This window comes from uncultured Ilumatobacter sp. (genome assembly GCF_963980585.1).
Taxonomy (GTDB): Bacteria; Actinomycetota; Acidimicrobiia; order Acidimicrobiales; family Ilumatobacteraceae; genus Ilumatobacter_A.
Map to the genome: position 1 here is coordinate 1 of NZ_CAXCAM010000001.1, position 56,284 is coordinate 56,284.

Sequence of the window (56,284 nt, forward strand, 5' to 3'; positions counted from 1 at the left end):
GATGAGCATCCGGGTCGGCCGCACAACATCGTCGACGGGCCCGAGGAGATGCGCAAGAAGGTCCGCGAACTGATCAGAGCGGGCGCTGACGTGATCAAGGTGTGCACATCGGGCGGTGTGATCTCGACGCGAGACGATCCTCAGCATGCGCACTTCATGGCGGACGAACTCGATGTGCTTGTTGCGGAGGCCACGGCTGCAGGTCGTTTCGTGATGGCTCACGCTCAGGCGACCGATGGGATCAAGAACGCCATTCGAGCCGGGATTCGATCTATCGAGCACGGGATCTATCTCGATGACGAGGCGATTCAGATGATGCTCGATGCCGGCACGTATCTCGTCCCCACTCTGATCGCACCGCTCGGCGTGCTCGAGGCAGCGGACCGCGGCGTCGAGCTTCCCGCCGTCATTCTCGACAAGTGCCGTGCTGTGATCGACGTCCATCACGAGTCGATCCGCAAGGCCATCGACGCGGGCGTCAACATCGCGATGGGGACCGATTCTGGCGTCACCCCGCACGGCCAGAACCTGCGCGAACTCAGGGCGATGGCCGAACTCGGGATGTCACCAACTGCCGTCTTCGAGTCGTCGACGCGGGTCGCCGCCGAGCTGATGGGAGTGGATCGCGACCTTGGCACGCTCGAAGTCGGCAAGCTCGCCGACGCCGTCATGTTCAGTGGCACCGACCTCGACGTCAGCGATCTGCATCCCCGAGTCGAGCGTGTGTTTCAAGCCGGCGAACGCGTGGCCTGACGCTCAGTCAGTGTGAGCGTGTCAGTAGGCCCCGAGGAGGTCGACGACGATCACAACATCGGTGTCGGCCGGCAGTCCGATCGTCGGGTTGCCCTCGTCGCCGAAGGCGAGTGACGGCGGGGCGGTGATCGCTCGACGGCCACCGACATTCATGCCTGGCATGCCCTGGACCAGTGCCGGGAATCCGGTCGGGTCCATCGGAATCTGAATCGGCTCGTCTGTCCAGGTGCTGTCGAGTTGGGCACCATTGTCCGCTCGGAAGAGAACGAGATGGAACACCGCGGTCTGCCCTTCTTCGAGTACCGCGCCGTCGCCTTCGATGAGATCTTCGAAGGACAGTTCAGTGGCACCTTCGGATGCCTCCACGCCGGACTCGGTCGGTGCATCAGCAGGATCGGGCTGCTTGATAATGGACCGGACATCGATCACGAACGTCAGTGGTTCGTTCTCACGGATGACCTCACTCCGCGCTGCCTCGCCGTAGGCCAGGTCGCTCGGGATGTCGAGTTGAAGTTGTGCACCGGCTTGCACACCGATGAGTCCGTCGTTCCACCCGGCGATGACCTGTGCGTTGCCGAGCGGGCCAACGGCGAAGGGCGTTCCTCGGTCGTAGCTGTTGTCGAATTCCTCGCCATCGAGGCTGCGCACACCGATGTAGTCGACGATGACGGTGTCACCAAGTTCCGACTCGGGCCCGTCGCCTTCGGTCAACACGGTGACCTTGAGCTTCGTTGGCGCCTCTCCGGGAAAGGCGATGTCGGTCGGCTTATCGGGGCTCGTCGGCACGGGAGCCGACTCGATGCTGTCATCGGTGACGGCCTCGTCGGCAACCGCTGATGAGTCGACGACATCGTCGACTGAGTCTTCGACTGCGGTATCCGGAGCGGCTTCGGAATCCGAGCCGGCACACGCGGCACCGAGCAGGGAGAGGATGACAAGAATGGGAATCGTCCGACGCATGGCTGGCACGCTACTGGCGCGACTGCCAACGATTCGTTCACCCTCCCGGTGTGCAGATTTCAGAGGACTTCTTGCAGGTCGAGGCCGAAATCGAGCACGCGAGCCGAATGCGTCAGCTCACCGACGGCGATGAGATCGACGCCGGTCTCAGCGACCTGTCGAGCGGTGTCAACGGTGAGACCGCCACTCGCTTCGAGCCGAACATTTGGGTTCATCTCATTGCGGACACGCACGGCTTCGCGCATCTGATCCGGTGTGAAGTTGTCGATCAGCACATCGTCGGCTCCTGCGTCGATGGCAAGGCGCATGACGTCGACCGAGTCGACCTCGATCTGAACGGGGATGCTCGCTTCCAGGGCTTTGACGCGCGTGTACGCCTCGACGACCCCACCCGCGGCGGCGACATGGTTGTCCTTGACCAGGGCCATGTCCGACAAACCCATGCGATGATTCACACCCCCGCCACAGCGCACCGCGTACTTCTCGAGCGCTCGCAATCCGGGAGTGGTCTTGCGGGTGTCGCGAACTGAGGCCGAGGTGCCCTCGAGTGCATCTGCCCACTTCCGGGTCAGCGACGCCACGCCGGAAAGGTGACAGAGCAAGTTGAGCGCGGTTCGTTCCGCAGTGAGCATGAGCCGTGTCGGCGCTGTGACTGCGACCACCTTCGTGCCAGGCTCGACTCGCGATGCATCGCGGACGAGGTACTTGAGTTCACTTGCCGTGTCCCCGCAGACGGTCTCGACCACCGCAGCGACGACAGGCAAGCCCGCCACAACACCGGCCTCGCGTGCCCCGAAGGTCGCAATGCTGCGCTGCTCGGCCGGAATCGTGGCGGTCGAGGTCACGTCGATGCCGCCCATCAAATCCTCGGCGATCGCGTGGCGGATCAAGCCTGACAGCGCATCGGGATCGAGTCCGGCGTCGAGTAGGTGTCGTCGCGTGGTTTCCGACAGCGGATGGAAGACGAACATCGCGGCAGTGTACGACGGGTCAGGAACCGGTCAGGAACCCCGGGGGGGTTCCCGTGACGTCGATGGTTCCGGTCGCGTCGAGCGCCACGTCGAGATGCGTGCGCCACACGTCGCGTCGCTCGGGGAAGTCGGTGCGACGATGGCAGCCGCGGCTCTCGGTGCGGGCCTGTGCGGCGGCCACGATTGCTGTGGCGATGGTCAGCAGGTTGGTGCCCTCCCATGAACGCCGCGAGGGCTCTGCTGTGTCGTTGCCGGTGCCGAGAGTGTGAGCAATCGATCCGAGCGCGCCCGCCGCTGACGCCAGCGACTCGGCGCTGCGCAACACGCCAACGTGACGGGACATCACCGAGCGAACTTCGCGCAGCCGGGATGGATGCAGCAACGGAGCCGCCATCGGGTCGTTCGCAGCGGCCTGAATGTCGGGGTCGGGCCGCACAGCGTCAGGCAGTTCCCAAGCGAGATCGCGGCCGACTCTGGTCCCGGCGACGATCGACTCGGTCAAGCTGTTCGACGCCAGCCGGTTGGCGCCGTGGACGCCAGTGGCGGTGACCTCGCCCGCGGCGTAGAGGCCACGCAATGCCGTGCCACCGTCAAGGCCGGCGCGGAGACCGCCGCACGCGTAGTGCGCGGCCGGTGCGACAGGGATGCGATCGGTCGCCGGGTCGAGCCCAATCTCACGGCATGCGGCGGTGATTGACGGGAACCGCTCGTAGAAGCGCTCGCCCAGATGGGTGGCGTCGAGGTAAACGTGATCGTCGACACCGGCCGCGGCCTCGGCCATGCGCCGGCTGATCGCTGCAGCGACGACGTCACGCGGCGCGAGATCTTCTTGGGGGTGCACTCCCTCCATAATCCGTTCACCTGCGGCGTCATAGAGGATCGCCCCCTCCCCTCGAACTGCCTCGGACACCAATGCCTGCTGTCCGGTGGCATCTGCGCCACGCCACATCACTGTCGGGTGAAACTGGATGAACTCAATGTCGGTCACCGGCAGGCCTGCCCGGAGGGCCATCGCCACGCCGTCGCCGGTCACCGCTGGGGGGTTCGACGTGGAGGCAAACACTTGGCCGTACCCGCCGCAGGCCATCACCACCGCTCGGGCTGTGATCGTTCCGACCGATACCAGCGCTCCACTCTCGTTCGTTTGACCAATTCGGACGCCGACGACTTGGCGCTGTCCGTCAGCTGCCGTGCCCATCACCAGGTCGAGGGCAAACGCTCGGGCCATCACATCGACGCCTGCACCGAGCGCGGACTCGTCGAGTGTGCGTTGAACCTCGGCGCCCGACTGGTCTCCGCCTGAGTGCACGATTCGATTGTGACTGTGCCCACCTTCACGGGTCAGCGCAATATCGGTGCCACCGTGCTCGGGGTCGAACGCTGCACCGAGCCGCATCAGGTAGCGGATCGACTTCGGTGCTTCGGTGACGAGTTCGCGCACGACAGCCTCGTCGCAGAGACCCGCGCCTGCGGCGAGCGTGTCTCGGACGTGATTCTCGATCGTGTCCGACGGGTGGAGTACACCGGCCAAGCCACCTTGGGCCCATTGTGTCGATCCAGCTGACAGCACGTCTTTGGTCACGACGAGCACGCTGCGCACCGGGCGGCACGCGAGCGCCGCCGACAATCCGGCGGCTCCCGAACCGAGCACCACGACGTCAACATCGCGTTCCCATGTCGAGGCGGGCGCGGCAAGTCGGCGAGGCAGCATCAGATGATGTTCGCGATCTATTCGGCGGTCGGCGACGTTGTGCCGATGGCGATCATCCGCTCGACCGACATGCGCGCTTGATCGGCGATGTCGGGATCGACCGTGACCTCATCGGTCAGGGTCCGCAGGCAGTTGAGGAGCTTGGCAGGGGTGATCATCTTCATGTACTTGCACACCGCTGCGCGGTTGACCGCTTCGAACTCGACGTGAGGTGCCGCCTTCTGGAGTTGGTGGATCATGCCGGTCTCGGTGGCGACGAGGACCTTGCTTGCGGTGGTCTCGCGGGCAGCGGTGATCATCCCGCCGGTGGACAGGATCTTGGTCCTTTCCTCAGGCACAACGCCGGCCCCCACGAGGTAGAGGGCGCTGGTGGCGCAGCCGCACTCGGGGTGTACAAACAGTTCGGCATCGGGTTCGGCCTCGACGCGTTCCTTCAGATCGGCGCCGTTGATGCCGGCGTGCACATGGCACTCGCCCATCCAAATGTGCATGTTCTCGCGGCCGGTGATGCGCTGGACGTGGGCGCCGAGGAATTGATCGGGCCCGAACAACACCGGGGTGTCGGCGGGGATCGAGTTGACGACATCGACGGCGTTCGACGACGTGCAGCAGATGTCGGTCTCGGCTTTCACCGCCGCGGTGGTGTTGACGTAGCTGACAACGACGGCACCGGGATGTTCTGCCTTCCAGGCTCTGAGCTGGTCGGCGGTGATTGTCTCGGCGAGGCTGCATCCGGCACGTTCGTCGGGAATGAGGACCGTCTTGTCCATGCTGAGGATCTTGGCGGACTCGGCCATGAAGTGGACGCCGCAAAACACGATCTTCGATGCTTCGACTTCGGCGGCCACACGACTCAAGCCGAGCGAATCGCCGGTGTGATGCGCGATGTCTTGAATCTCGGGCAGCTGATAGTTGTGCGCCAGAATGACGGCGTCTTTTTCCTCGGCGAGCTGCAGCACCTGCTCACGCCAGTCGGAGGGAAGCAGTTCCACATTCGTTGCGGTGTCGGTCACGAGGCCCAGCGTAGGCCGCCCGACCGGCCACGTGATCAGTTCACCGGTTCGAAGGGGGTTGGGATTGCGGGCCGCGCCTCACCGCGCCTCGCCGCGCCCTGCTGCCCGCTCGTTCCCGGCAGACTGCGCTCATGAAGATGAACCCCGCCCCACCGTCGGCAATTGCAGCCGGCATCGTCTTCGCAGGTGCCGGCGTCGCCCACTTCGCGAAGCCCGACTTCTTCGAGGCGATCGTGCCTGACTGGTTTCCGGGCGCCGCGTTGGCCAACCGGGCAAGCGGAGCCGCCGAGCTGCTGCTTGGGCTCGGCATGTTCAACACCACGACACGGAAAATCTCCGCACTCGGATTGGTCGTGCTCACGATCGCCGTGTTCCCGGCGAACATCGATGCTGCGGTCAACAAGGTCGAGCCAAAACTGGTCGACGGCCGATTCACCCGGAGCGTTGGTACTGCAGCTGGCCCGGCCAACTGGGTCCGCCTCCCGATGCAGCTTCCGCTGCTCTGGTGGCTGTGGCGCGAATTCCGCAACGCAGCGCCTGCAGCTTGACGGAGCGCTACAGCCGGATCTCGCTCGCCGCGGCCACGACCATGGCTCCGAAGCGTTTGCCAGGCTGCTTGGTGAGACGCTCGACCGGCCCGCTCACCGACAGTGCACCGATGATGGCGCCGTCGGCGGTGTGAATCGGAGCGCTCACGGAGGCAACGCCGGCCTCGCGCTCACCGACGCTCTGCATCCAGCCATTGCGGGCCCGCTCCCCTTCGAGCAACCGGCCGGACGAGCCGACCTCAATCGGCAGCAAGGATCCCTCGGGAACAATCCACCGCAAACCATGCGCTGATTCGAGTGACAACACACAACGTCGCTGGTTGCCCTCCCGCACGAACACCTGAACGGCCTCACCAGTTGCATCGCGCAGCGCAGTAGCGACCGGTCGAGCAACGTCGACGAGCGGAAAACGATCGGCCGACAACTGTCCGAGGGCGACCAGACCATGACCGAGTTCGAAGCGGCCAGCAGCGTCACGCCGGAGCAGGCCGTGCGCTTCCAGGGCACTCGCCAGACGGTGTGCCGTGGCCCGGGGGAGGCCGGTCGAGGCCTGCAGCTGGGCGAGACCACACGGCGCATCGGAGACAGCTCGCATCACGACCATCGCCTTGTCGAGCACACCGACGCCAGTCACTGGCACGGGCGCAGCATTTTCCGATACCCTGTCCATATCTCAAGAACAGTATCTCACAATGTGGGATCCTGCAACCATCGAGGATCAACAGGAGTTTGCAATGGGGAAGACCTTGCCAGAAAAAGTGTGGGACCGCCATCTGGTCCACTCCACCGAGGGTGAGCCGGAACTGCTCTACATCGACCTCCACCTCGTCCACGAAGTCACCAGCCCGCAAGCGTTCGACGGGCTCCGGCTGAGCGGTCGAGGCGTGCGCCGACCCGACCTCACGATTGCGACCGAGGACCACAACGTCCCGACCGAGAACATCGACCAACCGATCGCTGACCCGATCTCCGCCAAGCAGATCGACACGTTGCGAGTCAACACCGCCGAGTTCGGCATCACGAACTTCCCCATGGGCGACCCCAACCAGGGCATCGTCCATGTCATCGGACCCGAGCAAGGTCGGACCATGCCGGGCATGACCATCGTGTGCGGCGACTCCCACACCGCAACGCACGGTGCGTTCGGTTCCATCGCCTTCGGCATCGGCACCAGCGAGGTCGAACACGTGCTTGCGACGCAGACACTCCCCCAAAGTCGCCCAAAGTGGATGTCGGTCACCGTCGATGGTGAACTCCAGCCCGGCGTCACGGCAAAGGACGTGATCCTCGCGATCCTCGGCGAGATCGGCACCAGCGGCGGCATCGGCCACATCATCGAGTACCGCGGATCGGCCATTCAGGCACTCTCGATGGAAGGCCGCATGACCGTCTGCAACATGTCGATCGAGGCCGGCGCCAAGGCCGGTCTCATCGCTCCTGACCAGACCACGTTCGACTACCTCGAGGGCCGCGCACAGGCACCGCAGGGCGCCAACTGGGATGCAGCCGTTGCCGACTGGAAGACCCTGTACACCGATGATGACGCCGTGTGGGACAAGGAAGTCGTGCTCGATGCCGCGCAGATCGCTCCGCACGTCTCGTGGGGCACCAACCCCGGCCAGGTCGCGTCCATCGACACACCGATTCCTTCACCAAGCGATTTCGACAGCGAGACCGCCCAGGAAACCGTGCAGCGAGCGCTCGACTACATGGGCCTCGAAGCTGGCCAAAGCATGCGCGACGTCAGCGTCGACACGGTGTTCATCGGTTCGTGCACCAACAGCCGGATCGAAGACCTCCGGGCCGCCGCCGCGGTGATGGAAGGCCGCCAGGTCACCGTGCCGCGCGTGATGATCGTTCCGGGCAGCCACAAGGTCAAAGACCAGGCGATCGAAGAAGGCCTCGACAAGATCTTCACTGCTGCTGGCGCCGACTGGCGCGAACCCGGGTGCTCGATGTGTCTCGCGATGAACCCCGACAAGCTCGCCCCCAAGGAGCGCGCCGCCTCGACAAGCAACCGCAACTTCGAGGGCCGCCAAGGCCCCGGTGGTCGAACTCATCTCGTCTCGCCGGCCGTCGCTGCGGCAACGGCGGTCAAGGGCACATTCTGTACGCCTGGCGATCTGGAGGCGACGTCATGAAGGCTGTGCAGGTCATCACCGGAACCGGTGTGCCATTGAAGCGGTCCGACGTCGACACCGACCAGATCATCCCCGCCGTGTGGTTGAAGCAGGTCGAACGCACCGGCTTCGAGAAGGGCCTCTTCTCTGCGTGGCGCGATCAGCAGGACTTCGTCCTCAACGACGAGCGTTATGCCGGCGCCAACATCCTGGTCGCGGGCCCCGCCTTCGGCGTCGGCTCTTCACGGGAACATGCGGTGTGGGCCATCCAGCAGTACGGCTTCGACGCTGTGATTGCGCCGAGCTTCTCAGACATCTTTCGCAACAACTGCACGAAGAACGGCCTCGTGCCGGTCGTGGTTCCTGAAGTAGTCGTCGAGGCGATCTGGGCCGCCATCGAGCACGACCCCCAGACGTCGATCGTCGTCGACATGGAGCAACGCAAGGTCGAAGTGCCCGCTGCAAACATCGACGAACGATTTCCGATGGATGACGCTACTCAGCACCGGTTCCTCAACGGCCTTGACGACATCGCCTTGACGATGACCCACGTCGACGAGATCACCAGCTTCGAGACGACCCGCCCCGCCTGGATGCGCTGAGACGACTTGGTGCCAGGCACCAACTCGTCTCAGCCTCGCTCGTCCACGCCCGTTCCAGATTCCAATGCCGCTGGCTGACTCGTCCTTGACCTGAGCCACTGGCGAGACTTCGGCATGGCCAAGATCTCTGGAACGTCGACCTCTGAATATGCGCGGCTCGGTGACTTGCTGAGCGAGACGCTCGACAGCGGCAAGGACGTCGGTGCGTCGGTGTCGGTCACCGTCGAGGGCGAGACCGTCGTGGATATTTGGGGCGGTTGGGCCGATGAGGCCCAGACCACGCCGTGGGGTCGCGACACGATCACCAATGTGTGGTCGACGACCAAGACAATGACGTTCCTGTCGACACTCGTGCTCGCTGAGCGGGGGTTGCTCGATTACCACGAGAAGGTCTCGACGTACTGGCCCGAGTTTGCCCAGAACGGCAAGGCCGACATTGAGGTCCGCCATCTGATGGGTCACACCTCGGGGGTGAGTGCCTGGGAGCAACCCGTGGCGGTCGAGGACATCTACGACTGGGAGAAGTCGACGGCGATGCTCGCCGCCCAGGCACCATGGTGGACGCCAGGCGAAGGCTCCGGCTACCACGCGCTCAACCAGGGCCACCTGCTCGGTGAGGTCATCCGCCGAATCGATGGTCGAATGCTCGGCCAGTTCTTCGCCGAGGAGATCGCCGGACCGCTCGACGCCGACTTCCACATCGGGCTCGACCCCAGCGAGTTCGATCGAGTGTCCAACGTGATCCCTCCGCCGGCGCTCGCAATCGATATGGCAACGATGGATCCTGACAGCGTGCTGATCAAGACCTTCACCGGCCCCGCACCGGATGCCACCGAGTCGTGGACGCCAGAGTGGCGCCAGGCAACGATCGGCGCGGCAAACGGCCACGGCAACGCTCGCTCGGTCGCGCGTATCCAAGCGATCGTTGCCAACGGCGGAACCGTCGACGGAGTCGAATTGTTGTCGCCCGACACGATCAAGATGATTTTCGAAGAGCAGGCCAACGGCGTCGACCAGGTCCTCGGCCTTCCGGTGCGCTTCGGGATGGGTTACGCCCTGCACTCCATCGCCGTCCCGTACCTCCCCGAAGGCAACTACGCCTACTGGGGCGGTTGGGGTGGCTCATCGATCATCGTCGACATCGATCGCAAGATCACCTTCGCCTACGTGATGAATCGAATGGACGAAGGACTACTCGGCGACACACGCGGCATCGACCTCGCGACCGAAGTGTTCAAGCACTAACCAAGAAACTCAAAATTCGACGACCATCTTGCCCGTGTTCGCCCCGGCGAGCAGACCGATGAACGCCGCTCCGGCATTCTCGATGCCGTGCATCACGGTCTCTTCGGACTTGATCGTGCCGTCGGCCAGCCATCCGCCGACTTCACGGATGAAGTCCGCGCGCATCTCGCCGTGGTCGCTGACGATGAAACCGCGGATGTTCAGACGTTTGCCGATCAAGAGCGTCAAGTTGCTCGGACCGGGCGCCGGTTCGGTGTTGTTGTACATCGAGATCGCACCACACATGGCAACTCGACCATGCATCTTGAGTGCGTGGATTGCCGCCTCGAGGTGGTCGCCGCCGACATTGTCAAAGTAGACGTCGATGCCGTCGGGCGCTGCAGCGAAGAGCTGCTTGGCGACCGGGCCCGACTTGTAGTTGAACGCTGCGTCATACCCAAGCTCATCGGTGAGCCAGGCGACCTTCTCGTCCGACCCGGCAGAGCCGACGACGTGTGATGCACCCTTCAACTTGGCGAGCTGGCCAACCAGTGAACCGACAGCACCGGCTGCGCCCGACACAAACACGGCTTCACCCTCCTGAAACGATGCGACGTCGAGGAGCCCCGCGTAGGCGGTCATGCCCGGCATCCCGAGCACACCGAGGTTCGCCGAGAGCGAGACCCCGTCGACCTGCGCAGCGGGTTGAGTCTGTGATGCAGGCATCACGGCAATCTCGCGCCAACCGAGGCCGTGGACGACGTGATCGCCAACGGCGATGTCGGGTGAGTTCGACTCGATGACTTCGCCGACGGCTCCACCGTCAAGCGGCTGGCCGATCTGGAACGGCGGAACGTACGACTTCACGTCATTCATCCGGCCCCGCATATAGGGGTCGACCGACATGAACCGATTAGCGACGACGATCTCGCCGTCCTGCGGCTCACGAACCTCGACTTCGACCACTTCAAAGTTCTCGGCAACGGGCGCGCCATGGGGGCGGGAAGCAAGATTGACGTGGCGTGAGGTACGAGTCATGGGCTGACGATACCGATACCAGCCGCTGACCGGCCCGGGCCCGGCTGCTGGTCAGCGAGTGGCGTGCGCGTTGAGCAGGTGGGCAACGGCCATCGTGAGCTTGCGAGCAGTCGGCACGTGCAGATATTCATTCGGGCCATGCGCGTTCGCATCCGGACCGAGCACCCCGGTGATGACGAACTGCGCCTCGGGGAACTTCTCACCGAGCATGCCCATGAATGGGATCGAGCCACCTTCACCGAAACTGCGCGCTGGTTGACCAAACGAGGCATTGGACGCTGCATCAAGGCCCACCTCAAGCCATGGCGCAGTTGCCGGAGCATTCCAACCCGGCGCAGCGTCAGTCTCGTGAAAGCGGACTCGCGCGCCGTACGGCGGGTCGGACTCAAGAGCTGCGATGATCGCTGCCAACGCGACATCCGGGTCCGCTGTCGGCGGGAGGCGGAACGACAGCTTCAGCGTGGTGGATGGCCGCAGCACATTGCCCGCTCGGGCTGCCGGCGGCAAGCCGTCGGCGCCGACCACGCTCAGCGTGCCACGCCATGTTCGAGCAAGCAGCTGTTCGGCAGGGTCGTCAGTGGTGGGACCCGCGCCATCAACGAATGGGTAGTGAGTCGCGATCGCGCCGATCTCCTCCGCCGTGGACTGCGCCTCGGCCAACCGCCCCGCAGGGACCTCGACCTGCAGTTCAGGAAGCAGCAACTCGCCGCTGCTCGAGTCTTCGATCCGTTCGAGGAGTTGCCGAGCAATGCGGAACGTGGACGGAATCATTCCCGAAGCGTCCCCCGAGTGCAGGCCCTCGGTGACAATGTCGACGGTGAGCTTGCCCATCACCATGCCGCGCAGCGAGGTGGTCACCCACATGCGGTCGTAGTCGATGCAACCCGAGTCAAGACACACAACCAGGCTGGGGGTGCCGATGGTGTCGGCGAGCGCGTCGATGTAGGCGGGAAGGTCGGGTGATCCCGATTCCTCGCTCGCTTCGATCAAGACCACGCAACGGGTGTGGACGCCTCCGGCGGCGTGCACCGCCTCAATGGCCGTCAGGCTGGCAAACGCCGCGTAACCATCGTCGGCACCACCGCGGCCGTACAGCCGATCGCCCTCCAGTACGGGCGTCCACGGGCCGAGGTCGTCACGCCACCCCTCCATCTCAGGCTGCTTGTCGAGGTGTCCGTACAGCAGCACGGTGTCATCTGCCGCTCCGCCGCCCGCTGGCGGTATTTCGATCACGATCATCGGGGTACGCCCCGGCAGCTCCATCACATCGAGCGTCATGCCCGGAATGGGCCGGTCGCGGCACCACCCGGCAATGAGGTCGACCGCCTCAGCCATGAATCCGTGTTCACGCCATTCCGGGTCAAAGTCGAGGGAGACATTCGGGATCGCGATGTAGTCGTGCAACACCGGCACGATGCCTTCCCAAGTGTTGTTCGCGTGATCCGTGACCGCTTCGGCATCCAAGGTCGTCATATTCGGCAAGCTACTGCCGAACCATCGCTACGTGAGCAGAAGGCGTTCGATTCGACGGGACGCGACCGTCGCGCCGACAACGGCAAGCACGACCAGCACTGCTGCGTGGCCGATCAACGCTGGCGACCACTCGCCGAGGTTCGAGGCCCGGACCAAGACGACACCGTGATACAGCGGGCTCAGCTGGACCAGCCATGCCCAGTCCCCGTACTGGGACACCGGGTAGAACGTGGCAGAAAACAAGAACAGCGGCAACGTGATCGCCGGGACATATTCGAAATCCTCCCACGACCGCATGAAGGTCGTGAGCGCCATGCCGATTGCTGCGAACGAGAAGCCGATCAGCACACAGATCGGCACGGACAACACAATCCATGGCGACTGCACCATCCCAAGTGCCCACATCGCCAGCATGAACGCGGTGGAGTACAGCGCTCCACGCAGCACCGCCCAGGCGATCTCGCCGAGGGCGACATCACCTGCCGACATCGGTGTGGTCAGCACCGCGTCGTACAGCTTCGAGTGCTTCAGCTTGAAGAAGACATTCATCGTCGAGTCGAACACGGCACCGTTCATTGCCGACGCCGCCATCAGGCCTGGAGCGACGAACTGGTCGTACGGCACCAACTCGCCGCCGACCTCGACATCACCGACCAGCGCAGACAGACCGATACGGATCGACAGCAGGTAGAAGAACGGTTCAAAGAATCCGCTCAACAGCACCATCCACGACCGGCGCGCGACCATGATGCTGCGCTCGACCATTCGCTGTGGCCGCTTGATGTCGAACACCACCGCGGGCACGATTCGGGTGTGTGCCGCCGGGTTGAGCGTGACGCTCATGGCCGCAGCCTCCGCTCGAACGTGACGCGGGCGGCGAGGATGCCGGCGGCGAAGAACGCGAGCAGCACGGCGAGGTGCCCGAGTCCAGCGCCAAGGCTCAATCCGCCGAGCACGAGGCCTCTGCACAGCTCGACGCCGTGCCAGAGCGGCGTGCACCAGGCCACCGGCTGCAGCCACGTCGGCAATTGTTCGATCGGGTAGAACGCGCCGCCGAACAGGAACATCGGGATGATTCCGAACCGGAGGATCGCCGGGAACGAGTTGTCGGTCGTCCGCGTCGCCGTCCATGCGGCGATCGGCATCGCGAAGGCCAGCCCCGTGAGCATTCCCACGAACGCGGCGGGGATCAGTCCGAACGAGCGTGTATCGGCGAACAGCGCCAGCACCAGGGCAACGCCACCACTCGTGACGATGCCGCGCACGGCGTAGTGCAACATCTTGCCGAACACGATGTCGGCCGCGTTGAGCGGCGTGCTGATCATGGCCTGATGCGCGTTCGACCAGGTGAAGCCATCCATGGTCGGCCACAACGATTCCTGTGCAAGGACGAACATTGAGGTCGTCGCCAAGAGCGCCGTCGCATAGAACGCGAAGTAGGAGGTGTCACCGAGCACGTTGGCTGCCTCAGGGCCTCGGTCAACGAGTTCGCCGACTCCGAGGCCGACGCCGAGCAGGAACATCAGCGGCTGCACGATCGAGCCGATCAGCACCGACCACCACATGCGCTTGAAGTAGATCCAGTCGCGCAGGTAGACCCGCGACGGCCCCCACGACGAGATTCGATGCTGCACGGTGACGTTCACTCGACGAGTGTCCGTCCGGTGAGTTTGAGGAAAACGTCTTCGAGGCTGCTCCGCCTGACCAGCGCACTCTCCGGAACGATCTGGCGCCGGTGCAGTTCGGACAGCGACGCATCGCCGTCATCGGTGTAGATCAGCAGACGGTCAGGCAGCACCTCGATGCGATCACCAACCCCATCGACAGCGGGCAGCATCTCAATGTTTCGGCCGTACCCGAAGCGGACTTCGAGCACCTCGCGACGAATGTGTTCGGCAATGAGACCTTGCGGCGATCCTTCGGCAACGATCAACCCACCGTCCATCACCACCAACCGATCGCACAGCTGCTCGGCCTCGTCCATAAAGTGCGTGGTAATTACCTGCGTCGCGCCCCGCTCCTTCAGCTGGTACAGCCGGTCCCAAAGCACGTGCCGCGCCTGCGGATCAAGGCCTGTCGTCGGCTCGTCGAGCAGCAGCAGATCCGGATCGTTGATCAGCGAACGAGCGATGCTGACACGACGCTTTTGACCCCCGGACAGCGGGTCGACCTTGCTGCCAGCCTTCTCGGTCAGCTGCACAAACTCGAGGAGCTCCTTTGCCTTGGCCTTCACATCAGATCGCGAGATGTCGAAGTACCGGCCGTAGATGACGAGGTTTTCCATCACTGTGAGCTCATTGTCGAGCTGGTCCAGTTGCGGCACCACCCCCATCCGAGCACGGATCTGGCGGCCGTCGGCCACGGGGTCGAGCCCGAAGATTCGAAGTGACCCGCTCGTCGGGGGCGACACGCACCCGATCATCCGCATCGTCGACGTCTTGCCTGCTCCGTTCGGGCCGAGGAACCCAAAGGCCTCGCCCGGTGCCACTTCGACGTCGATTCCGGCCACCGCAGTAAAATCACCGAACTGCTTCACGAGCCCGGTCGCGACGACGGGCGAAGCGATGGCATCCATCCGTGCGACATTACGTCCCGCCCCAGCGTTTCCTGGCATAGGTTCGACTGGACACACGGCGCATCAAGTGTTGGCCTTCGGCGGTGTCATCCGCGTTGGCGGCTCCGTCCGGTTTTAGCCGTTGGAGAACCGGAAGCCGCAGCTGACGTTGGTGAAGTTGTCGAGACGCAGCGATGAGATCCCCGCGCGGCGCGCCGCGTCTTCCATCTGCGGGGTGTTGAAGATGCCCTCGAGGTCAGCGAGATCGCTCGCCGATTCGATCTGACGGTAGGCAGCCGCCAGCTGCGGCGTCAGAATTGCCGTTCCGTCCGCAACGGCGCGAATCTCAACAGCGACGTCAGCCGGCGCCGCAGCAGCCGCACGGTCATACGCCGCCAAGAGTTCGGGCAGGCCGTTCTCGACGTCGTCGGCGAGCGACACGAACGCCACAAGCGTGTCGGCCGCGGACGCATCGGCACCAGCTTCGGCGAGCCCAATCAAAATGTCGTTCGTGGCATCGGTGATCCCGTCGGACAGGTCACGAACGGTCTCCAGCTCGGCACATGTCTGCTCAACGTCACCGGGGTCATCGGGAGCACGTTCCACGACGGTGGTCGGCGCGATGGTCTGCGCGATCACGTCCGATCCCTCGCTGCCGTCACCGGCCGATTCGCTTCCTCCACACGCAGCGAGGGCAAGCGCGTACGAGAGGGAGACAAGGACACGTGCTGACTTCACGCTGGCTGACGCTAGGGCATCGCCGCCTACGATCAACCTCATGCCACTCACCGGAACGTACGTACCAAGCACGATGGACTGGGTCCGCGAACAGGTTGACACCTACGAAGCGACAAACGGCCAAGCAGCCAACACGTTGCGTGAGACCGGGATTCCGATCATCGTTGTCACCACCAGGGGCGCTGCCAGCGGCAACCTTCGCAAGTTCGCCTTGATGCGCGTTGAGCATGACGGCGAGTACGCGCTGGTTGCGTCGATCGGCGGCGCGCCGAAGAACCCGTCGTGGTTTCACAACCTCGTTGCTGAGCCGATGTGCGAGATCCAGGACGGCCCGGCACCCGCCGACTACACGACGCGCATCGTCGAGGGTGATGAGCGGCAAGCCTGGTGGGACCGAGCCGTCGAGGTCTTCCCGACCTACGCGCAGTACGCAGAGAAGACCGATCGCACCATCCCGGTCTTCATCGCCACTCGTGCCTGAGTGTTCGCTCTGACACCTTGACGTCCAGGTCAGACCTGCCAGGCTGATCGACGTGACCACAACGGAAACCGGCGTCGAGCGCCCAGCGAACGCAATCACGGTTCGTCCGTTTCGGCTCCTGTGGCTCAACAACATCTGCTTCTTTCTCGTCTCGAACGCCCAACGTTTCGTCTTCGGGTGGCTCGTCCTCGACGGCCTGAACCGCAGCGAGAGCGACCAGGGAGTGGTCGTGTTCACACTCGGACTGCCCTCGGCGCTCCTGGTCCTGCAGGCTGGCGTGTGGGCCGATCGCTGGGATCGCCGCAGCATGCTGATTTGGACGCAGGTTGCCGGCGGCGCCGTGATGGCCGTCACCGCTCTCCTGATCCGCGCCGACGCGCTGTCCTTCAACTGGGTCATCGTCGTCACCCTTTTCGCTGGCGCCGCGTCGGCGATCGGCCAACCGGTGCGGTCGGCCCTCATCCCCGCACTCGTCCACAAAGACCAGCTCTTCAGCGCAATTGCCATCAATGCCATCGCGATGACCCTGTCGCTCATCCTCGGCCCCGTGCTCGCCAAGGTGGTTGGCGACCAATGGGGCTTTGATGGAGCATTCTGGTTCCAAGCCGGTCTGATGTTTGCCGGGGTCCTCTTCCTGCTCCGCCTTGACGTCCCGCCCCACGCCGACCTCGCACCGAAACGATCTGTACTCGCCGAGACGAAGGACGGATTGCGCCATGTGGTCGGCGACGACAACCTGCGCGTGTTGTTCGGCCTGCTGGTCGTGGCCAGCCTCACCGTCAATCCCGCCATCATGGTCACGCTGCAAGCACACGTGAAGGACGGCCTCGGGCGCACGGCCGGCGAGGCAGCGGCGCCGTTTGCCTTGATGGGCCTGGGTATCGCCATCAGTTCGTTTGTCGTGATGCGAAAAGGCAACATGAAGCACAAGGGCGCCGCGTTCCAGCGGGCACTGATCTGCGGATCGACCATCACGATTCTCACGGGCCGTACCACTGAGATGTGGCAAGTGCTCGTCCTGTCCTTCGCGATGGGGCTGGCGGGCGGTTTCTACATCAACATGAATCAGGGGCTCATCCAGGCCAACACGCCACAGCCCCTGATGGGCCGCGTCATGGGTCTGTATGCCCTGACATCGTTCGGCATCATGCCGTTCGGTGCGCTCCTCCTCGGCGTGGTCGCATCCTGGACCAGCCCCGGCGCGGCGATCAGCGGTGCTGCGGCAGTGTGCCTCGCGGTCGTGGTGACGACGTACGTCCGTCAGCGCGAACTACGCGAGCTCGCCTGACATCACCGAGGGCAGCAAGCGCCGTCCCATTGCATTGAGGCGCGGGTTGTCTGCCGAGTTGGCCAGGTACATCAGCGCGAAGTGCAACGCCCACGCAGCGCCACGGGACCATGTCGCGCCATCAGCATGGGGAAGCGCCCGACGGAACTCTTCGAGTGCCTCGGCCTCGAACAGCATCCATCCGACGGCGAGGTCGACGGCTGGGTCACCACTGGTGATGTCGCCGAAGTCGATCACCGCACTGATAGCCCCGTCGTCGACGAGCATGTTCGCCGCGTGCAAATCACCGTGGAGCCACACGGGCGGTCCAGCATGCGGATCGACGTCAACCAATGCAGCGAAGCGAGAAGTGACCAGCTCGACAGTCGTCGACCCGTCGAGGTCGATATGTACCAGGTTCCCTGCGACGCGCGGCGCAAGCACTCTGGCGTCTTGACCGCGCCACTCGTTGCGCGGCGCGTCATCCGGTGCAGCGACGTGGAGCGCCGTCAGGAACGCACCAAGGCGGCGAGCCTCACGAATCGGATCGGCAAACAACGCATCGGCGGCAAGCACACCAGGAAACCACGGACAGATGCTCCACGGCATCGGGAACCGTTCGGAAGGAACGCCGTGGTGCACGGGCACCGGGACAGGAATCGGCAGCTGTGGCGCGAGTAACTCCAGGCAGCGCTGTTCATGCTCAATCAACGGCACGGCCAACTTTCGCCGTGGCAGGCGGACGGTGAGGTCAGCGCCGAGCCGATACATCACGTTGTCCCAGCCGTTGGCGAGCATTGCCAGCGGCCGATCAGCCAGTTCCGGAACCTGCGCGGCGAGCAGCTCCCGAACGAGCGTCTCGTCAATCTCCCACTCCGCCGCCGGCATGTTGCTCATCGGTTGAGTGTGCTGGGTTCAGGTGGTGACGACTTCGTCGAACTCGTTGAGGTTCATGAGCTTCGAGTTGTTCGAGAAGACCTCGATCGGCTTCGTCGGCTCCATGCGCATCATTCGTTGCAGGATGCGGACCTGCGTCATCTGGTTGTACTCGACCAGCGTGACGGCCCAACCGTCACGACCAGCGCGTGCGGTGCGGCCCGAACGGTGCAGGTAATCCTTCACGTCCTTCGGCGGCTCGTAATGGATGACGCCACCGATGTCGTCGATGTCAATACCGCGGGCAGCCACATCGGTGGCTACCAGCACCTGCAACTTGCCTTCGGCGAACTTGCGCAGCGTGCGCTCACGCGAGCTCTGCTGCATGTCGCCGTGCATGGCCTGCGCGTCGATGCCCAGTTCTTCCAAGTTGCGCGCCACGCGATCACAGTTGCGTTTGGTTTGGCAGAAGACCAGCAGCTTCGGGATGCCCTTGCCGATCGAGCCAATGACCTTGTCCTTGTCCATGTGATGGACGCCAAGGAACAAGTGGTGCATCGTGCCGACCGTGTCGGTGGCTTCATCGACGGCAATCGTGACCGGATCGGTCTGGTACGCACGAATGAGGTGGCCGACATCGCCGTCGAGCGTTGCGGAGAAGAGCATCGTCTGATCGCGGCTGTCACAATGCCGCAGGATCCATTCGACCTGCGGGGTGAACCCGTCATCAGCCATTCGGTCGGCTTCGTCAAGCGTGACGATCTGAATGTGATCGAGGCTGATCTCGTTCGACTTGATGAGATCGATCAGACGCAGCGGCGTCGCAACGACAATCTCGACGCCCTTGGCCATCTCTTCGACCTGGTGATGCCGTGAAGCGCCGCCGTAGACGGGCAGCACGGTCATTCCGGCGTGATTGGCGACCGGCTGCAACACCTCGGCCACCTGAACGGCCAGTTCGCGGGTCGGCACCAGGACGAGCCCAAGCGGACGCATCGGCTCAGCCTCATCGGTGATGCGAGCGAGCATCGGCACGCCGAATGCGAGCGTCTTGCCCGAGCCGGTCTTCGCGCGACCGCACACGTCGTTGCCTTGCATGGCAACGGGGACCGCTTCGGTCTGGATGTTGAATGGCTGGGCGAACCCGCACGCGGCGAGTCCGTCGTCGATGCGGGCAGGGACGCCGAGCTCGAAGAAACCGGTTGGTGCCTCGACGGGCGGGAGTGAGTTCGTCGTCGTCAGGTTGGACTTGTTGACGTGGTCCCGGCTCGACGAGTCATCAGAGCGACGCGGCGGTCGCTTGCCGCGGGGAGCGCCCCGCCGTGCTGTTGATTCTGTCATGTTGTCGAAGAGCGTACCCTCCAGTAGATGGCATAGGCACGGGCCCCGGTCCGTGCTATCGTTTGTCCTGTGAACGACGGGCGACTGCTGCTCCTTATGTAGGGCGAGTGCCGATACGCCGCGCTCGCCCGCACCCTCCGCCCTCCGGCCGGGGGGTTTTTGCTTTTTCGGCCGACGCTCCCACGAACTGAACTTCCAGACACACGAGAGAAACCATGCCTCCTGAAATCCTCAGCCCCGAATCGATCACGGCCCAATCGCCATCACGGATGCCGTTCGACAAGTACCAGCCGTTCATCCCGATCACGCTCACCGACCGGACCTGGCCCAACGTGGTCATCGACGCCGCGCCACGTTGGTGCTCGGTCGACCTGCGCGACGGCAACCAGGCCCTCATCGACCCGATGGACCCCGCCCGAAAACTGCAGATGTTCACCGAACTCGTCAAGATGGGTTTCAAGGAGATCGAGATCGGCTTTCCGTCCGCGAGCCAACCCGACTTCGACTTCCTCCGGCAGTTGATCGAAGAGGATCTGATTCCTGACGATGTCTGGATTCAAGTCCTGGTGCAGTGTCGACCCGAACTGATCAAGCGCACCTACGAAGGCCTGCGCGACGCTCCTCGAGCAATCGTGCACTTCTACAATTCGACCAACCCACTTCAGCGCGAGGTCGTCTTCAACCTCGACCAGGCTGGCATCAAGGACGTCGCCCTCACCGGCGCGGCCCTCTGCAAAGAGCAAGAAGCACTCCTGCCTGCTCGTTCCGACGGCTCGGCGACCCAAATTCGCTACGAGTACAGCCCCGAGAGCTTCACGCTGACGGAGCCCGAGTACGCGATCGAAGTGTGCGAGGCCGTGATGGGTGTCATCGCGCCGACCCCGACCGCCCCGATCATCCTCAACCTGCCGGCAACGGTCGAGTGCTACTCCCCAAACGTCTACGGCGATGTGATCGAGTGGTTCGGACGTTCGATTTCCCAACGCGATTCGGTGATTATCTCGCTGCACCCCCACAACGACCGCGGCTGTGCCGTCGCCGCCGCCGAGTTCGGCGTGATGGCGGGCGCCGACCGTGTCGAGGGCACATTGTTCGGCAATGGTGAGCGCACGGGCAACGTCGACATCGTCAATCTGGCGATGAACTTGTTTATGAACGGCGTCGATCCCCAGCTCGACATCTCCGACATCGACGCACTGCGACGGACAGCGGAGTACTGCAACCGGCTGCCGGTCAGCCCACGCCATCCCTACGTCGGCGACCTCGTCTACACCGCGTTCTCCGGCAGCCACCAAGATGCGATCAAGAAGGGCATCGACGCGCTCGATCGGAGTCGCGACAGTGCGACGGGCGAGTACCCCAAGTTCGCCGTGCCGTACCTGCCGATCGATCCGAAGCACGTGGGGCGCACCTACGAAGCGGTGATTCGCGTCAACAGCCAGTCTGGCAAGGGCGGCGTGGCCTATGTGATGAAGACCGAGCACGGCTTCGACCTGCCCCGTCGACTCCAGATTGAGTTCTCAAAGACCATTCAGCACATCACCGAGGACTCCGGCACCGAAATTGGCCCCGGCGTGATGTGGGATGCGTTCCAACTCGAGTACATGCCGTCTGAGCCGAACATGCGCCTGCGGAGCCACGAACTGCACACCGTGTCCAACGACGACACCACTGGTAACACGTCGATTCAGGTCCAGCTCGACGTCAACGGCTCAGCTCATTCGCTCGACGGCCAAGGTGATGGTCCCGTCGAAGCGTTTGTCGCTGCGCTGGTCTCGGAGTTTGGTTCGTCGGTCGGTGGCGACTTTGACGTGCTCGACTATGCCGAGCACGCGATCGGTCAGGGCGCAGACGCCAGAGCGGTTGCCTACATCGAAACCGTCGACGCCAACGGCAACATCCGCTGGGGCATCGGTACCGACCCGAACATCACGACCGCCTCGCTGCGCGCCGTGCTCGCCGGATTCGAACGCCAACGCCAATAAGCCACCGTGCAACCCGAGCCCGGCGCTACCGTGACCCTCATGTCGTTGATGATCACTGCGATGCGCCGCTCGATTTGGCTGCTCCTGATCGGTGCAGTCGGTGGGGTGGCATGGGGATGGTGGCGCGACCACAACGCGCCACCATCGCCGTCCGCTCCCCCAGAGTGGCCACCACTGGAGCCTGCGACTGTTGCGCCGACCACCGACGTCGCCCATTGGGTCTCGTCGAACGACGATGGATCGTGTCCGCCAAGCCATCCAATCAAAGCCAACGACAACTCAAACATCTTCCACGTGCCGGGCGGCCGCTTCTACGAACGCACCCGGGCCGAACGCTGCTACGCGACTGCTGAAGCAGCAATCGCTGACGGCTACCGTCAAGCCAAAGCCTGAGACGCACTCACTGAAGACAGGGGAACAGCACATGAAGGTCACCGTCGATTTCGACAACTGCGCATCCACCGGAGCCTGCATGCAGGTCTGCCCCGAAGTGTTCGAGGTCCGGACCGACGGGTATCTCCACATCCTCCAGGAGAACCCCGGCCCCGAACTGGCTGACAAAGTCAACCAAGCTGCGGATATGTGTCCGACAGCAGCAATCACCGTCGAGTGACGCTCAGGCGCTGAGGGGCGGGCCGGGGTACATTCGGGCGCGTGGGATTTCATGCGCAGCTCGAACGGTCGTGGACCGCGTCCTCTTCAATGTTGTGTGTCGGTCTCGACCCCGACCCGGCGCGTCTGCCCGCTCCGCTCGACGGAGCACCCGACGCGATCGAAAGGTTCTGCCGGGCGATTATCGACGCCACCGCTGACCTCGTCTGCTCATTCAAGCCACAGTTCGCCTACTTCGCCAGCCAGCGCGCCGAGCACGCGCTCGAGCGCATCTGCGTGTACATCCGTGAGACCTACCCCGATGTGACGCTGATCCTCGACGCGAAGCGCGGCGACATCGGATCAACAGCTGAGCACTACGCACGTGAGGCCTTCGGTCGGTACGGCGCACACGCGGTGACCGTCAACCCGTACCTCGGTACGGATTCAGTCGAGCCGTTCTTTGCGCACGCCGGAAATGACGGTGGCGGCGTCATCGCCCTGTGTCGGACGAGTAACCCTGGTGGGGACGACTTCCAATCGTTGGTCACCGCACCCGAGCACGGCGGCAAACCGATCTACATGCACGTTGCCGAACGCGTCGCGAACGAGTGGTCCCAGCTCGGTGATTGTGGCCTGGTCGTCGGAGCCACTTACCCAGCCGAACTCGCCGAGATTCGGGCAGCAGCCCCCGGTCTTCCGTTTCTCGTGCCAGGTGTCGGGGCACAGGGCGGTGACGCCGCAACCGTCGTCGAGCACGGCGCCGACGCGACGGCTCGCGGACTGATCGTCAGCTCGTCGCGCGCCGTGTTGTACGCCAGCAGTGGCGAAGATTTTGCTGATGCGGCCCGGGCTGAGGCCAAGCGGACTGCCGAAGCACTCGCCCTTGCCGATCCGGGTGACGACTGACTCAGAGTGTCTTGACGTCGAGAATGCCCGGCGCCTCCCGCAGCGCGAGCAGCGTCTCGTCGGGGACTTGCTCGGTCGGGGCGATCAGCATCACGGCAGTACTGGAGCCCTCGACGCGGGCCACGTCCATGTCGGCGATGTTGACTGCTGCGTCGCCGAGAATCGTGCCGACCGTGCCGATGACACCGGGACGATCGTCGTTGCTGACGACGACCATGTGATCAGCCGGTGGGACGTCGAACGGCGTGCCATCGATGTTGACGATGCGTTGCTCGTGACGAGGGCCCGAGAGCGTGCCCGAAATCGAGTGCTCGCCACCACGCAGGGTCAGCAGGTTGACGTAATCCGCAGATGTGGCGCAATTGACGTCACGAACTTCGATGCCATGATCCTGAGCGAGCTGCGGGGCGTTCACGTACGTCACCGGCTCATCAGAGATCGCTCCGAAGAAACCCTTCAAAACGGCGAGTTCGACGATGCGCGTGTCGTAGCCGGCAATCTCGCCCTCGGTGCAAATCTCGAGCGTCTTGGGCATTGACCCGTTGAGTGCGACGAACAGACCGCCGAGCCGCTCGGCAAGCGGGAGGTAGGGACGGAGGGTCTCGTTGGCCTCTGCAGCATCGACATTGACAGCGAACGGAACGAAATCGCCGGCGAGTGCCAGTTCGACCATGGTGGCGATGGTGTCGCCGGCCTTGTCCTGAGCTTCGTTGGTGCTCGCGCCGAGGTGTGGCGTGACGACGATGCTGTCGAGTCCGAAAAGCGGGGACTCGGTCATCGGCTCGGTGGAGAACACGTCGAGCGCAGCGCCGGCGATGACACCATCACGAACGCAATCAGCGAGATCCTGCTCGTGCACGATGCCGCCACGGGCGACGTTGATCACTCGCAGCGACGGCTTGGCCTTGAGCAACAGATCACGGTTGATCAGACCCAGGGTCTCGGGGGTCTTGGGAAGGTGCACCGTCAGGAAGTCCGACTCGGCGACCAGTTGGTCGAGCGCCAACAGTTCGACCCCCATCTTCTTCGCACGGTCCTCCGACACGAAGGGGTCGTACGCCACGATGCGCATCCCGAACGCCCGAGCGCGGTCGGCCACGAGCTTGCCGATACGGCCAAGGCCGACGACACCGAGGGTCTTGTCGACCAGCTCGACGCCGGTCCAGCGACTGCGCTCCCAGCGGCCCGCAACGAGCGCTGCATGGGCTTGGGGCACATTGCGTGCCTGCGCGAGCAGGAGCGCCATCGTGTGCTCGGCTGCGGAGACGATGTTGCTCTGGGGTGCATTGACCACCATGACGCCCTGCTTGGTGGCTGCACTGACATCGACGTTGTCGAGGCCGATGCCGGCTCGCCCGACAACCATGAGGTCGTTCGCTGCGGCGAGGAGTTCTGCAGTGACCTGTGTTGCGGAGCGAATGATGAGCGCCGCGGCGCCAGGGACGATCGACAGCAGCTCCTCGGCGGACTTGCCGACCTGAATGTCGACGTCGTGACCGGCTTGTCGGAGGCGTTCAAGCCCTCCGTCGGCGATTTCTTCAGTGACCAGGATGCGAGCCATGCAACATGACTATCGGCATTCGTGACCAGGTGGCACACAATTTGACGAGACGTTCAGCTCAGGTGCCACGGCAAGCGCTGTGATCGCCCCATTGACGGGGATCGGCGCACAGCGCCGAGATTCGTGAGGCGTTGGCAGTGCCCAGCGCCTACCGTGTGGAGCGAGGCACCCATCCCCATCGTCCGGTGTCGACACAACGAGCATTTTTCATGAACCCCACTCTGACACCCAACGACGGAGCACCCGAACCCGGAGAGGTTCCGTCGACCCCGGACGGCGCCGTCGAGATCCGTCTCCTCACTGACGCCGACGACATGGTCATCATCGGCGAGGTGTTCCAACAGGTCTGGGGCTCGATGACTGAACTCGTCCGCCTCGAAATGTTGATGGCGGTCTCACATGCCGGTGGCTATGTTGTCGGAGCGTTCGACACTTCCCGCCGAAGCGACAATCACCCGAACGGTCAGATCCTGGGTGCGTCAGTGGCGTTACTTGCCACCCACCAGGGCCAGCCCGCACTCCACAGTCACGTCACCGGCATCTTGCCGGGGGCACGGAGTACTGGTCTCGGGCGAGCCATGAAGTTGCACCAACAGTCGTGGGCCCGCGAGCGAGGCATCGAGTGGATTGTCTGGACGTTCGACCCGCTGGTCCGCCGCAACGCCTGGTTCAACATTGCGATCCTCGGCGCCGAGGTCCACGAGTACCTCCCGCGGTTCTACGGCACGATGACCGATGCCATCAACGCCGGCGACGAGTCTGATCGCCTGCTCGTGGCCTGGTCGACTGCTACCGACGCCGCCGCTCCCGTCCGTGATGGCACCGGCAGCGACGCACACTCGCTCATTCCCACACCCGACGACATCGTCACGCTTCGCCGAACTGACCCTGCAGCGGTCGCCACGTGGCGCGCCAGCAGCCGCAAGGCGCTCACGACTGCGCTTGACTCCGGTCGGCACGTCGTCGGATTTACCCGCAACGGAGAGTACGTGATCGGCTCATGACAAATTTCCAGCTTGGTCTGGTTGAACTGCGGCGGATTGCCATGCCGCTCGTCAGCCCGTTCCGTACGAGCTTCGGGTCGCAGTCCGCTCGAGACATCCTGCTCGTCAGAGTGGAATTGGCCGCTGAGGACGGCTCGGTGACCGAGGGCTGGGGCGAGTGCGTCGCGCTCTCTGAGCCCAGCTACTCGCCCGAGTACGTCGAAGGCGCACAACACGTGATCGAACACCACCTGCTGCCGCAGCTGCGCTCGACGGGCCGTCTCGACGCAGCTGGCGTCGGAGCGGCGCTGTCCAAGCTGCACGGGCATCCGATGGCGAAGGCGGCCATCGAGATGGCCGTGCTCGACGCGCAGTTGCGCTCCACCGAGACGTCGTTTGCCAGCTACCTCGGCGCCACCCGCACCACGATTCCCAGCGGCGTGAGCGTCGGCATTCACGATTCAGTTGACGACCTCCTCAACACCGTGCAGGGCTACGTCGACGACGGATACGTCCGCATCAAACTCAAGATCGAACCCGGCAGCGACATCGAGCACGTCGCCGCTGTGCGCGAGCTCATCGGCCCCGACACGCCTCTGCAGGTCGATGCCAACACGGCCTACCGCCGGACCGATGGACAGCATCTCCGCCAACTCGACCCGTTCAACATGCTGCTGATCGAACAGCCACTGCCTGAGGCTGACATCATCGGCCATGCGCTGCTGGCCGCCGAGGTCGACACGCCGATCTGCCTCGATGAGTCGTTGGTGTCTGCGAGCGGCACTGCTGACGCAATCGAACTCGGAGCGTGTGAGATCGCAAACATCAAGCCAGGCCGCGTGGGCGGGTATTTGGAAGCTGTTCGCATTCACGATCTGTGCGTCGCGAAGAACATTCCGGTCTGGTGCGGCGGAATGCTCGAGACCGGCATCGGACGAGCCGCCAACGCCGTGCTCGCAGCGCTGCCCGGCTTCACCCTCCCCGGTGACATCAGCGCATCGACACGCTTCTACGCACAGGACATCGTGATCGACCCGATCACGATCACCGACGGTCACGTCACGGTGCCGACGTCGCCCGGGCTCGGCTTCGAACTCGACAAGACGTTCCTCGATCAGGTCACCACTCGCACGACCACGCTCCGCTGAGCGTCAGGGCTATCGTGACAGCCATGACGCATGCCTTTCTGAGCAACGACTGGATGGACGCGGCGCGGGGCATCCGTGAGAAGTACTCCGATCAGGTCCCCGAAATTCCCACGGTGATCAAGATCAACCTGGCAATCCTCGAGGTGCCGTTCGACGAAGACATCGTCAACGCCTTCTTCGACACCTCGTCCGGCGGGCTGCAGCTCGAACTCGGCGAACTCGACGACGCAGATGCGACCATCACCACGGACTACGCGACCGCTCAAGCCCTCTTCGTCGAACAGGATCAGACCATTGCCATGCAGGCTTTCATGGCCGGCAAGATCAAGGTCCAGGGCGACATGATGAAGATGATGGCCATGCAGACGGCCATTCCGTCGAACGAGTTCACCGACACGATCGCCGAAGAAATCAAGTCGATCACCGCTTGACGGCTCCGCGTTGCGGGCGGTCAGTTCATGTCGGCGTCGACGGGTGGCTGCAGCGTCATCGGCTGCATTGCCTCGCGCAGTTCATCGACCGTCCATGCCCCGACTGTCTCGATGCGATCGGCCATCTCCCAGGAGGTCACGCGCTTCACGACACCGCCCTTGATGTAGAACGTCTCGCCAGAGAACGGACAGTCGGGCGTGCTCAGGTAAGCGACCAGCGGTGCCACGTTCGCAGGATCCCAGTTGTCAAAGCCGGCGTCGGCCGGCGTCATGATGTCTTCGAGGCCCGGGGTGGCGAGCGTGAGCCGCGTCCGCGCGCCGGGGGCGATGCAGTTGCTGACCACGCCATATCGCCCCAGCTCTTTGGCCGCGATCTGGCTCATCGTTGCGATGCCGGACTTGGCGGCGCCGTAGTTCGTTTGGCCTGGGTTCGCGAACAGCCCCGACGTGCTTGAGGTATGCACCAGGTTCCGCGGCGCCGCACGGCCCGCCTTGTGCTCGTCACGCCAATACGCAGCAGCATGACGGGTGGGAGCAAAGTGGCCCTTGAGATGCACGTTGACGACAGCGTCGAACTCGTCCTCAGTCATGTTGACGAGGTAGCGGTCGCGCAGAATGCCCGCGTTGTTGACGACGACGTCGAGTCCACCAAAGACTTCAATGGCCTGATCGACCATGCGCTTGGCGCCGTCCCAATCGGCGACGTCGTCGGCGTTGGCAACGGCCTGGCCGCCAAGTGCCCGAGCTTCAGCAGCGACTTCGTCGGCCGGTGTGGCGTCGTCGCCGCTGCCGTCGTTGTCGCTGCCGCGATCGTTCACGACGAGTCGAGCGCCTTCGTTGGCCATGAACAGCGCGTGCTCGCGTCCGAGGCCGCGACCCGCACCAGTGATGATGACCACACGCCCGTCAAGTGATGTCATCCCCCGAAACTAGCGATCACCATCGCAGCGAGACGATTCCCGATTAGAGGAAGATGAGATCGACGGAGGTCCCGCGTCGATACAGATCACCGATCGGATCAGCTGAGATGCTGATCGACAAGAACGTGCCTTCGGTCGTGCCGAGCAAGCTGCCGATCGTAAACCCGGCGTCGGTCAGCACCTGCTGGGCAGCGGTATAGCTGAGTCCCTCGAGCGCCGGCAGCGCAATGAGGTCGGGCCCCTTGGATCGGATCACCGTGATCGTTCCGTCGCGAGGCAACTCGACGCCGACTGCGGTGTCCTGGCGGAAGATGATGCCAGCCGGGACGTCGTCGCTGAAGGCATCCTCACCCGCAACCACGTTCAGTTGGACTTGCCCTGCGACGGCCTGCGCTTCTTCGAGCGTCAGGCCGGTCACGTCGATGACCACCCGAGGTGCTGGACCCTTTGACACCGTGAGCGCCAGGTTGGTTCCGGGGAGCACCTCGCCGCCGGCAACGCTTGCTTCTGCACCGATGACCCGCCACGACAGCACCACGCCTGATTCGGCGACTTCGTCGAACCCTTCGGCATCGACGATGCTCTGCAGCTGCAGATCGGCGAGCGTCGCGGCGGCCGCTTCAGCGGTGAGCCCAGCGACTTCGGGCAGCACGCGAAAGAGCGGCCCGTCGCTGACGAACAGCGTGAAGTCGGCGCCTTCTTCGAGCACAGCACCCGGCAGCGGGAACGTCCGAATGACTTCGCCGACATCAGGTTCGTCGTCGCTGCGTTCGTACTCGACACCGATGACCCAGTCGTTGCCAGCGATCTCGTTGAGCGCGACTGCCTCTTCGACACCCGCCAACTCGGGGACCTCATATGACTTGGTGCGCAGCAGGTAGAACGCCGCGAACGCAATTGCGGCGACCCCGGCGATGACGAAAAGCGCCAGCATCACCATGGCGCCCGTGCGGCGTCGTGGTCGTTCGTCGTCATACAACTCGCTCGGCGCTGACGCGAGCGGCATTGCCGTGACCGGCATCTGTTCAGTCGCCGGGGCCGAGTCAGGTACGACCTCGTCCACCACAGTGGTCGGCACAGCTGCCACATCCGTTTCCGCGACATCTGTGACCTCGGCATCGGAGACGTCGCTCAGAATGACGAGTCCGTCACCGTCGCCAGCCGGAATCGGAGCATCGGCAGCACCGGCTGCGGCGATCCCGGCTGCGGCAGCAACAACGACAGGCGCATCCAGGTCAGACTCCGGAGCAGTCGTGCTCGCCACGATCTCAGGTTCTGCGATTGAATCCACCGGGCGTTCAACGCCTCCAGTCGGGTCGCTCGGACGACGCATGTCCACCGGCTCAAGCAGTGCGGCCGCCACGATCGGAATGGGCTCCGGCCGGGGCAGCTTCTCGGCCGCCTGCACCAAGGCCCGGCCGTATTCACCAGCGGTGAAACGATCCTCTGCTTCCGGCCGCCCCGCACGTTCGATGACCGATGCCAGCGAGCCGATGTCGGCCGACACGGGCATCAACTTGCCGACGCGGGCAGCAAGCGTTGAGACCGTCGAGTCCGAGGCGAACGGCACGGTCCCCGTGACGGCTTCGAGCAGGCAGAGCGCCAATGCGTAGACGTCGGTCTTGGGGCCGACGTCGAGTCCCAATGCCTGTTCCGGCGACGCATAGCGGGCGACGTGGGTGGCCACGGTTGCCGGCTCGGTCCACGCTTCGCGACCAATGAGTTCGGCCATGCCGAAATCGACGATACGTAGGCGGCGATCCGTTCCGAACACCAGCTTCGACGGGGTGAGTTCAGTGTGGGCGATCCCGCGTTCATGAGCGGCAGCGAGTGCACGGCACGCTTCGAGGCCAACGACCAGCGCCTGAGAAGGCTCGAGGAGTCGGCCACGATCGAACAGGTCTCGCAGGCTGCCGCCGCCGAGGTGTTCCACCACCCAGAACACCGTGGATGCGCCATCGAGTTCGATGTCGCCCCAGTTGAGCACGGCGGCGATGTTGGGATGCCCGAGTGCAGCGGCGACCTCTGCACGCGTGCGGAACTCCCGGCGGAAGGCCTCGTCCTCGGCCAGATCCGGCTGCACGATCTTGAACGTGACCGGCTGGTCCGTCTCAATGTCAAAGGCCGAGCAGATCACGGTGTTGGCCCCCGCTGAGACGACCTCAACGACGCGGTATCGATCGACGAGCACGCGATCAACGAGGTCGTCGACGCTGTCGTTTCCAAATGTCTTCCCAACCGCCACCGCGAAAAGCTACCGCCTGGACTCAACCGAGTGGTTTCAGGTGTGTGGCATGCGGACTTGCCCGGCATGATAAAGGCGTGACCGACCTCGACGATCCTGTTGAGCATGACGAAACACCATCGTTGGCGCCCGCCAAGCGGCGCAGGCCCGACCGTGGGCTTCTGATTGCCAGCTTGGTGATTGCCGCTGGCCTGACGCTGATCGTGTGGGGCTTTTTCAGCGCGATCACCGGTGATGAAGGTGTGAACCGGCCTGCCGAGATCGAGTCGATCTCGCCCGTCGAGAATGCGGTGCAGGTCCTCCAGCAGGAGGGCATCGCCGTCGATCTCGAGTTCGGCTACGAGGCGGTCCTCATCGTCGATGGCATCGAACTCGAGACCACCAACATCGGCGAGCTTGAAGCTGAGCCGGGCCAGCTTTTGGCATTTCCACCGACGGCAATCTTCGATCCGGGCAACTCGATCATCTCGTTCACACCGTCCGACGATGCACAGATCACCGAATTCGTTCAGGGGCGCCACCAGGCACGGGTGCTGTATTGGCGCGTCGACGAGGGGCGCGACAACGCCCGCTCGTACAACTGGTTCTTCGAAGTCGTCTAGTTCGCCTCACCGGCGCCGGGCTCGGGCAGCTCGACTCCGGGCACTGCACCCGTTGCCAGGAGCTCTTCGAAGTCAGCCGCCGCGACGATGGGTACGCCGAGCGTTTCGGCCTTGGTGAGCTTGCTCGCACCGGCGTGGTCGCCGACGACCAAAGCGAGGGTCTTTTTGCTGACGCTGCCAGGGCTCTTACCGCCGCGCGACGTGATGGCTTCAGCTGCTTGCTCTCGGCTGTAGCCCGGGACTGTTCCGGTCACGACCACCGTTTGCCCCTCAAGCGATTGGGGGATGAGCGCTTTCGCCTCTGCAGCACGAACTGCGTCCTCAGGATCGCCGAAGTTGAGCCCAGCATCTCGGAATCGCTCGACGAGCGCACGGTTCTCCGGCGCTGCAAACCATTCCGTGATTGTGGAGGCAATGACTCCGCCCACGCCATCGACGGCGGCCAGCTCTTCGGTGGTCCGTCCCATAATGGCATCGAGTGTGTGGAACTCAGCGGCGAGTGCCTGCGATGCCGCCGGACCAAAGTGCCGAACGCCGAGCGACCGCATGAACTTCTGAAGTGGCCGGTCCTTCGATGCTTGGATCGAGTCGACGAGGTTCGTGGCACTGGTCGCGCCGATGCGGTCGAGCGCCACGAGTTGCTCAACGGTGAGGGAATACAAATCAGCTGCGTCGGTGATCAAATCAGCGTCGATGAGCTTCTCAATCATCTGCTCACCGAGTCCCTCGATGTCCATCCCACCACGCGAGGCGAAATAGGCAATCTTCGCGACCTGTTTTGCTGGACACGTCGGGTTGAAGCAGCGCGTGTCGGCCTCACCGTCGGGGAGGACGAGCAGCACGCCGCAACTCGGGCAGCTGACGGGGAACTCCCATGCCACGCTGCCCTTCGGACGCTTGTTGGCTGGTGCCGGGCCGACAACCTCAGGGATCACGTCGCCGGCCTTACGAACGATGACCGTGTCGCCTGGTCGCACGTCTTTCACGGCGACCTGCTCACGATTGTGAAGTGTCGCCATACCCACGGTCGATCCGCCGACAAAGACCGGGTCGAGGACTGCGAATGGCGTCGCTCGACCGGTCCGCCCAACCGAGACGCGAATATCGAGGAGGGTTGTGGTCCGTTCCTCAGGTGGGAACTTGTAAGCGATGGCCCACCTCGGAGCGCGCGAGGTGAAGCCGAGTAGGTCTTGCTGGACCGGGTCGTCGACCTTGATCACGACGCCATCGATCTCGTAGTCGAGCGTGTGTCGATGATCCTGCCAGTGCAGGCAGTGGGCGGCGACCTCATCGATTGTCCGGAAACGTTGCACATGTTCGTTCGTCGGAAAACCGAGCTCGCCGACCCAGGCCAGAGTGTCAGCATGGCTCGAGAAGACGGGTCCGCCGTCCACATCACCAAGCTGGTACGCCCAGAACGAGAGCTCCCGCTCGGCAGTCTTGGCCGGGTCCTTCTGCCGGAGACTTCCTGCAGCAGAGTTTCTCGGATTGACGAACGGCTTATCGCCGGCGGCAATCGCCCGCCCATTCAGCCGCTCGAAGGCCGACGTGCCCATGTACACCTCGCCGCGGACTTCGACCACTGCCGGGACGTCGTTGCCTGATGGCTTCGAGAGTTCGTGTGGGATGTCGGCAATGGTCGCCACGTTCGCCGTGACGTCTTCGCCGACGGTGCCGTCGCCGCGAGTTGCCGCCTGCACGAACTGCCCGGCCTCGTAGCGAATGCTCATCGCCAGCCCATCAAACTTGAGCTCGCAGACGAACGTGGGCACCTGACCGTCGAGGCCCTTCACGACACGATCGGCCCACGCGACGAGTTCGTCGCGATTCATCGCATTGTCGAGACTCATCATCGGCACGCGGTGCACCACAGGGTCAAACGTCGCACTGGTCGCGCCGCCGACTTGCCCGGTTGGCGACGTGTCAGTCGCCAGGTCTGGATACTCGGCCTCCAGTGCGCGCAGTTCACGTGCCAGATCGTCGTAGTCGGCATCGCTGATCTCGGGGTCGTCCAGGGTGTGGTAGCGCTCATTGTGGTGAGCGACCTGGGCCCGCAACGATTCGACGCGGACTGCTGGATTGGGTGGTGTGCTGGCTGACGATTCGCCGGAGGACATCAGGGTGGAGGCTATTCGGCCGGGCCCGATGATCTCGCCAGGCAGATCAAGCGCCGAGGGCGAACCGCGTGGCGTTGGACTGGTCGCGGACGCGCTTGGCGACCTCTGCGGTGAGTCGAGCCAAACGTCGTGCGACCGACACGGCATGAGCCTCAAGGCCGCCACCCGGGGTGACCATGCTCTGCCGACGAAGAGCAACGGGATCACAACCGCGACGCACGAGTTCGCACCAGACGTCGCTCAACGCTCGCCAGTATCGATCAGCACCGGCAGCGATCGGCCCGCCGGTCGGCACAACACCCCACGCAATGACGCCGCCGTCGTCGAGGAATCGGTCGATGTAACCAGCCCAGTCGACAAGGTCATCGGCAACGGGTACCGAGATGACGGCTGGGCCAGACGCCAGCATCGTCGCAATGTCGCATTGCAAGTTGCAGTGGATTCCGGCGACCACGTCATGCGGCAGTGCAGCCATCGCGCTCGACATCACGTCGACAGCGTGATCCGGAGGAATCGGAAAGTCGGGCCGCATCAGATCGGCAAGTGCCGGCTCGTCGATCATCACGAGTTGCGGTGAATTCGGGAGCACGCGACTCACTTCCGCCGCGATCTCGACCAGTTTCGAACCGACGACCTTGCCAGCGAGCGCGAAAGCCTCCGCTGGCTCGAGGCCAGCGTCGCACAGCGACACGCCGACCGAGAGCGGGCCGGGCAGGTGCCACGTAATCGGCTCACCGTCGAGGTTGACCAACCGGCCGAGCGTGAGAAATGCATGCAAGCCGTCAAACGACGAGTCGTCGAGCTCGTTGGTCGCGAGCGCCGCAGCAGTCATGCCGGCCACGTTCGGAAGTGACGGAATGGTGGCGATCTCAAATTCGCCGATGGCGAACGCCGCAGCAGCAGCGGCATCGCGATGCGGAAGCCCTCCGATGCTCGTCGCTGCGCCATTGGCGAAGCGACTGTCTTTCGCAATCATCGTGCCATCGTTTCACGCACCACCGTTCACAACCGAATCCAAGGGTCGCATCGCTCTCGATCAGCTGGCAACAAAGTTCCGCAGACTCGCCTCTGCCGCAACAGCACACGCGTGTGGCAGGGTGAGGTATGGCGTTTGGACAGTCGGCAGGCCCACCGGCAACCGGAAAGCAAATTCGCGAGCTCCTCGAATTGCTTGAGGCGGCCGGCCACAGCGACTTTCGCGATGCCCGCGGCCCAATGGGTTTCACCCAACGGCAGGCCGGCGGCAAGTTCACCCGCGACGAAGCCGATGAGTTCATCGAGCAGCTCGAGACGGAAATCCACGGCGACGGCCCCCCGCCCGGCTCGCATGCACCTGCCGCAAAGCGCACTCCGAAACCACCGCCGAGCGCCCCGAAGTCAGCGCCGCAAACGAAGGCCGCTGACCCACCGCCAAAGAAGCGTGCAACCTCCGGCATTGCGCTCGACACTGTGCCGGTCGAAGACCTCGCCGCCGAGCTACAGCGCCGTGGCTGGGTCGTTCTCGAACCCTGAGCCAGCACCGCCAGCCCAACCGCGACTTGGACCATCACCGACCACAACGGCGAAGCCGTCGGTTGGCACCTCCACGGTCACCGACGCAATTGTGACCGTTGCACTCAGATGCGATTGGACCGGTTCGCCAGGAACACATCACGGCTGATCGTTCGATCGACCTGGTGCTCAAATCCGCGGGTCGCGACCGCATCGAATCCGGCTCGGTCGAGCAGCGCCGCCATGTCGCTGGCGCGCAGCGTCTTCGTGTTCCACGACAGCGCCACTGAGCCGCCGGTTCGAATCTGCGACGGCCACCGCGCGGCGACGTTCTCCACGAGATCTCCGACCGACGTCGGCGTGCGGTTGCCGTCCGACCTGGCCTGGTGTTGAATCCCATACGGCAGGTCGCTCACGATCATCGCGTGTCGACCCACCGCCACCGCGCCGCTGTCTGCTGGCGCATTGAACGCGCGAATGTCGGGAACCGTCTTGCCCGAGAGACCTGCCCGATCGACCGCCACGGTGAAGTCGAAGTGACGGCACTCGCTGTTCTGTTTCTTGTATCGCTGCATCTTGTGGGGGTAACGATTGCTCTTTGCCCACTGCTCGAGAAACGTTGCGTAGTCATCGAGCGCACGGCGATCGACGTCGAGCCCTGTTGCCCGAGCTCCGTACAGCAGGGCCCAGTTCAGCGTCGTGCCGCGCCCACACATCGGGTCGAGCACCGAACGGTCGTCGGCCGCCTTCGACGCGTCCGCAGCGCTCGCCACGTTGAGCATCAGGCGGGTCAGCCGCTCGCTCGTCTTACCCTTGTATCGCTGCGCTGTCACGACCTCGGTCCCGAACGCGAGTTGCTCGCGCAGCGGCAGCGGTTCGAGTGATGACGTTGAGTGCACTGCAAACGCGGCAGCGGTGGCCGAGAGTCGTCCGAGTTGCTCGACGAGCGGCTCGCGCTCGCCGTCGAAATCGAAGTCGAGATATGACGTCCGGCCTTCGTCGACCTGGGAAATCTTCGTCTCCGGAGTCCCCAGACGGTGGGTGAGGATCACATCGAGCTCCGCTGCAGCAATCGCACCCAACGACTTCGTGAACACCCGGTTCAGGTCGGTCTCAAGGTAGATCCGGAACTTCATCAGCGGTCAGAGTAGGTCACCGAAGGTGGCTCGTAGCATGTTGTGATGGCAGCGTGGATCGCTCGAGGAGCATGGGTACTCGTCGCAATCGTCGGTGGGGCAGCCATCGACGGCGCGCTCGCAGATCGCAGCGACGCGGTGCGGTGGGTTGCAGGTGTCGGGTGCTGGATGCTGTGGGGCATCGTGATGGCCGCCCTCGCTCTTCCGGCCGTTCGGTCGCTCACCATCGCTCGGGTCGGTGCACCGTTGTCGCTGGTCGTTGCAGTCGTCGCCGCCGTTGCTGGAGCTCCGGCGCTCGATCTCGCGCTGCTCGCCGTGCCTGCTGTTGTTGCGTGTGCGGCGATCTTCACCGCCGACTTTGGCCGTGTCTTCGTGCAAGCCTCGTCATACGGCGACGAGGAGCGGCTTCCGCTTCGCTTCCCGGTGGCTGCCGGCTCAGCCGCAGTCGTGATGTGGGTCATCTGGGCGCCGGCACTCCTGCTCGGACCCATCCTCATCGCGGCCAAGAACCCCATCGGCGGCGGCATCCTCACCCTGCTCGCTGCCGCAGGGATCGTGCTCCTCGTTCCCAAGTGGCATCGCCTCTCACGACGCTGGCTCGTCCTCGTTCCGGCCGGACTCGTCGTGCATGACCCGGTCGTGCTCGCCGACACCTTGATGGTCCGCACGAATCAGCTTGCCGGGATGCGTCTCGCTCCCGCTGACACCGAAGCGGCCGACCTCACGGGGCCCGCAAGCGGTTTCGCAATCGAAGTGCAGGCGTCGGAAACCGTCACCACCGTCTTCGCATTCACGCCGCAGGAGCCAAACGGTCGGGCCATCCACATGACCGGATTTCTGATCAGCCCGAGCCGCCCAGGTGAAGCGCTTCGCACGGCAGCGGCACGGGGTATCCCCGTCTCGTAGCTGAATCTGTTCAGTCGGCGATGCCGCCACCGAGCACGCGCTGATCGCTCAGGTCATAGAACACCACGCTCTGACCGGGAGCGATGCGGCGTTGCTGCTCGGCCCACACCACTCGCACCGAGTCCTGGGTGCATTGAATGGTGGCTCGTTGGGTGGCACCGTGGGCGCTTGCCTGCACGAGCACCTCTCCGGACACTTCCTCGTCGACCCACGCCATGGAGTGCACCGTCAGTTCGCTTCGCAACAGATCGCTGTCTGCGCCGACAGTGACGACGCGTGCAGCGGTGTCGACATCCACGACGTAACGTTTCGGCCCGCCTCCCGGCAGTCCGATCCCCTTGCGCTGGCCGATGGTGACCATCTCGACGGACTCAACCTGACCGAGCGGCGTACCGTCAAGATCGACGACCTCGGCGCGATGAAACGGAATACGGTCGCCGAGGAATGACGTCCGCCCACCAGTCGAGGTGATGAAGCACACGTCTTGACTGTCGGGCTTGTCAGCGGTCCGCAAGTCGATCTGCGCTGCCAGCTCGCGCACCTGCGACTTCTGCATTCCGCCAACCGGGAACATCGTGCGTGCAAGCTGGCCCTGATCGAGCATGTGCACCACATAGCTCTGGTCCTTCTTCGGGTCGTCGCCGCGCAACAACGTCAACGTTCCATCGTCATCTCGACCGATGTTGGCGTGGTGTCCGGTGGCGACCGCATCGAAACCGAGCAGGTCGGCGCGCTCGGCGAGCCGGGCGAACTTGACCGATCGGTTGCACTCGATGCACGGGTTCGGTGTCACTCCATTGGCGTGCGCTTCGACGTACGGCTCGACCACGTGCGCGTCGAAGTCGTCACCGAAGTTGAAGACGAGATGATCGATGCCGAGCTGTTGCGCGACTCGCCGAGCGTCATCGACATCACTGACTGAGCAGCAGCCGGTGTCGCTGTCGCCGCCCCACAGTTTCATCGTGACGCCAACCACTTCGTGGCCAGCGTCGCGCAGCAGGAGTGCGGCAACCGACGAGTCAACGCCGCCACTCATTGCGCACATCACCTTCATGACGCCACCTGCGCAGAGCGCTGACGGAGCCGGTCGACTGCGGCGACAACGACCTCGATGCCTCGTTCCACATCTGCTTCGGTCGTGGTGTGGCCGAGTGTCAGACGTAACGCACCCAGCGCGCGCTCATGCGGCACGCCCATGGCAGCGAGCACATGCGATGGTTCCATGGCTCCGCTTGCACAGGCTGAAGCTGCCGAGGCACACACGTCGGCTTCGTCGAGGAGATAGAGCAGCGACTCGCTCTCGATGCCCTCGATGCACACGTGAGCTGAGCCCGCCACTTTGTCGGCGCGAGACAGCGTCTCATGCACACCATTGAGGGATGCTTGCAACCCATCGACGAGCCGGTCGCGAAGGACGCTCACGCGGGCAATCTCTGCCGTCCGCTCGGCGTCGGCCAGTTCAAGGGCCACGGCTGCGGCCACGATTCCCGCAGTGTTGTGAGTGCCACTCCGACGCTCGCGTTCCTGGCCGCCGCCGATGATCAACGGATCAATCTTGGGCCCACCGTTCTCGACGAGCATGCCCACACCCTTCGGGCCACCGAACTTGTGCGCGCTCAGCGACATCAAGTCGACGTGCGGCGTCACATCGCGCAGGTCGAGCCAGCACACAGCCTGAACGGCATCGGTGTGAACCAGCGCCCCGGGAGCGTGGCGGCGCGCGACCCGACCGACAGCTTCGAGATCGTTGATCGAACCGACCTCGTTGTTGACCGTCATGACGCTGACGATCGAGACATTTCGACCCTCGAGCTGCGCTGCCAGGTCATCGAGGTCGACCCGGCCAGCAGCATCAACACCGACGACGATTCCGCCGTGATGTTCGACGACTTCGAGCACAGCGTGATGTTCGACGGCCGCGCACACCGCTGCACCACCAAGGCGTTGCACCGCACCGGTGATGGCCATGTTGTCACTTTCGGTACCACACCCTGTGAAGACCACGTCGTTGGGACGGCACCCCAGCACCGAGGCGACGCGGTCACGTGACTCGTCGACGGCTTGACGTGCCTGTCGCGCGAATCGATGCGACCCCGACGGGTTCGCGTACTGATCTCGCAGGTACGGCAGCATCGCCTCGATCGCCTCATCGCGCATCGGCGCGGAAGCAGCGTGATCGAGGTAGGTCACCATGGCGGCAAGGCTATCGGTGCGATACTTGGCGGCGATGAGCAAGGTCCGCAGCATTCAGTTCAAGAAGCAGCACATTATTGCGTTGGTTGCTGTGATCGCTGCGGGCATCATCGTGGGTCAGGTGGTTGGTCTGTGGGCCGGACTCGCCGCAGCCGCCCTGGTGCTGGGCGCCAACGAAGTCATCGAACGTCGCCTGCGAGCCTGACACTTCGCTGATATCCGGGCCCGATGCGCGACACTGCGGACGTGCATGGCTACGAATCCACCTCCTACGGCGACGGTTTCGCCGAGGTGTACGACGACTGGTACGCGGATGTCACCGACGTTGACGCCACAGTCGACAGGATGGTCACCGTGGCTGGCGCCGGCGGCGCTGTCCTCGAATTGGGTGTCGGCACGGGCCGTTTGGCCGTTCCGATGGTCGAAGCGGGCCTCCGGGTCACGGGCATCGACTCCAGCAACGCCATGCTCGCGCAACTCGCAGTTCGCGACCCGTCGAGCCGCGTCACTTTGATTGCTGGTGACATGGTCAACGATCTACCTGGCGGCCCATTCGACGCCGCGCTTGTGGCCTACAACACCCTGTTCAATCTGCTCGAAGACGGAGCTCAACAACGGTGTTTTGATGCCGTCGCCGCTCGATTGTCACCCGGTGGGGCCTTCGTCGTCGAAGCGTTCGTTCCCGACGGTCGAGACAGCAGCGGGTCAGACGTGTCGGTCAGGTCGATGGCGGTCGACCGAGTGGTGTTGTCCGTGTCGCAGCACTCGCCCGACACGCAGCAGGCAAGCGGCCAGTTTGTCGAGTTCACCGAGACGGGCGGTGTGCGCCTTCGGCCATGGATGGTGCGCTGGGCGACGCCCGAGCAACTCGATGCGATGGCCGCGGCCGCCGGGTTCTCCGTCGAGTCGCGATGGTCGACGATGGACGGCGAACCCTTCACCGAAGAATCGGCACAGCACATCACGGTCTACCGACGCCCGGGCTGATGCTCAGGAATTCAGAAGGAATGGAACCCGCCGTCGATACGGATGATGTCGCCCGTGTGGTACGTGCTCGCCGAGCTGGCCAGGTAGGTGGCAATGCCTGCGAAGTCTTCCTTTGTGCCCCAACGACGCGTCGGGATGCGCGGCATCACCTTCTGCACGAAGGTGTCGTAACCGAAAGCCGGTGCGGTCATGTCGCTCTCGATCCAGCCAGGCAGAATCGAGTTGCATCGAATGCCATGTCGAGCGTGCGCTACGGCGATGCCGCGCATCATTGCATTGACCCCCGCCTTGGTCGCACCGTACGCCTGCCCCGAGGCCGCTCCGAACTCTGACGATCCCGATGAAGTGAACACGATCGAGCCACCGGCGGTGTCGCCTTCTTCGTGTCGAGTAACCATGTGTTTCGCCGCCTCCCGAGCGGTGTAGAACGCACCGTCGAGGTTGACCGACATGACGCGCCGCCAGTCCTCGCTGGTCATCTCGAGGAAGCTCGGCGATGATCCGCTGACGCCCGCATTGACAAACACTGCGTCGATCCGACCGAGTTCGTCGGCAGTGTCGGCCATCGACTGAACGACCGCTTCTTCGTCACTGACGTCACAGATGATCGACAGCAACTCGACGTCGTACTGGCTCAGCACGTCGATCGCCCGCTCGTTCTTCTCAGAATTCGTCCCCCAAATCGCCACGTCGGCACCATGCGCAGCCAGGCCTTCGGCCATGCCCAACCCGATGCCGCTGTTACCGCCGGTGACGAGCGCAACGCGTCCTGTGAGATCAAACGGGGAACTGCCAGACAGGGTCATGGCTCGACTGTAGGTGAGCGAGCACGACGCACGATCATGCCGCTGGCCACGAGCGAGATATCGTCAGGGGCGTGACTCTCGAACAGGTCAACTCTCCAGAGGACCTGCGCGGGCTGTCCTACCCTGAACTCGATGACCTCGCGGGCGAGATTCGCGACTTCATCGTGAGCGCCGTCTCCGAAAACGCTGGCCACCTCGGGTCCAACCTGGGTGCCGTCGAACTCACGCTCGCCCTCCATCGAGTGTTCGAGTCACCGACCGATGCCATCTTGTGGGACACCGGCCACCAGGCCTATACCCACAAGATCGTCACGGGGCGCCAGAAACAGTTCGAGCAGTTACGTCAGGCCGGCGGCCTCTCCGGGTATCCGAGCCGCGAAGAATCCGAGCACGACTACGTCGAGAACAGTCACGCCTCCACGATCCTTTCCTACGCCTATGGCATGTCGGTCGCTCGCGATGCAGGCACCGATCCGCACCGACACATCGTTGCGGTTATCGGCGACGGTTCGATGACCGGCGGGATGGCCTACGAGGCGATCAACAACATCGGTCATGGCAAGAAGCGCGTGATCATCATTCTGAACGACAACGGTCGGTCGTACGCACCCACCGTGTCGAATCTGTCGGCCAACGTGCAGGGCCATGACGAGCGAGCTTCTCACCCCACGGCGCAGGTCGAACCTGCCTCATTCACTGATCGCGTCACCGGCAAGCTGAGCCATGCGCTGACCGATATCCGACTCAACCCGGTGTACGTCCGACGCCAGCGACGCCTCGAGAGCTATCTGCACAGCCTGCCACTCGTCGGCAATCAGGCAGGGTCGGCAATGGATGCATTCAAGGCAGGCGTGCGTGAGTTCCTCCAGCCGCCATCATTCTTCGAAGCGCTCGGCGTGCGTTATGTCGGCCCGTTCGACGGGCACAACATCGAAGAGATGGAGCACGCGCTCCACAACGCGATCGAACTGAGCGACGAGGGGCCAATCCTCGTGCACATGCTCACCCAGAAGGGTCGCGGCTACTCCCCCGCCGAAGACGACGACGAAAAACACCTGCATGATGCCCCGGTCTTCGATCCAGCGGTCGGCCCGCCAAAGGCAGTCACCACCGGCTATACCCAGGCCTTTGCCGAGGCAATCGTCAAGGAGGGCGAGGCGGACTCGCGACTCGTCGCGATCACCGCTGCAATGCCCGGACCCACGGGGCTGATCCCGTTTCAAGAACGGTTTCCCGATCGGTTCTTCGACGTCGGTATCGCCGAGCAGCATGCGGTCACGGGTGCGGCCGGGATGGCGATGGGCGGCCTCCGTCCGGTCGTTGCTGTCTACTCCACGTTCCTCAATCGGGCCTGGGACCAGGTCGTGTACGACGTGGCACTGCATCGTCTGCCCGTCATTTTCTGCCTCGACCGCGCCGGCATCACCGGTCCTGACGGTGCCAGCCACCACGGCGTGTACGACATGGCGCTGATGTCGAAGGTGCCGGGCATGCGGGTCTTCGCTCCGTCGAGCGCACAGGAGCTCGCGCAAATGCTGCACGATGCGGTCGATTTGGTCGACGAGGGACCTATTGCGATCCGCTACGCACGCGGCGCGGCGCGACAGGTCGGCGAACACGAAGTCGGCGAGGGTTTCCATGCTCGGCACGTGGTGTCGTCCGACGATGCCGAGGTCTGCATTATCGCCGTTGGCAAGATGCTGGAAATTGCCGAGCAGGCTGCGGCCAAACTCGCCGAGGCGGGTACCACCGCGAACGTCTGGGATGCTCGCTGCTGTGCCCCGCTCGACCCCACGATGATCGCTGCCGCTGCTACGCACCGTCGCGTCGTCACGATCGAAGACGGCATCCGAGCTGGCGGCATCGGTATGGCGATTGCCGACGAGGTCACCACCATTGCCCCATCAACGGTCGTCAACGTGATCGGCATCCCGACCAAATTCATCCAGCACGATCCGAAGTCGAACAACATCCACGCGAAGTTCGGCCTCGACGTTGCCGGAATTGTCGCCGCCGCGACGCAGTAGGACATGGCCTTCGAGCCCATCACGACCGAACGACTTCTGCTCCGTCCACCTCGACTGAGCGACGCGGCCGCGCTTGCCGAGCGGCGAAGCAACGCGCTGGTCGCCGAGTACCAGAATTGGGTGCCGCCATATCCGCTGGAGCAAGCCGAGGACATGCTCGCTGGGCTCACGAAGTTGGATGGCCCAGTCAGCAACAGCTGGTGGATGCTCACGATCGCCGATCCGCATGACACCGCGATCTTCGGGGACCTGGCAATCCATCCCACCTTCGAGGGGCGTTCGATCGAGATCGGCTACACCCTGAACCCATCGGCCTGGGGCCGCGGCTACGCGACCGAGGCAGTCGATGCCTTGGTAGAACGTCTGTGGTCCGACGACCAGGTGACCCGAATCTCGGCCATGTTGCACCCGGACAACGTGGGATCTGCACAGGTACTCGAACGCACTGGCTTCCGATGTGAAGGACACACGCGACTCTCCTACTGGGTTGGCGACGACAACTCCGATGACCTGCTCTACGGGATGACTCGCAACGACCGAGCGGATTGGCTGACTCGCCCCCGGAACACGCCCACTGACGTCCGCCTCGTCCACGTCGACGCCGACAACGTGCACAGCCTCCGCAAGCTGGAGCCTCATCGATCGCAGCAACGCTTCGTTTCATCGATGGCGACGTCGCTTGCTGACGCGCTGCGTCCCGAGGTCCACAACGGCGGACTCACCGTCGCCTTGCCGTTCGGGATCGAGGCTGACGGCGAACTCGTCGGATTCGTCATGATCACCGCGATCACCGAGCACCATCCCGACCCGGAGTTGTGGCGATTGCTCATCGACCGCCGACACCAGCGACGCGGTATCGGACGACTGGCTCTCGATGCAGTCGTCGAAGAGTGTCGGGCAATGTCCGCCGCTGCGCTCCAGACGCACTGGTGCGAAGGCCGCGGCTCACCGCGCCCGTTCTACGAGCAGTACGGATTCGTACCGAACGGCAAGATCGTCAACGGCGAGACCGAAGCGGTCCTGCCCCTCGAGGTCACGTGAGACGCCTCGCCCTCCTGGCGCTGGCTGGCACAACGGCACTCACTGCCTGTGACACTCCTGCCCAGGACACCAACGCGTCGACCGTTGGCATCCTCGCCACCGGGTGCGGGCCAAGCGCCAACGCCGGGAGCGGCGTCGTGGTGGGCGCACCCGGCCAGATCGTCACCGTGGCGCACACCGTGGCCGGAGCGACCACCATCACCATCGTCGATGCTGCCGGCGTCGAGTGGCCTGCGCAACTCATGACCCTCGATGCATCTGCGGATCTTGCAGTCCTCTCCGTTCCCGGCCTCGATGCCCCGCCGCTGGCGACCGGCGACGTCGCGCTCGGCGCTGCCACCGCTCACCGGTGGTCACTCGACGCCGGCGTCAGCGGCCAAGCCGTGGACGTGACCACGCGCTTGGCCATCACCATCGACGACATCTATGGCGAACAGTCAGCGCAGCGGAGCGGGATCGAGATCTCCGGCGACATCGAAGTTGGAGACTCAGGCGGCCCCGTCGTGGCGAAGGATGGGACCGTGATGGGCATCGTGTATGCGCGCTCTCGAACGCGAGCCGGCACCGGGTTCGCCACCGATGCCACCGAGATCCAGCGCGTGCTTGCTCTGACCTCGGACGCCCCCGCGAGCACTGGCCGTTGCGTCTGATCTCGTAACGTGCCCATCGTGACCACCGACATCGACCTCTCGATCTACGAGCAGTACACCCGCCTGCGATTTGAACAGCCCGCCGACGCAGATGGCGTGCTGTTGATCACCCTCGACGACCCAGAAAAGTACAACGCCACCGACGGCGCGATGCACTTGCAACTCTCTCGGGTGTTCCGGACGATCGACGACGACGAGTCGGTGCGTGCCGTGATCGTCACCGGCGCCGGCAAAGCGTTCTCGGCCGGCGGCGACCTCGACTGGATCAGCGAACAGGTCGGCGATTACGCACAGACCATCCGTGTCATGCGCGAAGCCGGAGACATCGTGCGCACGATGATCGACTGTGACACGCCGATTGTCTCGGCCATCAATGGCGTCGCCGTCGGAGCCGGACTCGCTGTCGCGCTGATGGCCGACGTCAGCATCATCAACGAGACAGCCAAGTTGACCGATGGCCACATTCGCCTCGGCGTTGGCGCCGGCGACCATGCGGTGGCGATCTGGCCACTGCTCTGCGGGATGGCGAAGGCGAAGTACTACCTGCTCACCGCCGACTTTCTCGATGGCGCCGAGGCTGAACGCATCGGTCTGGTCTCCAAGGCCGTCCCAGCCGACGAAGTGTTCGACACAGCGCTCGGTGTCGCCCGAAAGCTCGCCGCCGGGCCGGTCGACGCCACTCGGATGACCAAACGTGCGCTGAACCATTGGATCCGCCAAGCGTTACCGAACTTCGAGGCATCCCTCGCCTACGAAATGCTCAACTTCCTCGGGCCCGACGCCGCTGAGGGTCTCGCTGCGCTGAAAGAGAAACGCGCACCCGACTTCCATCGAGCGGTCGACGCCGATTCCAACTCGTGAGCGATCTGGATCTTCAGGCCGACCTCAAGTTGGCGCTCGACGTCGCCGACGTCGCCGACGCATTCACGCTGCCCCACTTCGTCGATCGCGACTTCACGGTCGATTGGAAGACCAACCAGACCGAAGTGACCGAGATCGACCGGCAAACCGAAACCTTGATCGTCAACTCGTTGGTCGCACAGCGACCGGATCACGGGACCTTCGGTGAAGAACACGGGCTCGGAGGCAACGAGACGTCGCTGTGGCGATGGGTGATCGACCCGATCGACGGCACCTCGGGATTCGTCCGCGGCATTCCCGTGTGGGCATCACTGATCGCGCTCACCCACGACGACATCCCCGTCCTTGGCGTCGTTTCGGCACCCGCTCTTGGGTTCCGATGGTGGGGTGGCGTGGGCCTCGGTGCTCACGTGTCCGTTCGTGGCGCCGAACGATCGATTTCCGTCTCAAGCGTCACTGCACTCGGAGATTCTCAGGTTTGCGTGACCCACAATGCTGGGTGGGATCGTCTCGGCCTCACCGAACGGCTCGTCTCGCTGCAGCAGCAGGCGCGCCGCTCGCGTGGACTCGGCGACTTCTGGCAGCACATGCTGGTCGCCGAAGGAGCGATGGACGTTGCCGTCGATGCGGTCGGCGTCGCCCCGTACGACCTTGCCGCCATCCAGCCCATCGTTGAAGCCGCCGGCGGGACCTTTACCGACCGCCACGGTGAGGCCACCCACCTCCACGACACCGCAATCAGCAGCAACGGCCACATGCATGACAAGGTCATCGCCCTCCTCAGCTGACCCTGCGCAGCCGCACGGCCATGGATGTACATGTCGACTCGGAGACCGCGGCACTTCGGTCGGTCATCGTCGGGTACCCCGACAAGTTTCTCGACGTTGAACCGAGATCGTCAATGAGACGCAACGCAGGTTCTACCACGGGCCCGAAGCGCCGACGAAGGAAGCAGTCACCGAGCAGCTCGATGGTTTCATCGCGGTGAGCACGTTCAGGAACGGCCCTGCCGGTTCTCCGTCAATCGGTGCCGTCGCGCACGTCGGCGACCGCCCGCCGAGCCCGCCGGGCAGCCCGACCGACCAGCCCCACGGGGCGTTCGCCACGATCGACTGCCGACAGTACGCGCACCAGCTCAAGTTCGACTTTGTCGGCGTGACGCGAGCCCGATCGCATCACCGAAAATCCACCAACGAGGAGCGGAACGGCGAGGAGCGGTCCTGCGACCATGGCACCGGCGGTCGCTCCCGCGACGCCGACGCCGACCCCGGCAACACCAGCCATGGACCCAGCACCGAGCCGGCGACGACGAGACCCCTCGCGAACGGCAATGAAGCGGACGAGTGTGCGCGGCGCCTCGTCGGACGCTCCCAGTTCCAGGGGCTGGACAGCGACGATGAGCCGTTCGACCGCTTTGATGTTGGCCTCGCCCGTCGCTCCTGCCATCGAACGCCCCGCAACGGCGGTGATGCCCGATCGGGGACGGCATTCGAGTTCGCCGTCGGCAGTTCGGATGCATCGCATGCGGTACGTCACCGCCAACCAGGCTTCTGCGTCGGCAACCGCCGCGTCAGGCTCGCGGCGCACCACGCGCTCAACGGCCACTGCGCCCGGCCCGGCCAGTCGGTCGAGTCGACCTCGTTCGGGCAGGTCGGCGTCGAATCGTTCGAGTGCCAGAGCATCTCGCACGCTGTCCGGATCGATGCCGACTTCGGCCGCTGCCTCGACGAGTGCCTGGCCGGAAACGCCCGCACCACTCACTACCGCGTCGGTGTCATCATCGACGCCGTGTTCCGTTGCAAGCCCTCGCGCTCGGCGCAGGACGCGACCCGCTTCGTCGGCGTCGAGTGGTGCGTCCACGTCGCCCATCGTAACGTCGACGAAAGTTGACCGCGCTGGTCGGGTATCGTGCTCCGCCATGGTGACCCCGCCCAAACAGTCCCCTGCTACGCAGGCCATCACGGCAGGGCGCGCGCACAGCGGGAAATCATTGGCCCCCGCCCTCTGGGCATCAAGCACCTGGGAGTCGGACGGACTCGACGACGCCAACCGACGGGCCACCTCGACTCGCCACAACGACTTCTACAGTCGGTATGCCAATCCCACGGTCGAGCAGTTCGAGCACGCTGTGGCCGAACTCGAAGGAGCCGAAGCCGCACTCGCATTCGGCTCAGGAATGGGCGCGATCGCCGCCACGGTCTTCGCACTCTGCGGAACCGGGAGCCACATCGTTGCCCAGCGGCAACTGTACGCAGGCACGCTTGCCTTCCTGCAGGGGCCGTGCCAACGCATGGGCATCGACGTGACGTTCATCGATGTCAGCACTCCGGGAGCATTTGCCGAGGCAGTGATTCCCGGTCGCACGATGCTCGTGATCGCGGAGTCACCCTCAAATCCGCGACTCGAACTCGCTGATCTCGACGAGCTCGGCAGTATTCGTGGGCCGTTGACGCTCGTCGACTCGACCTTTGCCACACCGCTCGGCCAACAGCCCCTCGCCCACGGCGTCGACATCTCGCTGCACTCCGCGACCAAAGGCATCGCCGGGCACAACGACGCCACGCTCGGGGTCATCGCCGGTGACTGCGATCTCCTCGACGACATCTGGGCCTATGCCGTCCTCCACGGCTCCACCCCTTCCCCGTTCGATGCGCTCAATGCACTACGCGGCATCCGCACGCTCGGGGTTCGCACTCGTCAGCAGAACGAGTCCGCCAGATCCGTCGCCGTGATGCTCGCCGATCACCCGATGGTCTCGGTCGTGCACTACCCCGGGCTGTCTGAACATCCGCAGCACGCTCTCGCGTCGCGACAACTCCTACAGTACGGCACGGTGCTCTCATTCGAGGTCGCAGACCGAGCTGCTGCTCAACGATTTCTTGCGTCGGTGCAGATCGCCCGGTGCGCCACTTCGCTCGGCGGGCCCGAGACACTCGTCTGCCACCCCGCGACCACGACCCATGCAAGCCTGACGCTGGACGAGCAGGTGACGACGAGAGTCACCGACGGGCTGATTCGCCTGTCGGTCGGCCTGGAGGAAACCGTCGACATCCTCGCCGACATCGAGCAGGCCCTCGCAGCACAGCCGTGACGACTCAGCTGCGAGCGATCAGGCGCCGGTGTCGGTGCCATCACTTCCGTCATGGCGAACCAGCACAGAGCCAACGGCACGTCGCCCGGTCCGCCCGCCTTGGCACTCCCACCCACTGACGATTTCTTCCTCGACACCACGGACGAACCAATCGCCGACATCGCACACCGATGCGGCTACTACGATCGGCGCGCGTCAGTGCGGGTGCACGTCGTCGGCGCAGTCATGGCATTCGAGCTGCAGCGTCGCGTGGCCGATCAGGTGCTGCTGTTCGAGCAGTGCACTCAGGCGTTCGACCGTGCCTTGCGCATCATGCACCGACCGCGCACCGTCGACGACGACGTGGGCGGTCACGCTGACGTCGCCGCCGCCGGTCGGTCGCACATGCACATGGTGCACGCTGCTGACCCCTGGCTCGGCGCACAGCGCGTCCACGATGTCGCTCGTCTCGAGATGCCGGGGCACACGATCGAGCAACAAGTGCGACGCCGACAGCAGAATCCCGCGGGTCGACCACAGCACAGCTGCCGAAAGAACAAGGGAGGCAACAGGATCGATCCATGCGGGGCCACCGATGGAGAGCAGCACCCCGGACACCACAACAACAACTGAGCCCGCAAGGTCGGTCAGCAGGTGGAGCCGGGCCGCCCGGAGCGAGATGTCGTCATGACCGTGCCCGTGGCCGACCAGCAAGACGCTCGCGCCGTTGACCGCGACGGCGATCGCGCCGATGACAATGACGCCCCCGCCGTTGACCTCCTCCGGTGCAAACAATCGGTTGACCGATTCCCAGATGATCCAGCCAACCGACACGAGGAGCAACAACGCGGAGACGAATCCGCCGAGCGCGTCCGACTTGCCAAGACCGTAGGTCCACTGGTCATCTGGCACGCGTCGGGCCACCCGGAGCGCAATCATCGCGGTGACCAGACCCAACGCATCGACTGCCTGGTGCGCTGCGTCGGCGAGCACCACGACTGAGCCAATCGCCAACCCGACCGCGACCTGGACGACCGCGAAGCCAACGTTGGCCACGGAGGCAACCGCCAGTCGCAGCACCGAGTTGCGTGGTCTATTCTCACTCATTGAGAATCAATGTAGCGGATGGGAATCGGACCGATCACCGTGCGACAATGAGGCATGAGCGAACATGAGCAACTTGAGGTCGTCGACCTCGGCGCCGGGCACCGTTACGAACTCCTCCTCGACGGCGAGCGCGTCGGGTCAGCCGACTACCGAGTGAGCGACGGCGTGATGACCATTCCTCACGTCGAGACCGAACCGGCCCACCGCGGCAAGGACTTCGCAGCCCGGCTGATGGCCAGCGTGCTCGACGATGTGCGAGCGCGCCAGCTCACGGTGCAACCCACATGCTCGTACGCCGCGGCCTACATGCGCCGTCGTCCCGAGACCCACGACCTGCTCGCGACCTGACCACGCGCCGGAACGTCAATGCCGCGCAAGCAGCGCTGCCACGAGTGTCTCGATGTCACCTTCGTTCGTATGAATGTGTGGCGATGCCCTGATCGCACCACGGCGTTGGTCGACGGCGATGCCCTGCCCCGACAGCACCTCGACAGCGCCTTCGCCAGCCCGGATGACGCACGTGCCACTGCGCCGTTCCGGCCGAACAGGACTGAGGACTCGATCACCCAGTGCGTCGACGAGCTGATCGACCATCGCCAGGTTGTGTTGCCGGATGACGTCGACACCGACGCTCCGGATCGCATCGATCGAGTGCCGTGCAATCACGAAAGGCAACACCGTGGGAGTGCCACCCCAGAATCGCAATGCGTCACCGGCGTAGCGAAAGTCGTGGATGTCGAACTCAAACGGGTCATCGTGAGAGAACCAACCGACGTCAACTGGCGCGCACCGCTCGATCAAGTCGGGGCGAACCCACAGCCACCCCGCACCGGGGCCGCCGCTCAGCCACTTGACGCAACTCCCCACAACAACATCGACATCCCAGGCTCCGACGTCGACAGGCAGCACACCCACCGATTGCGCGACGTCCACAATCGAGAGCACGCCCTGCCTGTGGGCAATGCCGGCGATGTCTGCCACGGGAATTTGTTCACCGGTGTTGGAGTGCACGTGCGTGATCAGCACGATGTCGACGTCGGCAGTCAGTGCTGACTTCCACACCGCTGGATCAGTTGCGTCGAGATCCGCTGCGATGTAGCGCACCACATAGCCGGCGTGCTCGCACACGTAGCCGAGTGACGGGAACGCGTCTTCGGTGAGCAGGATCGTCGGAGCATCAAACGACTGATGCAGCGCCCCGAGCATCTTCGACAAAGCGCTCGACACGTTGCTCTGGGGGCAGATCGACGCCGACTGGCCACCGATCAGCCGACTCAGGGTCTCTCTGAAGCCATCGATCGCTCCGAGCCACTGCGGCCACGCATGCGACGTGTCCGACTCCCAGACCTCAAAGTAGTCAGCGGCAGCGTCCCGCGCCCCGCGCGCTGGAAGCCCAATCGAGTGGCTCAGCAGGTAGATCCCCTCGTTGTCGACGAAGACGTCCGGCAACGCGATCACGTGCGAAGCGTGGCGCGCAACGTCGCGAGGTCATGATGCCGGGTGGGAAGATCATCACGATCGGCAGCGAGCCGGCGATCACGCAAACCTTCGAGAGCGCGCAGGAGGACGTCGAGTGGCGGGCCGCTGGCCGTGATGCCGTCAAGATGTTCGACGGGGATCCGCTCAGCGGGCCCTTTGATGAACCCGACAACGAGCTCGTCGTGATGATGCGCAGCGGCACGCCCGTGTGCTTCGCAGACCTCGAGGAACGTGGCGACATGACGCTGGAACCAGTCCTCTTTGGCGTGGTTGATCTGAGCGAGCAAACCATCGAGGAGGTTGGGATGGCGAAACGAGTCGTGGAGACGTCGCTGTTCATCGGGCGTCAGGTACGGGATCTTCTCAACGACGACCTGGCTGTACGCCAGGTCGGTGGGGCTGCACAACCCGAGCAACATGTCGATCTGGTTGAACGCCGCGAAGTCGCCCGCGTTGGCGCCGCGGTATTCCGTCGAACCCACGCGATAGGGCTTGTAGTACGGGCGTACCGAGAAGAAGAATTCATCCACGTCGAGGAGCGCACCAAGTTCGGTGTTCAACGCCAGCGCGTCTTCAAGCGCCCGCTTGGCGTCGCGCAGCAAGTCGTCCGCAGCGGGATGGGACACCCCCATCGGATGGATTCGGCCGAGTGCGTCAGCTGCACGCATGTACGCGAACGCCGAGCGCGTGTTGTAATCGAGAAAGATCTTTTCATCCCGTCCGTGCGTAAACGTTCGGTACACCCCGTTTACGGCCCGGTTGAAGGTTTCCATGTGGCTCGTGACGAAGCGGGGCACGGTGCCCACGCTGGCGCCAAGATGGAGGGCGAGGGCCGATGCCTCGACGAGGGGAGAAGTTCGCTCACGTGACGGCTCGGTGATCTCGTGGCGCCGACACGCTGCCATGTAGTAGCCGACGTTGCCGAGCAGCTCGAACGTCACGTCAAATCCCTCGTCGGTGTTGCCTTCCTCGATGAGCGGAATGATCAGCTCGCGTCCTTCATCAAGCAGGCACTGCTTCAGGGCGTCGCCGACCCCTTCGACGTTGGACCGATTCTGCTGACGTGCGTACAGCGTTTCAAGCTCGGTGTTGAGATCCGCGAACCTGCCCCGGATCCAGCGGTCGAATGCGGCGACCCGCGGCGTGGTCATCGAATGGGGCTGCGCATCGACCGTCGTCATCCCGGAAAGCGTACATGAGAATCTCCTCTCATCTCGGAGCGGCGGTGCGACAGCTGCCAGATATCGTCGAACGGGTGAGCGCCGACCCCCACGACCGGGACAACCTGGCCGCACTTGCCGGGCGATCGCCGTCGGAGCGCGCCGATACACGACGCACTCGCGAGCGACTGGTCCGCGCAGTGCACGCCTGGGTCCACGAACACGACGCTCCACCGACGCGACTTACGGACGTCGCATCGCTCGCCGGTGTTTCCACCGCCACGGCATACCGCCACTTCGCATCGGTCGACGATGTCATTCAGGCGGTCGTACTGCAACTCCCCATGCGGGCCGCTGAGCTGTTCGATTCGTCCGGCGGCGCAACGGACGACGAACTCGACTCGTTTGCTCGGTGGAATGAAAGTTGGATCAACGCATGCCTTGAACACGGTGCGCTTGCGATCCACCTTCGATCGTCCCGGGGATTTCTCCAGCGTCGCCGCGAGGGGGACCCGGTGATCGCATTTGCGTGCGCGCTGATCGAGCCGCTGCTCGACGCTCTCGACGGCGACACCCCGTTGATGTTGTTCACATGGAACGTCACCAGCGACCCGAGAGAAGTGCTTGATCTGCGTCGGATGGGCTGGGAGACCCGCCAGATCGCCGACTTTGTCACGCGTTCGGTGCTCGCTACGCCGAACGCAACATCGCCGCCGCGATCTCCTTGACGAGCTTCGCGCCGACCATCGCCGTCATCGCGACGAGATCTCGCGTCGGATTCAGTTCAACGACGTCGGCCCCGACGAGCGGGCCCGGGAGTGAGTCGATGATGTCGAGCACTTCACGAACCGTGAGTCCGCCGGGTTCGTGGTGCGAGACGCCCGGAGCGACCGACGGATCGAGGCCATCGAGGTCAATGGTGAGATAGATCGGCCCGGACAGTGTCGACGGATCGAACTCGCCGAGCTGGCGTGACGACAGCATGGTGACGCCCCACTTCGCCGCTTGCTCGCGCTGATGCGGTGTCGCAGTACGAATCCCGAGCTGCACCAGCGTGGTCATGCAGCCGGCCTCAAGCGCTCGGGCGAACGGTGATGCGTGGCTCAGCGGATTACCGTCGAGGTCGTCGTACAGGTCTGGGTGCGCGTCGATGTGGACAACGGTCAGATTGTCGTGTTGCGCCCGGAACGCACGCAGAATTGGGAAGGTGATCGAGTGGTCGCCCCCGAGCGTGATGATCTGGCGGCCGTCGTCGAGTTGCGCGGCGACCGCGGCGGTGATGGCGTCGGCGTCGGCATGGGATCCGCGCTCGTTGACAATGGCAACATCACCCACATCATCGAGCTGGTCGACGACCTCGACTGATGCTTCTGACGAGTGATTGCCGGACCCAGAATGCAGCGCGACACGAATCGCAGCCGGGCCGAGCGCAGGGCCCACCAGGTGTGACGAGTTCGCATCCAGCGGGACGCCCAGTAGCGAGATCATGCGCGCAGACTAACGTCCGGCTCGTGAGTCAAATGAGCGGTGTCGTGCTGACTGGACACGGCGGGCCCGAATGCCTCGAATGGCGCGACGACCTTCCCATGCCAGTTCCCGGACCCGGCGACGTCCTCATTCGCGTGGGCGCAGCAGGCGTCAACAACACCGACATCAACACGCGTGTCGAGTGGTACTCGAAGAGCAACACGGGCAAGGACGACGCAGGGTGGACCGGAGATGCGCTGTCGCTCCCCCGTATCCAGGGCATCGATGTCTGTGGCCGAATCGTGGCGGTGGGCGACGGAGTCGACCCAGCTCGCATCGGCGAGCGAGTGCTCGTCGAGCCATGCATCTGGGAAGCCAACGGACAGCCGTTGGCGAGTCCGTGGTTTCTTGGCTCCGAGTGTGACGGCGGCTTCGCCGAGTACACACGCATCGCCGCGCGTCATGCACATCGGGTCGACAGCGTGTTGAGCGACGTCGAGTTGGCATCCTTCCCGTGCTCGTACTCGACCGCCGAGAACATGTTGACGCGTGCCAACGTGCGGTCTGACGACACCATCCTCGTCACCGGAGCATCGGGCGGTGTCGGGTCGGCAACCGTACAACTGGCCAAGGCACGTGGCGCTCGAGTCATTGCGGTCACGAGCGCAGCCAAGCAGGAACAACTCATCGAACTTGGCGCTGATGTCACCGTTGAACGCGACGCCGACCTCATCGATGAGCTGGGTGTAAACAGCGTCGACATCGTCGTCGACCTTGTTGCGGGGCCGGCATGGCCATCCTTGCTCGAACTGCTCCGGCCCCGAGGACGCTATGCGGTGTCAGGAGCGATTGCCGGCCCAATGGTCGAACTTGACGTGCGCACGCTCTATTTGAAAGACCTGAGCTTCTTCGGATGCACAATGCTCGACGCCGGCGTCTTCAGCCGTCTCATCAAACGAATCGAATCTGGCCAGATCCGCCCCCTCGTCGCAGCGACGTACCCTCTCAGCAAAATCGGTGCAGCACAAGCAGCGTTTCAAGCCAAGACCCACGTCGGCAAGATCGTCTTGCACGTCGCTGAGGGACGCCCTCAGGAGTAGAAGGGGGATTCGCCTGTGGTGTGATCGGTGAGGTCTTTCACCCGTTCGACCGCAGGCAACGCCTCGACGAGCATGGTCTGCACACCGTCGAGCATCGTCATCTTGCTCATCGAGCAACCGTGACAACCGCCCCCCATCGTGAGGAACGCCGTCCCCTCACCGTCATGACCGATGTAGGTGACGAAACCGCCATGCGCCGCAAGCGCCGGGTTGACCTCGGTCGCGACGAGTGCCTCGATCTCAGCTGAGAGCTCGTCGTCATTCGTCAAACCCTCGACACTTGGCGCTTCGGGCTTGTTCGGATTGCGAATGACGAGGCCCTGTGTCGTGGTGTAGTCGAGCGTCGCGCCAGTGAGCAGTTCCAAATCGGTTCCGGGAATGATCACCTTGAGACCGTCGTGTGTGCGCACTTCGTCGTCGAACGCCGCAGTGAGAAACTCTTCGAACGAGAGGTCGTAGCGGAAATCTTCGCCGGCAGCTGACGCAATACCGAGGCGCAGACCGAGCTGCTCGCCGTCGGCTTCGTCGTCACGCAGTTCGGTGAGATGTTCGAGCGCTTCGGGCGTGACCGTGACGATCGGTTCGCTGGTGCGGCTTGCACCACTGTCGCCGGCAAGGGCTTCGAGGGGACTCATGTCGAAAAGGCTACCGTCAGCGCGATGAGCACCGACATCAACCCCGTCTCGGCGGCGCTTCGCTCCGACGCCGACCTCATGTCGTCGGTCGTCCGCACTGCCGATCTCGACTCGCCGGTCGCGGCGTGCCCCGGTTGGGATCTGCGCCAACTCGTCGAGCACACGGGTTCGGTCCACCGTTGGGCCACCCACGCCATTATCCACGGAGGCCAACCTCCGAGGGATGCCGACTTCAGTCCAGCACCCGACGACAACCTCGCCGTGTGGATCGTCGACGGCGCCACGGCACTGATCGACGCGCTCGACGCTGCCGGCCCGGAAGCCGACACCTGGCATCCATTCCCGCTCGAACAGAAGGTGTGGGTATGGGGACGCCGTCAAGCGTTGGAAACAGCGATGCACCGATGGGACGCCCAAACCGCGGCAGGGCTCGAGGCAACGCTTGACCCGGAATTGTCAAGTACCGGGATCGGCGAATACCTCGAAATGGGTCTTCCTCGGGTCCTGGCACGGGCAGGCGTGCCGCCGCCCTCGGCCAGCCTGCACGTGCACTGCACCGACGTCGACGGGGAATGGCTGGTCTGGTCCGACAACGGCACGTACCGGATGCTTCCGGTACACGACAAGGGCGATGCCGCGCTCCGCGGTCCAGCAGCGGACATCTGGCTCGTGCTCATGGGCCGACTCGATCGCAGCGAGGTCGACATTGTCGGCGATCCGGCTGCGGCCGACGCATGGCTCGACCTGCCCGACTGGTAGCAACGTCACCGTGAACACTGCAGCGGCGCGTCCGCGTCCAATTGGATTCGTCGCGGTCGCGCTGGCGGTCCTCAGTTTTTCGATCAGCTCCGCAGCGATCAAATGGTCTGCATCCACCGGCTCTGTTGTTGCGTTCTGGCGCATGATCGGCGCCGTTGTCGGCTGGTGGGTGGTCGTGGTGGTGGTTCGGCAACGGACCGGGCGACCATGGCCATCGCGTCAGACCTGGAAACTGGTGCTCCCGGCC

At 64.1% G+C, this 56,284-nt stretch carries 58 protein-coding genes (1 of these 58 cut by a window edge); 30 read left to right on the top strand and 28 right to left on the bottom strand.

Features of this window, described 5'->3' with window-relative positions; genetic code table 11:
- The coding region (locus ACH2DW_RS00005; RefSeq protein WP_394927646.1) for an amidohydrolase family protein at positions 1-753 on the top strand (753 nt) is incomplete at its 5' end.
- A gap of 21 nt (positions 754-774) precedes the next feature.
- On the opposite strand, the gene ACH2DW_RS00010 is transcribed toward ACH2DW_RS00005, so the two are convergent.
- Genes ACH2DW_RS00010 through nadA form a run of 4 tightly spaced genes read right to left on the bottom strand, consistent with a single transcriptional unit; the run spans position 775 to position 5,408 of the window.
- Positions 775-1,713, bottom strand: coding sequence for an FKBP-type peptidyl-prolyl cis-trans isomerase (locus tag ACH2DW_RS00010; protein WP_394927647.1), 939 nt, complete (start codon positions 1,711-1,713; stop codon positions 775-777).
- 59 nt (positions 1,714-1,772) lie between these two features.
- The gene (gene nadC, locus ACH2DW_RS00015; protein ID WP_394927648.1) at positions 1,773-2,684 is read right to left on the bottom strand and encodes a carboxylating nicotinate-nucleotide diphosphorylase; all 912 of its coding nucleotides are present in this window, start codon (positions 2,682-2,684) and stop codon (positions 1,773-1,775) included.
- A 19-nt stretch (positions 2,685-2,703) separates the two neighbouring features.
- Positions 2,704-4,395, bottom strand: coding sequence for an L-aspartate oxidase (locus ACH2DW_RS00020; RefSeq protein ID WP_394927649.1), 1,692 nt, complete (start codon positions 4,393-4,395; stop codon positions 2,704-2,706).
- A 17-nt stretch (positions 4,396-4,412) separates the two neighbouring features.
- The gene (gene nadA / locus ACH2DW_RS00025; protein WP_394927650.1) at positions 4,413-5,408 is read right to left on the bottom strand and encodes a quinolinate synthase NadA; all 996 of its coding nucleotides are present in this window, start codon (positions 5,406-5,408) and stop codon (positions 4,413-4,415) included.
- Between the two features lie 131 nt (positions 5,409-5,539).
- Here nadA and ACH2DW_RS00030 point away from each other — a divergent pair, with 131 nt between their 5' ends.
- Positions 5,540-5,956, top strand: coding sequence for a DoxX family protein (locus tag ACH2DW_RS00030; RefSeq protein ID WP_394927651.1), 417 nt, complete (start codon positions 5,540-5,542; stop codon positions 5,954-5,956).
- Positions 5,957-5,963: 7 nt separating this feature from the next.
- Here ACH2DW_RS00030 and ACH2DW_RS00035 read toward each other — a convergent pair whose 3' ends face one another.
- Positions 5,964-6,626, bottom strand: a complete 663-nt coding sequence (locus tag ACH2DW_RS00035; RefSeq protein WP_394927652.1) for an IclR family transcriptional regulator — start codon at positions 6,624-6,626, stop codon at positions 5,964-5,966.
- A 64-nt stretch (positions 6,627-6,690) separates the two neighbouring features.
- Here ACH2DW_RS00035 and leuC point away from each other — a divergent pair, with 64 nt between their 5' ends.
- From leuC to ACH2DW_RS00050, 3 genes are all read left to right on the top strand, one after another.
- Positions 6,691-8,097, top strand: a complete 1,407-nt coding sequence (gene leuC / locus ACH2DW_RS00040) for a 3-isopropylmalate dehydratase large subunit (protein WP_394927653.1) — start codon at positions 6,691-6,693, stop codon at positions 8,095-8,097.
- Positions 8,094-8,678, top strand: a complete 585-nt coding sequence (leuD, locus tag ACH2DW_RS00045) for a 3-isopropylmalate dehydratase small subunit (protein ID WP_394927654.1) — start codon at positions 8,094-8,096, stop codon at positions 8,676-8,678. The genes leuC and leuD overlap by 4 nt, the downstream gene beginning before the upstream one ends.
- Before the next feature lie 114 nt (positions 8,679-8,792).
- Complete coding sequence (locus ACH2DW_RS00050; RefSeq protein ID WP_394927655.1) at positions 8,793-9,923, top strand: serine hydrolase domain-containing protein; 1,131 nt, start codon at positions 8,793-8,795, stop codon at positions 9,921-9,923.
- Between the two features lie 9 nt (positions 9,924-9,932).
- Here ACH2DW_RS00050 and ACH2DW_RS00055 read toward each other — a convergent pair whose 3' ends face one another.
- From ACH2DW_RS00055 to ACH2DW_RS00080, 6 genes are all read right to left on the bottom strand, one after another.
- On the bottom strand, positions 9,933-10,940 hold the full coding sequence (locus ACH2DW_RS00055) for an NADP-dependent oxidoreductase (protein WP_394927656.1): 1,008 nt from the start codon (positions 10,938-10,940) through the stop codon (positions 9,933-9,935).
- A 51-nt stretch (positions 10,941-10,991) separates the two neighbouring features.
- Positions 10,992-12,413 (bottom strand): M20/M25/M40 family metallo-hydrolase, encoded by a 1,422-nt coding sequence (locus tag ACH2DW_RS00060; protein WP_394927657.1) that lies wholly within the window; start codon positions 12,411-12,413, stop codon positions 10,992-10,994.
- A gap of 27 nt (positions 12,414-12,440) precedes the next feature.
- Positions 12,441-13,256 (bottom strand): ABC transporter permease, encoded by an 816-nt coding sequence (locus ACH2DW_RS00065; protein ID WP_394927658.1) that lies wholly within the window; start codon positions 13,254-13,256, stop codon positions 12,441-12,443.
- The gene (locus tag ACH2DW_RS00070) at positions 13,253-14,059 is read right to left on the bottom strand and encodes an ABC transporter permease (RefSeq protein WP_394927659.1); all 807 of its coding nucleotides are present in this window, start codon (positions 14,057-14,059) and stop codon (positions 13,253-13,255) included. Before ACH2DW_RS00070 ends, ACH2DW_RS00065 begins: the two co-directional genes overlap by 4 nt.
- Positions 14,056-14,988, bottom strand: a complete 933-nt coding sequence (locus ACH2DW_RS00075; RefSeq protein ID WP_394927660.1) for an ABC transporter ATP-binding protein — start codon at positions 14,986-14,988, stop codon at positions 14,056-14,058. The genes ACH2DW_RS00070 and ACH2DW_RS00075 overlap by 4 nt, the downstream gene beginning before the upstream one ends.
- A 114-nt stretch (positions 14,989-15,102) precedes the next feature.
- The gene (locus tag ACH2DW_RS00080) at positions 15,103-15,705 is read right to left on the bottom strand and encodes a hypothetical protein (protein ID WP_394927661.1); all 603 of its coding nucleotides are present in this window, start codon (positions 15,703-15,705) and stop codon (positions 15,103-15,105) included.
- A gap of 40 nt (positions 15,706-15,745) precedes the next feature.
- Between ACH2DW_RS00080 and ACH2DW_RS00085 the strand changes: the two genes are divergently transcribed.
- Both ACH2DW_RS00085 and ACH2DW_RS00090 read left to right on the top strand, forming a co-directional pair.
- Positions 15,746-16,186: a nitroreductase family deazaflavin-dependent oxidoreductase gene (locus ACH2DW_RS00085; RefSeq protein WP_394927662.1), complete on the top strand. Its 441-nt coding sequence runs from the start codon at positions 15,746-15,748 to the stop codon at positions 16,184-16,186.
- Positions 16,187-16,238: 52 nt separating this feature from the next.
- A complete protein-coding gene (locus ACH2DW_RS00090; protein WP_394927663.1) occupies positions 16,239-17,474 on the top strand; it encodes an MFS transporter in 1,236 nt (411 codons plus the stop codon).
- Here the strand turns inward: ACH2DW_RS00090 and ACH2DW_RS00095 are convergent.
- Positions 17,457-18,350 carry an aminoglycoside phosphotransferase family protein gene (locus ACH2DW_RS00095; protein ID WP_394927664.1) on the bottom strand — a complete coding sequence of 298 codons (894 nt, stop codon included), beginning with the start codon at positions 18,348-18,350 and terminating at the stop codon, positions 17,457-17,459. The two genes, ACH2DW_RS00090 and ACH2DW_RS00095, sit on opposite strands and share 18 nt — an antisense overlap.
- 18 nt (positions 18,351-18,368) lie before the next feature.
- On the bottom strand, positions 18,369-19,670 hold the full coding sequence (locus ACH2DW_RS00100; protein WP_394927665.1) for a DEAD/DEAH box helicase: 1,302 nt from the start codon (positions 19,668-19,670) through the stop codon (positions 18,369-18,371).
- A gap of 215 nt (positions 19,671-19,885) precedes the next feature.
- Between ACH2DW_RS00100 and leuA the strand changes: the two genes are divergently transcribed.
- From leuA to pyrF, 4 genes are read left to right on the top strand one after another with little or no spacing between them, the layout of a single operon-like run.
- The gene (gene leuA, locus ACH2DW_RS00105; RefSeq protein WP_394927666.1) at positions 19,886-21,655 is read left to right on the top strand and encodes a 2-isopropylmalate synthase; all 1,770 of its coding nucleotides are present in this window, start codon (positions 19,886-19,888) and stop codon (positions 21,653-21,655) included.
- Between the two features lie 39 nt (positions 21,656-21,694).
- Positions 21,695-22,048, top strand: coding sequence for a hypothetical protein (locus tag ACH2DW_RS00110; protein ID WP_394927667.1), 354 nt, complete (start codon positions 21,695-21,697; stop codon positions 22,046-22,048).
- A 31-nt stretch (positions 22,049-22,079) separates the two neighbouring features.
- Positions 22,080-22,268 carry a ferredoxin gene (locus tag ACH2DW_RS00115; protein ID WP_394927668.1) on the top strand — a complete coding sequence of 63 codons (189 nt, stop codon included), beginning with the start codon at positions 22,080-22,082 and terminating at the stop codon, positions 22,266-22,268.
- 41 nt (positions 22,269-22,309) lie between these two features.
- Positions 22,310-23,155, top strand: a complete 846-nt coding sequence (gene pyrF / locus ACH2DW_RS00120; protein ID WP_394927669.1) for an orotidine-5'-phosphate decarboxylase — start codon at positions 22,310-22,312, stop codon at positions 23,153-23,155.
- Between the two features lies 1 nt (position 23,156).
- Here pyrF and serA read toward each other — a convergent pair whose 3' ends face one another.
- Positions 23,157-24,716, bottom strand: coding sequence for a phosphoglycerate dehydrogenase (serA, locus tag ACH2DW_RS00125; RefSeq protein WP_394927670.1), 1,560 nt, complete (start codon positions 24,714-24,716; stop codon positions 23,157-23,159).
- 209 nt (positions 24,717-24,925) lie between these two features.
- Here serA and ACH2DW_RS00130 point away from each other — a divergent pair, with 209 nt between their 5' ends.
- From ACH2DW_RS00130 to ACH2DW_RS00140, 3 genes are read left to right on the top strand one after another with little or no spacing between them, the layout of a single operon-like run.
- Entirely contained in the window at positions 24,926-25,720 is a 795-nt protein-coding gene (locus ACH2DW_RS00130) for a GNAT family N-acetyltransferase (protein WP_394927671.1), read from the top strand.
- The gene (gene menC / locus ACH2DW_RS00135; RefSeq protein ID WP_394927672.1) at positions 25,717-26,847 is read left to right on the top strand and encodes an o-succinylbenzoate synthase; all 1,131 of its coding nucleotides are present in this window, start codon (positions 25,717-25,719) and stop codon (positions 26,845-26,847) included. The genes ACH2DW_RS00130 and menC overlap by 4 nt, the downstream gene beginning before the upstream one ends.
- Before the next feature lie 23 nt (positions 26,848-26,870).
- Positions 26,871-27,278: an SCP2 sterol-binding domain-containing protein gene (locus tag ACH2DW_RS00140; RefSeq protein WP_394927673.1), complete on the top strand. Its 408-nt coding sequence runs from the start codon at positions 26,871-26,873 to the stop codon at positions 27,276-27,278.
- A 20-nt stretch (positions 27,279-27,298) separates the two neighbouring features.
- Here ACH2DW_RS00140 and ACH2DW_RS00145 read toward each other — a convergent pair whose 3' ends face one another.
- Positions 27,299-28,198, bottom strand: coding sequence for an SDR family oxidoreductase (locus ACH2DW_RS00145; RefSeq protein WP_394927674.1), 900 nt, complete (start codon positions 28,196-28,198; stop codon positions 27,299-27,301).
- A gap of 43 nt (positions 28,199-28,241) precedes the next feature.
- On the bottom strand, positions 28,242-30,443 hold the full coding sequence (locus ACH2DW_RS00150) for a PASTA domain-containing protein (protein WP_394927675.1): 2,202 nt from the start codon (positions 30,441-30,443) through the stop codon (positions 28,242-28,244).
- Positions 30,444-30,520: 77 nt separating this feature from the next.
- Between ACH2DW_RS00150 and ACH2DW_RS00155 the strand changes: the two genes are divergently transcribed.
- Entirely contained in the window at positions 30,521-31,045 is a 525-nt protein-coding gene (locus ACH2DW_RS00155; RefSeq protein WP_394927676.1) for a hypothetical protein, read from the top strand.
- On the opposite strand, the gene ligA is transcribed toward ACH2DW_RS00155, so the two are convergent.
- Complete coding sequence (gene ligA / locus ACH2DW_RS00160) at positions 31,042-33,162, bottom strand: NAD-dependent DNA ligase LigA (protein ID WP_394927677.1); 2,121 nt, start codon at positions 33,160-33,162, stop codon at positions 31,042-31,044. The two genes, ACH2DW_RS00155 and ligA, sit on opposite strands and share 4 nt — an antisense overlap.
- A 46-nt stretch (positions 33,163-33,208) precedes the next feature.
- Positions 33,209-34,138, bottom strand: a complete 930-nt coding sequence (locus ACH2DW_RS00165; RefSeq protein ID WP_394927678.1) for a hypothetical protein — start codon at positions 34,136-34,138, stop codon at positions 33,209-33,211.
- A 128-nt stretch (positions 34,139-34,266) separates the two neighbouring features.
- Here ACH2DW_RS00165 and ACH2DW_RS00170 point away from each other — a divergent pair, with 128 nt between their 5' ends.
- Complete coding sequence (locus tag ACH2DW_RS00170) at positions 34,267-34,674, top strand: hypothetical protein (protein ID WP_394927679.1); 408 nt, start codon at positions 34,267-34,269, stop codon at positions 34,672-34,674.
- A 104-nt stretch (positions 34,675-34,778) separates the two neighbouring features.
- On the opposite strand, the gene ACH2DW_RS00175 is transcribed toward ACH2DW_RS00170, so the two are convergent.
- The gene (locus ACH2DW_RS00175) at positions 34,779-35,789 is read right to left on the bottom strand and encodes a TRM11 family SAM-dependent methyltransferase (protein ID WP_394927680.1); all 1,011 of its coding nucleotides are present in this window, start codon (positions 35,787-35,789) and stop codon (positions 34,779-34,781) included.
- 45 nt (positions 35,790-35,834) lie between these two features.
- On the opposite strand from ACH2DW_RS00175, the gene ACH2DW_RS00180 reads away from it, so the two are divergent.
- Positions 35,835-36,695: a hypothetical protein gene (locus ACH2DW_RS00180; RefSeq protein WP_394927681.1), complete on the top strand. Its 861-nt coding sequence runs from the start codon at positions 35,835-35,837 to the stop codon at positions 36,693-36,695.
- A gap of 10 nt (positions 36,696-36,705) precedes the next feature.
- On the opposite strand, the gene mnmA is transcribed toward ACH2DW_RS00180, so the two are convergent.
- Entirely contained in the window at positions 36,706-37,749 is a 1,044-nt protein-coding gene (gene mnmA / locus ACH2DW_RS00185; protein WP_394927682.1) for a tRNA 2-thiouridine(34) synthase MnmA, read from the bottom strand.
- Positions 37,746-38,888 (bottom strand): cysteine desulfurase family protein, encoded by a 1,143-nt coding sequence (locus ACH2DW_RS00190; RefSeq protein ID WP_394927683.1) that lies wholly within the window; start codon positions 38,886-38,888, stop codon positions 37,746-37,748. The genes mnmA and ACH2DW_RS00190 overlap by 4 nt, the downstream gene beginning before the upstream one ends.
- A 34-nt stretch (positions 38,889-38,922) precedes the next feature.
- Between ACH2DW_RS00190 and ACH2DW_RS00195 the strand changes: the two genes are divergently transcribed.
- Entirely contained in the window at positions 38,923-39,093 is a 171-nt protein-coding gene (locus tag ACH2DW_RS00195) for a hypothetical protein (protein WP_394927684.1), read from the top strand.
- A gap of 23 nt (positions 39,094-39,116) precedes the next feature.
- Positions 39,117-39,875: a class I SAM-dependent DNA methyltransferase gene (locus ACH2DW_RS00200; protein WP_394927685.1), complete on the top strand. Its 759-nt coding sequence runs from the start codon at positions 39,117-39,119 to the stop codon at positions 39,873-39,875.
- An 11-nt stretch (positions 39,876-39,886) separates the two neighbouring features.
- Here ACH2DW_RS00200 and ACH2DW_RS00205 read toward each other — a convergent pair whose 3' ends face one another.
- The gene (locus tag ACH2DW_RS00205; RefSeq protein WP_394927686.1) at positions 39,887-40,681 is read right to left on the bottom strand and encodes an SDR family NAD(P)-dependent oxidoreductase; all 795 of its coding nucleotides are present in this window, start codon (positions 40,679-40,681) and stop codon (positions 39,887-39,889) included.
- 71 nt (positions 40,682-40,752) lie between these two features.
- Between ACH2DW_RS00205 and ACH2DW_RS00210 the strand changes: the two genes are divergently transcribed.
- From ACH2DW_RS00210 to ACH2DW_RS00230, 5 genes are read left to right on the top strand one after another with little or no spacing between them, the layout of a single operon-like run.
- Positions 40,753-42,708 carry a 1-deoxy-D-xylulose-5-phosphate synthase gene (locus ACH2DW_RS00210; RefSeq protein ID WP_394927687.1) on the top strand — a complete coding sequence of 652 codons (1,956 nt, stop codon included), beginning with the start codon at positions 40,753-40,755 and terminating at the stop codon, positions 42,706-42,708.
- 3 nt (positions 42,709-42,711) lie between these two features.
- The gene (locus ACH2DW_RS00215; RefSeq protein WP_394927688.1) at positions 42,712-43,749 is read left to right on the top strand and encodes a GNAT family N-acetyltransferase; all 1,038 of its coding nucleotides are present in this window, start codon (positions 42,712-42,714) and stop codon (positions 43,747-43,749) included.
- Complete coding sequence (locus ACH2DW_RS00220; RefSeq protein ID WP_394927689.1) at positions 43,746-44,399, top strand: trypsin-like peptidase domain-containing protein; 654 nt, start codon at positions 43,746-43,748, stop codon at positions 44,397-44,399. The genes ACH2DW_RS00215 and ACH2DW_RS00220 overlap by 4 nt, the downstream gene beginning before the upstream one ends.
- An 18-nt stretch (positions 44,400-44,417) precedes the next feature.
- On the top strand, positions 44,418-45,260 hold the full coding sequence (locus tag ACH2DW_RS00225) for an enoyl-CoA hydratase/isomerase family protein (protein ID WP_394927690.1): 843 nt from the start codon (positions 44,418-44,420) through the stop codon (positions 45,258-45,260).
- On the top strand, positions 45,257-46,048 hold the full coding sequence (locus ACH2DW_RS00230; protein ID WP_394927691.1) for an inositol monophosphatase family protein: 792 nt from the start codon (positions 45,257-45,259) through the stop codon (positions 46,046-46,048). Before ACH2DW_RS00225 ends, ACH2DW_RS00230 begins: the two co-directional genes overlap by 4 nt.
- Before the next feature lie 232 nt (positions 46,049-46,280).
- On the opposite strand, the gene ACH2DW_RS00235 is transcribed toward ACH2DW_RS00230, so the two are convergent.
- Entirely contained in the window at positions 46,281-47,120 is an 840-nt protein-coding gene (locus ACH2DW_RS00235; RefSeq protein ID WP_394927692.1) for a hypothetical protein, read from the bottom strand.
- Between the two features lie 58 nt (positions 47,121-47,178).
- On the opposite strand from ACH2DW_RS00235, the gene ACH2DW_RS00240 reads away from it, so the two are divergent.
- Positions 47,179-48,351: a trans-sulfuration enzyme family protein gene (locus tag ACH2DW_RS00240; RefSeq protein ID WP_394927693.1), complete on the top strand. Its 1,173-nt coding sequence runs from the start codon at positions 47,179-47,181 to the stop codon at positions 48,349-48,351.
- 195 nt (positions 48,352-48,546) lie between these two features.
- Here the strand turns inward: ACH2DW_RS00240 and ACH2DW_RS00245 are convergent, their stop codons facing one another.
- The gene (locus ACH2DW_RS00245) at positions 48,547-49,437 is read right to left on the bottom strand and encodes a cation diffusion facilitator family transporter (RefSeq protein WP_394927694.1); all 891 of its coding nucleotides are present in this window, start codon (positions 49,435-49,437) and stop codon (positions 48,547-48,549) included.
- A gap of 54 nt (positions 49,438-49,491) precedes the next feature.
- On the opposite strand from ACH2DW_RS00245, the gene ACH2DW_RS00250 reads away from it, so the two are divergent.
- Positions 49,492-49,785 (top strand): GNAT family N-acetyltransferase, encoded by a 294-nt coding sequence (locus ACH2DW_RS00250; protein ID WP_394927695.1) that lies wholly within the window; start codon positions 49,492-49,494, stop codon positions 49,783-49,785.
- Positions 49,786-49,800: 15 nt separating this feature from the next.
- Here ACH2DW_RS00250 and ACH2DW_RS00255 read toward each other — a convergent pair whose 3' ends face one another.
- Positions 49,801-50,895 (bottom strand): aminotransferase class V-fold PLP-dependent enzyme, encoded by a 1,095-nt coding sequence (locus ACH2DW_RS00255; protein WP_394927696.1) that lies wholly within the window; start codon positions 50,893-50,895, stop codon positions 49,801-49,803.
- Positions 50,892-52,097 (bottom strand): monodechloroaminopyrrolnitrin synthase PrnB family protein, encoded by a 1,206-nt coding sequence (locus ACH2DW_RS00260; protein ID WP_394927697.1) that lies wholly within the window; start codon positions 52,095-52,097, stop codon positions 50,892-50,894. The genes ACH2DW_RS00255 and ACH2DW_RS00260 overlap by 4 nt, the downstream gene beginning before the upstream one ends.
- Positions 52,098-52,171: 74 nt before the next feature.
- Between ACH2DW_RS00260 and ACH2DW_RS00265 the strand changes: the two genes are divergently transcribed.
- The gene (locus ACH2DW_RS00265) at positions 52,172-52,804 is read left to right on the top strand and encodes a TetR/AcrR family transcriptional regulator (protein WP_394927698.1); all 633 of its coding nucleotides are present in this window, start codon (positions 52,172-52,174) and stop codon (positions 52,802-52,804) included.
- On the opposite strand, the gene ACH2DW_RS00270 is transcribed toward ACH2DW_RS00265, so the two are convergent.
- Positions 52,767-53,564, bottom strand: a complete 798-nt coding sequence (locus tag ACH2DW_RS00270; RefSeq protein ID WP_394927699.1) for an agmatinase family protein — start codon at positions 53,562-53,564, stop codon at positions 52,767-52,769. The genes ACH2DW_RS00265 and ACH2DW_RS00270 overlap by 38 nt on opposite strands.
- Positions 53,565-53,596: 32 nt before the next feature.
- On the opposite strand from ACH2DW_RS00270, the gene ACH2DW_RS00275 reads away from it, so the two are divergent.
- The gene (locus ACH2DW_RS00275; protein ID WP_394927818.1) at positions 53,597-54,643 is read left to right on the top strand and encodes an alcohol dehydrogenase family protein; all 1,047 of its coding nucleotides are present in this window, start codon (positions 53,597-53,599) and stop codon (positions 54,641-54,643) included.
- Here the strand turns inward: ACH2DW_RS00275 and ACH2DW_RS00280 are convergent.
- Complete coding sequence (locus tag ACH2DW_RS00280; RefSeq protein WP_394927700.1) at positions 54,634-55,278, bottom strand: NifU family protein; 645 nt, start codon at positions 55,276-55,278, stop codon at positions 54,634-54,636. The genes ACH2DW_RS00275 and ACH2DW_RS00280 overlap by 10 nt on opposite strands.
- A 24-nt stretch (positions 55,279-55,302) precedes the next feature.
- Between ACH2DW_RS00280 and ACH2DW_RS00285 the strand changes: the two genes are divergently transcribed.
- Together ACH2DW_RS00285 and ACH2DW_RS00290 are read left to right on the top strand one after the other, a co-directional pair.
- Entirely contained in the window at positions 55,303-56,037 is a 735-nt protein-coding gene (locus tag ACH2DW_RS00285) for a maleylpyruvate isomerase family mycothiol-dependent enzyme (RefSeq protein WP_394927701.1), read from the top strand.
- A gap of 10 nt (positions 56,038-56,047) precedes the next feature.
- A protein-coding gene (locus tag ACH2DW_RS00290) for a DMT family transporter (protein ID WP_394927702.1) crosses the window boundary here: on the top strand, positions 56,048-56,284 show its 5' portion. Its footprint extends 681 nt past the window's final position; the window shows 237 of its 918 coding nt (coding positions 1-237); it begins with the start codon at positions 56,048-56,050; the stop codon falls past the right edge of the window.

Bases quoted from the DNA above. Each gene is read 5' to 3' on its own strand.
- leuC (WP_394927653.1), top strand. From the start codon at position 6,691: ATGGGGAAGACCTTGCCAGAAAAAGTGTGGGACCGCCATCTGGTCCAC.
- ACH2DW_RS00190 (WP_394927683.1), bottom strand. From the start codon at position 38,888: ATGGTGACCTACCTCGATCACGCTGCTTCCGCGCCGATGCGCGATGAG.
- leuA (WP_394927666.1), top strand. From the start codon at position 19,886: ATGCCTCCTGAAATCCTCAGCCCCGAATCGATCACGGCCCAATCGCCA.
- ACH2DW_RS00010 (WP_394927647.1), bottom strand. From the start codon at position 1,713: ATGCGTCGGACGATTCCCATTCTTGTCATCCTCTCCCTGCTCGGTGCC.
- ACH2DW_RS00260 (WP_394927697.1), bottom strand. From the start codon at position 52,097: ATGACGACGGTCGATGCGCAGCCCCATTCGATGACCACGCCGCGGGTC.
- ACH2DW_RS00195 (WP_394927684.1), top strand. From the start codon at position 38,923: ATGAGCAAGGTCCGCAGCATTCAGTTCAAGAAGCAGCACATTATTGCG.
- ACH2DW_RS00095 (WP_394927664.1), bottom strand. From the start codon at position 18,350: ATGAGCAACATGCCGGCGGCGGAGTGGGAGATTGACGAGACGCTCGTT.
- ACH2DW_RS00060 (WP_394927657.1), bottom strand. From the start codon at position 12,413: ATGACGACCTTGGATGCCGAAGCGGTCACGGATCACGCGAACAACACT.
- ACH2DW_RS00085 (WP_394927662.1), top strand. From the start codon at position 15,746: ATGCCACTCACCGGAACGTACGTACCAAGCACGATGGACTGGGTCCGC.
- nadC (WP_394927648.1), bottom strand. From the start codon at position 2,684: ATGTTCGTCTTCCATCCGCTGTCGGAAACCACGCGACGACACCTACTC.
- ACH2DW_RS00275 (WP_394927818.1), top strand. From the start codon at position 53,597: ATGAGCGGTGTCGTGCTGACTGGACACGGCGGGCCCGAATGCCTCGAA.
- ACH2DW_RS00020 (WP_394927649.1), bottom strand. From the start codon at position 4,395: ATGCTGCCTCGCCGACTTGCCGCGCCCGCCTCGACATGGGAACGCGAT.
- ACH2DW_RS00165 (WP_394927678.1), bottom strand. From the start codon at position 34,138: ATGATTGCGAAAGACAGTCGCTTCGCCAATGGCGCAGCGACGAGCATC.
- ACH2DW_RS00215 (WP_394927688.1), top strand. From the start codon at position 42,712: ATGGCCTTCGAGCCCATCACGACCGAACGACTTCTGCTCCGTCCACCT.
- ACH2DW_RS00100 (WP_394927665.1), bottom strand. From the start codon at position 19,670: ATGACAGAATCAACAGCACGGCGGGGCGCTCCCCGCGGCAAGCGACCG.
- ACH2DW_RS00205 (WP_394927686.1), bottom strand. From the start codon at position 40,681: ATGACCCTGTCTGGCAGTTCCCCGTTTGATCTCACAGGACGCGTTGCG.
- ACH2DW_RS00035 (WP_394927652.1), bottom strand. From the start codon at position 6,626: ATGGACAGGGTATCGGAAAATGCTGCGCCCGTGCCAGTGACTGGCGTC.
- ACH2DW_RS00245 (WP_394927694.1), bottom strand. From the start codon at position 49,437: ATGAGTGAGAATAGACCACGCAACTCGGTGCTGCGACTGGCGGTTGCC.
- ACH2DW_RS00280 (WP_394927700.1), bottom strand. From the start codon at position 55,278: ATGAGTCCCCTCGAAGCCCTTGCCGGCGACAGTGGTGCAAGCCGCACC.
- ACH2DW_RS00285 (WP_394927701.1), top strand. From the start codon at position 55,303: ATGAGCACCGACATCAACCCCGTCTCGGCGGCGCTTCGCTCCGACGCC.
- serA (WP_394927670.1), bottom strand. From the start codon at position 24,716: ATGGCTCGCATCCTGGTCACTGAAGAAATCGCCGACGGAGGGCTTGAA.
- ACH2DW_RS00170 (WP_394927679.1), top strand. From the start codon at position 34,267: ATGGCGTTTGGACAGTCGGCAGGCCCACCGGCAACCGGAAAGCAAATT.
- ACH2DW_RS00140 (WP_394927673.1), top strand. From the start codon at position 26,871: ATGACGCATGCCTTTCTGAGCAACGACTGGATGGACGCGGCGCGGGGC.
- ACH2DW_RS00115 (WP_394927668.1), top strand. From the start codon at position 22,080: ATGAAGGTCACCGTCGATTTCGACAACTGCGCATCCACCGGAGCCTGC.
- ACH2DW_RS00075 (WP_394927660.1), bottom strand. From the start codon at position 14,988: ATGGATGCCATCGCTTCGCCCGTCGTCGCGACCGGGCTCGTGAAGCAG.
- ACH2DW_RS00175 (WP_394927680.1), bottom strand. From the start codon at position 35,789: ATGAAGTTCCGGATCTACCTTGAGACCGACCTGAACCGGGTGTTCACG.
- ACH2DW_RS00110 (WP_394927667.1), top strand. From the start codon at position 21,695: ATGTCGTTGATGATCACTGCGATGCGCCGCTCGATTTGGCTGCTCCTG.
- ACH2DW_RS00270 (WP_394927699.1), bottom strand. From the start codon at position 53,564: ATGATCTCGCTACTGGGCGTCCCGCTGGATGCGAACTCGTCACACCTG.
- ACH2DW_RS00130 (WP_394927671.1), top strand. From the start codon at position 24,926: ATGAACCCCACTCTGACACCCAACGACGGAGCACCCGAACCCGGAGAG.
- menC (WP_394927672.1), top strand. From the start codon at position 25,717: ATGACAAATTTCCAGCTTGGTCTGGTTGAACTGCGGCGGATTGCCATG.
- mnmA (WP_394927682.1), bottom strand. From the start codon at position 37,749: ATGAAGGTGATGTGCGCAATGAGTGGCGGCGTTGACTCGTCGGTTGCC.
- ACH2DW_RS00055 (WP_394927656.1), bottom strand. From the start codon at position 10,940: ATGACTCGTACCTCACGCCACGTCAATCTTGCTTCCCGCCCCCATGGC.
- ACH2DW_RS00240 (WP_394927693.1), top strand. From the start codon at position 47,179: ATGGTGACCCCGCCCAAACAGTCCCCTGCTACGCAGGCCATCACGGCA.
- ACH2DW_RS00180 (WP_394927681.1), top strand. From the start codon at position 35,835: ATGGCAGCGTGGATCGCTCGAGGAGCATGGGTACTCGTCGCAATCGTC.
- ACH2DW_RS00030 (WP_394927651.1), top strand. From the start codon at position 5,540: ATGAAGATGAACCCCGCCCCACCGTCGGCAATTGCAGCCGGCATCGTC.
- ACH2DW_RS00065 (WP_394927658.1), bottom strand. From the start codon at position 13,256: ATGAGCGTCACGCTCAACCCGGCGGCACACACCCGAATCGTGCCCGCG.
- ACH2DW_RS00050 (WP_394927655.1), top strand. From the start codon at position 8,793: ATGGCCAAGATCTCTGGAACGTCGACCTCTGAATATGCGCGGCTCGGT.
- ligA (WP_394927677.1), bottom strand. From the start codon at position 33,162: ATGTCCTCCGGCGAATCGTCAGCCAGCACACCACCCAATCCAGCAGTC.
- ACH2DW_RS00145 (WP_394927674.1), bottom strand. From the start codon at position 28,198: ATGACATCACTTGACGGGCGTGTGGTCATCATCACTGGTGCGGGTCGC.
- leuD (WP_394927654.1), top strand. From the start codon at position 8,094: ATGAAGGCTGTGCAGGTCATCACCGGAACCGGTGTGCCATTGAAGCGG.
- ACH2DW_RS00250 (WP_394927695.1), top strand. From the start codon at position 49,492: ATGAGCGAACATGAGCAACTTGAGGTCGTCGACCTCGGCGCCGGGCAC.
- ACH2DW_RS00200 (WP_394927685.1), top strand. From the start codon at position 39,117: ATGCGCGACACTGCGGACGTGCATGGCTACGAATCCACCTCCTACGGC.